The organism is Streptomyces sp. NPDC056224 (genome assembly GCF_042267665.1).
GTDB lineage: Bacteria > Actinomycetota > Actinomycetes > Streptomycetales > Streptomycetaceae > Streptomyces.
Genome location: NZ_JBHJTK010000002.1, coordinates 314,683 through 372,353 on the forward strand (window position 1 = coordinate 314,683; position 57,671 = coordinate 372,353).

Annotated in this window: 36 protein-coding genes and 3 pseudogenes (2 of these 39 only partly in view); 26 read left to right on the plus strand and 13 right to left on the minus strand. The window is 71.3% G+C overall.

Annotation, left to right across the window (positions count from 1 at the left end):
• Positions 1-3,411, plus strand: the 3' portion of a protein-coding gene (locus ACFCZ1_RS05495; RefSeq protein WP_376677046.1) for a hydantoinase B/oxoprolinase family protein. 201 nt of this gene lie to the left of the window's left edge; 3,411 of the gene's 3,612 nt are visible here — the last part of the coding sequence; the start codon falls outside the window, past its left edge; its stop codon occupies positions 3,409-3,411.
• 186 nt (positions 3,412-3,597) lie between these two features.
• Here ACFCZ1_RS05495 and ACFCZ1_RS05500 read toward each other — a convergent pair whose 3' ends face one another.
• From ACFCZ1_RS05500 to ACFCZ1_RS05515, 4 genes are read right to left on the minus strand one after another with little or no spacing between them, the layout of a single operon-like run.
• The gene (locus tag ACFCZ1_RS05500) at positions 3,598-14,946 is read right to left on the minus strand and encodes a hypothetical protein (RefSeq protein ID WP_376677047.1); all 11,349 of its coding nucleotides are present in this window, start codon (positions 14,944-14,946) and stop codon (positions 3,598-3,600) included.
• 9 nt (positions 14,947-14,955) lie between these two features.
• A complete protein-coding gene (locus ACFCZ1_RS05505; RefSeq protein WP_376677048.1) occupies positions 14,956-16,086 on the minus strand; it encodes an MBL fold metallo-hydrolase in 1,131 nt (376 codons plus the stop codon).
• 47 nt (positions 16,087-16,133) lie between these two features.
• Positions 16,134-19,652, minus strand: coding sequence for a hypothetical protein (locus ACFCZ1_RS05510; protein WP_376677049.1), 3,519 nt, complete (start codon positions 19,650-19,652; stop codon positions 16,134-16,136).
• Complete coding sequence (locus tag ACFCZ1_RS05515) at positions 19,652-22,873, minus strand: hypothetical protein (protein WP_376677050.1); 3,222 nt, start codon at positions 22,871-22,873, stop codon at positions 19,652-19,654. Before ACFCZ1_RS05515 ends, ACFCZ1_RS05510 begins: the two co-directional genes overlap by 1 nt.
• 185 nt (positions 22,874-23,058) lie before the next feature.
• Here ACFCZ1_RS05515 and ACFCZ1_RS05520 point away from each other — a divergent pair, with 185 nt between their 5' ends.
• Positions 23,059-23,559, plus strand: a complete 501-nt coding sequence (locus tag ACFCZ1_RS05520; RefSeq protein ID WP_376677051.1) for a hypothetical protein — start codon at positions 23,059-23,061, stop codon at positions 23,557-23,559.
• Positions 23,556-24,812: a hypothetical protein gene (locus ACFCZ1_RS05525; protein WP_376677052.1), complete on the plus strand. Its 1,257-nt coding sequence runs from the start codon at positions 23,556-23,558 to the stop codon at positions 24,810-24,812. The genes ACFCZ1_RS05520 and ACFCZ1_RS05525 overlap by 4 nt, the downstream gene beginning before the upstream one ends.
• 355 nt (positions 24,813-25,167) lie before the next feature.
• On the opposite strand, the gene ACFCZ1_RS05530 is transcribed toward ACFCZ1_RS05525, so the two are convergent.
• The gene (locus tag ACFCZ1_RS05530; protein ID WP_376677053.1) at positions 25,168-25,755 is read right to left on the minus strand and encodes a GNAT family N-acetyltransferase; all 588 of its coding nucleotides are present in this window, start codon (positions 25,753-25,755) and stop codon (positions 25,168-25,170) included.
• Positions 25,756-25,938: 183 nt separating this feature from the next.
• Here ACFCZ1_RS05530 and ACFCZ1_RS05535 point away from each other — a divergent pair, with 183 nt between their 5' ends.
• The 11 genes from ACFCZ1_RS05535 to ACFCZ1_RS05585 all read left to right on the plus strand — a co-directional run bounded on the left by ACFCZ1_RS05535 (position 25,939) and on the right by ACFCZ1_RS05585 (position 37,361).
• A complete protein-coding gene (locus ACFCZ1_RS05535; RefSeq protein ID WP_376677054.1) occupies positions 25,939-27,225 on the plus strand; it encodes an ATP-grasp domain-containing protein in 1,287 nt (428 codons plus the stop codon).
• Positions 27,222-28,055 (plus strand): Rossmann-like domain-containing protein, encoded by an 834-nt coding sequence (locus ACFCZ1_RS05540; protein WP_376677055.1) that lies wholly within the window; start codon positions 27,222-27,224, stop codon positions 28,053-28,055. The genes ACFCZ1_RS05535 and ACFCZ1_RS05540 overlap by 4 nt, the downstream gene beginning before the upstream one ends.
• Positions 28,052-29,173: a PLP-dependent cysteine synthase family protein gene (locus tag ACFCZ1_RS05545; protein ID WP_376677056.1), complete on the plus strand. Its 1,122-nt coding sequence runs from the start codon at positions 28,052-28,054 to the stop codon at positions 29,171-29,173. The genes ACFCZ1_RS05540 and ACFCZ1_RS05545 overlap by 4 nt, the downstream gene beginning before the upstream one ends.
• The gene (locus ACFCZ1_RS05550) at positions 29,170-30,228 is read left to right on the plus strand and encodes a dipeptide epimerase (protein ID WP_376677057.1); all 1,059 of its coding nucleotides are present in this window, start codon (positions 29,170-29,172) and stop codon (positions 30,226-30,228) included. Before ACFCZ1_RS05545 ends, ACFCZ1_RS05550 begins: the two co-directional genes overlap by 4 nt.
• Complete coding sequence (locus ACFCZ1_RS05555) at positions 30,225-31,499, plus strand: MFS transporter (protein WP_376677058.1); 1,275 nt, start codon at positions 30,225-30,227, stop codon at positions 31,497-31,499. The genes ACFCZ1_RS05550 and ACFCZ1_RS05555 overlap by 4 nt, the downstream gene beginning before the upstream one ends.
• Entirely contained in the window at positions 31,496-32,308 is an 813-nt protein-coding gene (locus tag ACFCZ1_RS05560) for a class I SAM-dependent methyltransferase (RefSeq protein WP_376677059.1), read from the plus strand. Before ACFCZ1_RS05555 ends, ACFCZ1_RS05560 begins: the two co-directional genes overlap by 4 nt.
• Complete coding sequence (locus tag ACFCZ1_RS05565) at positions 32,305-33,870, plus strand: ABC transporter substrate-binding protein (protein WP_376677060.1); 1,566 nt, start codon at positions 32,305-32,307, stop codon at positions 33,868-33,870. Before ACFCZ1_RS05560 ends, ACFCZ1_RS05565 begins: the two co-directional genes overlap by 4 nt.
• The gene (locus ACFCZ1_RS05570) at positions 33,858-34,814 is read left to right on the plus strand and encodes an ABC transporter permease (RefSeq protein ID WP_376677109.1); all 957 of its coding nucleotides are present in this window, start codon (positions 33,858-33,860) and stop codon (positions 34,812-34,814) included. The genes ACFCZ1_RS05565 and ACFCZ1_RS05570 overlap by 13 nt, the downstream gene beginning before the upstream one ends.
• A complete protein-coding gene (locus ACFCZ1_RS05575) occupies positions 34,811-35,620 on the plus strand; it encodes an ABC transporter permease (protein ID WP_376677061.1) in 810 nt (269 codons plus the stop codon). The genes ACFCZ1_RS05570 and ACFCZ1_RS05575 overlap by 4 nt, the downstream gene beginning before the upstream one ends.
• On the plus strand, positions 35,617-37,116 hold the full coding sequence (locus tag ACFCZ1_RS05580) for an ABC transporter ATP-binding protein (RefSeq protein ID WP_376677062.1): 1,500 nt from the start codon (positions 35,617-35,619) through the stop codon (positions 37,114-37,116). The genes ACFCZ1_RS05575 and ACFCZ1_RS05580 overlap by 4 nt, the downstream gene beginning before the upstream one ends.
• 83 nt (positions 37,117-37,199) lie before the next feature.
• Positions 37,200-37,361: a hypothetical protein gene (locus ACFCZ1_RS05585; protein ID WP_376677063.1), complete on the plus strand. Its 162-nt coding sequence runs from the start codon at positions 37,200-37,202 to the stop codon at positions 37,359-37,361.
• A gap of 163 nt (positions 37,362-37,524) precedes the next feature.
• Here the strand turns inward: ACFCZ1_RS05585 and rpsR are convergent, their stop codons facing one another.
• From rpsR to ACFCZ1_RS05600, 3 genes are all read right to left on the minus strand, one after another.
• A complete protein-coding gene (gene rpsR, locus ACFCZ1_RS05590) occupies positions 37,525-37,767 on the minus strand; it encodes a 30S ribosomal protein S18 (RefSeq protein ID WP_376677110.1) in 243 nt (80 codons plus the stop codon).
• 204 nt (positions 37,768-37,971) lie between these two features.
• Complete coding sequence (locus tag ACFCZ1_RS05595; protein ID WP_376677064.1) at positions 37,972-38,190, minus strand: hypothetical protein; 219 nt, start codon at positions 38,188-38,190, stop codon at positions 37,972-37,974.
• 151 nt (positions 38,191-38,341) lie between these two features.
• On the minus strand, positions 38,342-41,185 hold the full coding sequence (locus ACFCZ1_RS05600) for an AAA family ATPase (RefSeq protein ID WP_376677065.1): 2,844 nt from the start codon (positions 41,183-41,185) through the stop codon (positions 38,342-38,344).
• An 880-nt stretch (positions 41,186-42,065) separates the two neighbouring features.
• Between ACFCZ1_RS05600 and ACFCZ1_RS05605 the strand changes: the two genes are divergently transcribed.
• The 5 genes from ACFCZ1_RS05605 (at position 42,066) to ACFCZ1_RS05625 (ending at position 47,622) form a co-directional block, all read left to right on the plus strand.
• The gene (locus tag ACFCZ1_RS05605) at positions 42,066-43,913 is read left to right on the plus strand and encodes a ricin-type beta-trefoil lectin domain protein (protein ID WP_376677066.1); all 1,848 of its coding nucleotides are present in this window, start codon (positions 42,066-42,068) and stop codon (positions 43,911-43,913) included.
• 445 nt (positions 43,914-44,358) lie between these two features.
• The gene (locus tag ACFCZ1_RS05610) at positions 44,359-45,003 is read left to right on the plus strand and encodes a transcriptional regulator (RefSeq protein ID WP_376677067.1); all 645 of its coding nucleotides are present in this window, start codon (positions 44,359-44,361) and stop codon (positions 45,001-45,003) included.
• Between the two features lie 2 nt (positions 45,004-45,005).
• On the plus strand, positions 45,006-46,139 hold the full coding sequence (locus tag ACFCZ1_RS05615; RefSeq protein ID WP_376677068.1) for an aminotransferase class I/II-fold pyridoxal phosphate-dependent enzyme: 1,134 nt from the start codon (positions 45,006-45,008) through the stop codon (positions 46,137-46,139).
• Positions 46,136-47,077, plus strand: a complete 942-nt coding sequence (locus ACFCZ1_RS05620; RefSeq protein ID WP_376677069.1) for an ornithine cyclodeaminase family protein — start codon at positions 46,136-46,138, stop codon at positions 47,075-47,077. The genes ACFCZ1_RS05615 and ACFCZ1_RS05620 overlap by 4 nt, the downstream gene beginning before the upstream one ends.
• A 65-nt stretch (positions 47,078-47,142) precedes the next feature.
• A complete protein-coding gene (locus ACFCZ1_RS05625) occupies positions 47,143-47,622 on the plus strand; it encodes an ATP-binding protein (protein ID WP_376677070.1) in 480 nt (159 codons plus the stop codon).
• Positions 47,623-47,742: 120 nt separating this feature from the next.
• Here the strand turns inward: ACFCZ1_RS05625 and ACFCZ1_RS05630 are convergent, their stop codons facing one another.
• Both ACFCZ1_RS05630 and ACFCZ1_RS05635 read right to left on the minus strand, forming a co-directional pair.
• Positions 47,743-48,261, minus strand: a complete 519-nt coding sequence (locus ACFCZ1_RS05630) for a hypothetical protein (RefSeq protein WP_376677071.1) — start codon at positions 48,259-48,261, stop codon at positions 47,743-47,745.
• Between the two features lie 78 nt (positions 48,262-48,339).
• Positions 48,340-48,481, minus strand: a pseudogene (locus tag ACFCZ1_RS05635) (IS256 family transposase); the annotation flags it as partial.
• A 776-nt stretch (positions 48,482-49,257) separates the two neighbouring features.
• On the opposite strand from ACFCZ1_RS05635, the gene ACFCZ1_RS05640 reads away from it, so the two are divergent.
• Positions 49,258-50,556, plus strand: a complete 1,299-nt coding sequence (locus ACFCZ1_RS05640; RefSeq protein ID WP_376677072.1) for an RICIN domain-containing protein — start codon at positions 49,258-49,260, stop codon at positions 50,554-50,556.
• 264 nt (positions 50,557-50,820) lie between these two features.
• On the opposite strand, the gene ACFCZ1_RS05645 is transcribed toward ACFCZ1_RS05640, so the two are convergent.
• Positions 50,821-51,102 carry a hypothetical protein gene (locus tag ACFCZ1_RS05645; protein WP_376677073.1) on the minus strand — a complete coding sequence of 94 codons (282 nt, stop codon included), beginning with the start codon at positions 51,100-51,102 and terminating at the stop codon, positions 50,821-50,823.
• Between the two features lie 21 nt (positions 51,103-51,123).
• On the opposite strand from ACFCZ1_RS05645, the pseudogene ACFCZ1_RS05650 reads away from it, so the two are divergent.
• The 4 genes and pseudogenes from ACFCZ1_RS05650 to ACFCZ1_RS05665 all read left to right on the plus strand — a co-directional run.
• Positions 51,124-51,291 (plus strand): annotated as a pseudogene (locus ACFCZ1_RS05650) (potassium channel family protein); the annotation flags it as partial.
• Between the two features lie 238 nt (positions 51,292-51,529).
• Complete coding sequence (panD, locus tag ACFCZ1_RS05655; RefSeq protein ID WP_376677074.1) at positions 51,530-51,949, plus strand: aspartate 1-decarboxylase; 420 nt, start codon at positions 51,530-51,532, stop codon at positions 51,947-51,949.
• Between the two features lie 15 nt (positions 51,950-51,964).
• A complete protein-coding gene (locus ACFCZ1_RS05660; protein WP_376677075.1) occupies positions 51,965-52,303 on the plus strand; it encodes a GNAT family N-acetyltransferase in 339 nt (112 codons plus the stop codon).
• Positions 52,300-52,929 carry an aspartate/glutamate racemase family protein gene (locus tag ACFCZ1_RS05665; RefSeq protein WP_376677076.1) on the plus strand — a complete coding sequence of 210 codons (630 nt, stop codon included), beginning with the start codon at positions 52,300-52,302 and terminating at the stop codon, positions 52,927-52,929. Before ACFCZ1_RS05660 ends, ACFCZ1_RS05665 begins: the two co-directional genes overlap by 4 nt.
• A 278-nt stretch (positions 52,930-53,207) precedes the next feature.
• Here the strand turns inward: ACFCZ1_RS05665 and gndA are convergent, their stop codons facing one another.
• Entirely contained in the window at positions 53,208-54,653 is a 1,446-nt protein-coding gene (gndA, locus tag ACFCZ1_RS05670; protein ID WP_376677077.1) for an NADP-dependent phosphogluconate dehydrogenase, read from the minus strand.
• A 185-nt stretch (positions 54,654-54,838) separates the two neighbouring features.
• Between gndA and ACFCZ1_RS05675 the strand changes: the two genes are divergently transcribed.
• The gene (locus ACFCZ1_RS05675; protein ID WP_376677078.1) at positions 54,839-56,122 is read left to right on the plus strand and encodes a transglycosylase family protein; all 1,284 of its coding nucleotides are present in this window, start codon (positions 54,839-54,841) and stop codon (positions 56,120-56,122) included.
• Between the two features lie 102 nt (positions 56,123-56,224).
• Here ACFCZ1_RS05675 and ACFCZ1_RS05680 read toward each other — a convergent pair.
• Positions 56,225-56,956, minus strand: a pseudogene (locus ACFCZ1_RS05680) (DMT family transporter); the annotation flags it as partial.
• 269 nt (positions 56,957-57,225) lie between these two features.
• Here ACFCZ1_RS05680 and ACFCZ1_RS05685 point away from each other — a divergent pair.
• On the plus strand, positions 57,226-57,671 hold the 5' portion of the coding sequence (locus ACFCZ1_RS05685; RefSeq protein WP_376677079.1) for an SDR family NAD(P)-dependent oxidoreductase. It continues 1,042 nt past the right edge of the window; the window shows 446 of its 1,488 coding nt (coding positions 1-446); its start codon is at positions 57,226-57,228; its stop codon lies off the right edge, out of view.

Below are 57,671 nucleotides of genomic sequence, written 5' to 3' on the forward strand. Positions count from 1 at the left end.
GCGGTCCAGGCGGTACGCATGGGAACCACTGTCGCCACCAACGCGCTCCTCGAACGCGGCGGTGCGCGCACCGTCCTGGTCGTCACCCGAGGCTTTCGCGACGCCCTCCGGATCGGGTACCAGAACCGGCCGCACCTCTTCGACCGGGCGATCAACCTCCCCGAACCCCTGTACGAGCGCGTCGTCGAGGTCGACGAACGCGTCACCGCACAGGGCGAGGTCCTGCGCCCGCCGGACCTCGACACCCTCGCCGCCGACCTCCAGGAGGCGTACGACGACGGGATCCGCGCCGTCGCCGTGGTCTGTCTGCACAGCGCCCTTCATCCTGCCCACGAGCGGGCGATCGGGGAGCTCGCCGACCGCATCGGCTTCACCCAGATCTCCCTCTCCGGGGCCACCGGAAGACTGACCAGGCTGGTCCCACGCGGGGATACGGCGGTGGCCGACGCGTACCTCTCGCCGGCCCTGCACCGATACGTCCGCCAGGTGACGCGGCAGCTCGAGGGCGTCCCCGTGATGTTCATGCAGTCCAACGGAGGGCTCGCCGCCGCGGACCGTCTCCTCGGAAAGGACGCGATCCTCTCCGGTCCGGCCGGAGGCATCGTCGGCATGGCCCGGCTGTCCCAACAGGCCGGCCACGACCACGTCGTGGGCTTCGACATGGGGGGCACGTCCACCGACGTCTCCCACTTCGCAGGCACCTTCGACCGAGTGACCACGACCCAGGTCGCGGGCATCCGCCTCCAGGCGCCGATGCTCGACATCCACACCGTCGCCGCGGGCGGCGGCTCCGTACTGCGCTTCGCGGGTGGCCGTTACCGCGTGGGCCCGGACTCCGCCGGCGCGCAACCGGGTCCAGCCTGCTACCGCGCGGGCGGTCCGCTGACCGTCACCGACGCCAACGTGATGCTGGGGCGCATCGTGCCCGCCCACTTCCCCCGGGTCTTCGGCCCGGGCGGCGACGAGCCCCTCGACGAGGCCGTCGTACGAAGGGAGTTCGCCGCCCTGGCCGACCGGATCCACGTGGCCACCGGCGACCTCAGGACCCCGGAGGAGGTGGCCGAGGGCTTCCTTCAGGTCGCCGTGGCGAACGTGACGGCAGCCGTCAAACGCATCTCCGTACAACGCGGCCACGACGTCCGGCGCTACGCCCTCACCTCCTTCGGAGGCGCCGGAGGCCAGCATGCCTGCGCGGTCGCCGACTCCCTCGGCATCCGCACCGTGCTCGTACCGCCCCTGGCCGGAGTCCTGTCCGCGGTCGGCATCGGACTCGCGGACGTCACGGCCGTACGGGAACGCTCCCTCGAACTCACCCTCGACGAGGCGGGCATGGCGCAGGTCCGCGCCACCGCGTCGGAACTCGAATCCGAGGCCCGCAGCGTGCTGCGCGGTGAGGATGTCCCCGAGGCCGGCGTTCGCGTCCGGCACTCGGTGAGGCTGCGCTACGACGGCACCGACACACCCGTCACCGTTGCGCTGGCCGATGCGACCACCATGGAGAACGAGTTCACCGCACGCCACCGCACGCTGTACTCGTTCCTGCTGAACCGTCCGCTGGTGGTCGACGCCCTGTCCTGCGAGGCCCGGACGATCACATCACCACCGGACCTGTGGCAAGGGCCCGACGCCGCCACCGACCAGGACGGTGAGAAGACCACCCGTATCCACGCGGGGGGCAGCTGGCAGACGGTCCCGCTCCGCCGGCGCGAACGACTGCGCGCCGGTGCGACCCTGCAGGGGCCTGCGGTCATCACCGAGGCGAACGCCACCACCGTCGTGGACCCGGGCTGGCAGGCCACGGTCACCGACACCGGCCACCTGCGCCTGGAACGCCAGACCCCGCCCGCCAGGGCCGAGCTGGGAACCCGTGCCGATCCCGTCATGCTGGAGATCTTCAACAGCCAGTTCGTCTCCGTCGCCGAGCAGATGGGCGCCCGACTGGCCGCCACCGCCCAGTCCGTCAACATCAAGGAGCGGCTGGACTTTTCCTGCGCCCTGTTCGACCCCGAGGGCAACCTGGTCGCGAACGCGCCGCACATCCCCGTGCATCTGGGCTCCATGGGGACGGCCGTCCGCGAGATCGTGCGCCGCCGGGCCGGAACCATGCGCCGCGGAGACGCCTACGGGGTCAACGATCCCTACCACGGCGGCACCCACCTGCCCGACATCACCGTGATCACCCCGGTCTTCGGCGAGCACGGTACCGCCCAGGCGGACCGGATCCTGTTCTTCGTGGCCTCCCGCGGCCACCACGCCGAGATCGGCGGGCTGACCCCCGGCTCCATGCCCGCCGACAGCCGGACCATCGAGGAAGAAGGCGTCCTCTTCGACAACTGGCTGCTCGTCCAGGACGGCAGGCTGCGCGAGACCGAGACCCTGGCCCTGCTGACCGGGGCACGCCACCCCTCCCGCAACCCGGAAACGAACCTCGCCGACCTGCGCGCCCAGATCGCCGCCAACGCCAAGGGCGTCGAGGAAGTCGGCCGCATGATCCGCCACTTCGGCCTCGACGTGGTCCAGTCCTACATGCGGCACGTCCAGGACAACGCCGAGACCGCCGTCCGCGAGGCCGTCAGGACCCTGCGCGACGGCACGTACCGGTACCGCACCGACTCCGGGGCGGTGATCGCCGTCCGGGTCACCGCAGACCCGGTCCAGGGCTGTGCGACCGTCGACTTCACCGGTACCTCGGCCCAGCTCGGCACCAACTTCAACGCCCCGACCTCCGTGGTCACCGCAGCCGTGCTGTACGTCTTCCGCACGCTCATCACCCAGGACATCCCCCTCAACGACGGCTGCCTGCGCCCGCTGCGGATCATCGTCCCGCCCGGCTCCATGCTGGCTCCCGCCTCGCCCGCAGCCATCGTCGCGGGCAACGTCGAGACCTCCCAGGCCGTCACCGGTGCCCTGTACGCGGCACTGTCCGCCCAGGCGGAGGGCAGCGGCACCATGAACAACGTCACCTTCGGCAACGAGCACCACCAGTACTACGAGACGGTCGCCTCGGGCGCCGGCGCCGGGCCCGGCTTCCACGGCGCCTCCGCCGTACAGACCCACATGACGAACTCCCGCCTCACCGACCCCGAGGTACTGGAGCTCCGCCTGCCGGTCCTCGTCGAAGAGTTCTCGGTACGGACCGGGAGCGGCGGAGCCGGACGCTGGCACGGCGGTGACGGAGTCGTGCGCAGGATCCGCTTCCGCGAACCGATGACCGTCAGCGTGCTCTCCCAGCACCGCCGGATCCCGCCGTACGGAATGGCCGGCGGCTCGCCCGGCGCGCTGGGCGAACACCACGTCGAGCGGGCCGACGGCAGCGTCGTACCCATGGCGGGCTGCGCCTCCGTGGACGTGTACCCCGGTGACGCCTTCGTCCTGCACACACCCGGTGGCGGCGGATACGGGCGGCGCTGACGCCGCGTTGCCGAACGTCGTTGCGTAGGTCGGCGGCGGCGGCGTCGTGGCGGGGGAGCGGGGGAGCCCGGGGAAATCCGACCGGACCTGCCACTGGTTGTAAGGGCGGATGCTGGGGCGGATGCCGACCCACGGGCGTGATTGCTGTTCGCCGTGGCGTGGGACGGCAGATGGACTGCCATGGAATCAGCGGCCCCAGAGCTCGGACGACACGTGCTTGAGCTGCAACACGGGCCGTTGAAGTGACGGGTCGACGGAGGAGTAGAGGCTGACCCGCAAGGCCCAGGCCCCGCCCTCCGTCGCGGGCCGCTCGCGCTCGCTCCACTCGACGAGTGCCTGCGTGAGCGTCGGGACCGTTGCCGTGTCGTACGTTCCCACGGTCGACTGGACGACCGGCAGCAGCGCCGACACCGGCGGGTCGCCGGCGACGAGGGTGTACGCGTACCGCGCGCCGATCGCGATCGTCCGGTCGGCCGGATCACCGTCGAAGACGGCGTCGAACAGCGGCGCGAGCGGATCGTGGCCGGGCGGGTCCCAGGGGCCGATGGCGATGGCACCGGTGAGGTCGATGAACGGCACCACCGGCTCGCGGTAGCCGACCTCCGGCGTCCGGTAGACGAAGGACGGCACGGTGTCCGGCCAGCCCTCGCCGAGCAGCCGCGCGTTGCGGGTGACCCGGGCACTGGCCGACGCGCTCTGGTACGTGGCGACGTGGACGCGCGGGAAGGTGAGCTCGAAGGTGACCAGCGTGAACGCCTCGACCGCCTGGAGCGGGAACGCGTAGCACTGGCAGCGGCCGGCGTCGGTGCACCCGCACACCTGCGGATCGACGGGCGTGAGATCGTGGCGCTCACCGTCCGCCGTGACGCACACGATCTTCTCCGGCCAGCCCACCCCGCCCGGGCCGGACTCCACCGTGCGGGTCAGCCGCAGTGTCGCGTACCAGCCGTTCTCGGCGTGGAGACCGAGTGCGTACCGGTAGACGTCCGGGACCGGCCCGCCGGCCGCGGCGGCGACCGCCGGCACCGGCGCGGGACCGTCTGCCCAGTGCGCGGTCCAGGCCTGCGCGACGGCGGCGGCGAGCGTCCGGTACGTGCCCAGCGCGTTCGTCATGGCGGTGCGTTCGTCGGGGCCGGCGCCGTCCCGGTCGGTCAGCCCGGCGAGCAGGCCGAGCAGCGGAGCGCAGACCGCCGTGTACTGCGCCAGGGCACCGAACAGGTCGTCGGCCGGCGCGGTGGCGGGCGTGCGGGTCGGCTGGTTGTACGTGACCTGGAGTTCGACGGTGTCCTGCTCGGCCGACTGGTGCTGCACCGAGAACCGGTACTGCCAGTACAGCGCGTCGCCGAGCTCGGCGGCCGAGGTGGGGACGTCGGCGTGCTGGTCGAGCAGGATCGGCATCGGCGGGTACGCCCGCAGCGGGATCGGCACCCGCGGCGCGCCGAGGTCGAAGTTCAGGGCGGGCACTGAGCCGGAGGCGAGCGGTGTGACGAAGGTGAGCCAGTCGGACCGCTCGTACCCTTCGATCTCCCGCTCGATCCCGAACTCCAGCTCGACACCGGAGAAGTCCAGGGTGAGGTCGAGCACGGCGTGCTCGGCCACGTCGGGGACGGTGACCAGGAAACTGATCTGCGAGTCGCCGTCGGTGAGCGCGACCTTGCCGTTCGACACCGTCGCGGTCCGCAGGTCCGCCGGGACGCCTCCGTAGCCGACGACCGGGTTACCGGACAGCCGCGCGTACTGGTCGGTCCACGGGGACGCCGCACTGGTGTCGTACTGGACCACGGCCGAGGTCGCGTAGCCGCGGGTCAGCGAGACGAGCAGCTCCTGACGGAGCCGTTCGACGGCCGCCGCGCGCTTGGGATCGGATCCGGCGTCCGGCCCCTCCCCGGCGAGGACGTAGTCCAGGCCCGCCGCGACGGCACCGGCGAGTGTCTTCTTGATGCCGATGATCCCGTCGAGCACGTCCCGGCCCAGCTCGTACGCACCTTGGACGTACGCGGCCGACAGCAGCAGCTCCACGTCCGCGAGGAACCCCTGTGCCCAGAGCTCGAGGTCGATGCCCTGGTAGTCGCGGCTCTGCCCCTCGGTCAGCAGCCCGGTCCGGACGTCGAACCCGGGGGTGTACACGTGCTGCCGTGCGATGAGGGTGGTGGTGAGCGGGCGGATCGCGAAGGTGCGCGGCTGCCTGGTGCCGGCGACCTCGATCGGGGGCTCGATGCTGACGCTCTCGATGCCCCCGGTGCCGAAGAGGACTGCCCAGACATCGGTGTCGGACGTCCGGCCGGGCGCCGTCGCCAGCCGCAGGACCGGCACCGCCCGCTGGACCTGCTCGGCGAAGGCCGCCAGGGTGAGCGCATCGTTCTGGGCGGGGTCGGGGGCGCGGCCGGCGGGGACGGCGGTCACCTCGCGCGTCGCGGTCGCGGCGAGTGCCGGGTCGACCAGTGTGGGTTCGCGGAAGAGGTCCAGCGCCACGGTGACCGGGAAGACGGGCTCGGGGAACGACCACTGGACGCCTTCCGGCGTCGACCTGCCGAGCCGGCCGGTGAGGCGGGCGGTGGCCGGCGGGACGACCACGCGCGCGCCGGGCCGCAGGAATCCGGTGTCGGCGTTCGCCGCGACGATGGCATCGACGCCGGTCGTCACGCCGCGACGGCGGAACCTCGCGACCACGGCGGTCAGCGTGTCGCAGGCCGCGGTGGTCTCGGTGGGCGCGGTGCCGTCCGCGCCCGGCTGCTGCCCGCGCAGCACCTGCCCGGGCAGCAGCAGGCCCGGTGTGCCGGCGTTCGCGGCGAGCAGCGCGACCGCGGTGACACCGAACGGCCGGGCGGCCTCCTGCGGTGTCACTCCGGCCGCCGCGGACCGCGCGGGGAGCACGCCGGGCGGGCAGACCAGCAGCGCTCCGGTCGCGAGCATGTCGGTCCGCTCGCCGATCGCCGCTGCGAGTGCGGCGAGGTCGACCGGCGGGCCGAACAGCGCGCAGACTTCGGCGAACGAGGCGGGCGCCGCCGTCGTCACCGAGTCGCCGCCGACCGTGATGGTGACGCCGGACGCGATGGTCCCCGGCATCCCGGCGTTGACCTCGACCAGGCCGGCACCGGGGAAGTGCGCGGCGATGCCGTCGGGCGAGTCGCCCTCGCGCACGGTGTACGGCACCCGTAGGGCGCCGGGGTCCGAAGGCCAGGCCCACATCCCGGGCACGACCGGGGGAGAGCCGGCCGAGAGGGCGACGGAGCCGTTGTGCCGCAACAGCGCGCCGGGTGTGGTGGCGTTGACGGCGGCGAAGTGCCCGAGCGTGTCGCCCGCTGGTACGGGGGTCGGCGTCGTGGTGAGGAACACCGGGGTGCCCGGGGTGAAGAGGTCGACGGTCGTGGTGTTCAGCGGTGCGAGCTGGCCGGGTGTGAGGCCCGCCCGGTTGTCGCGCAGGGTGTCGCCGCTCTCGACGAGGTAGCCGGTGACCTCAAGGACCGTGCCCGCACGGAACATGCCCGGCCTGTCCGCGTTCAGCGACACCACCTGCGCGGCGTCGAACGGGACACCGAGGTCCCGGAACGCCGATTCGACGCCGGCCAGCGTCGCTTCGCTGGCCGGCCGGTCGAAGGAGACCTGGACCTTGACACCGTTGCAGTCGAAGACGAACCCCGGGGTGAGCAGTCCCGGGCGGTCCTGATTGGCCGTCACGAGCGTCTTGAGGGTGCAGTGCAGCGCCGCCGCGAGACGGTCCGCCGGCGGTGAGTCGGGCGGCACCACCGCCTCGCGCGGCGGGGTGACGAGCTCGACGGACGGATTGAGCGGCAGCACGGTGTTGTCCTGGTCGAGCAGCACCTGTTCCGGGTCGAGCGGGGGATCGACGGCGTCGCACAACCCTGCGATCGTGTCCTGGTTGCGGAACGCCGCGCTCACCGGTACCGCGAGTTCACCCGCGTCGAGGATGCCGCCGACGGCCGTGTCCGCGTTCGCCGCGCCCAGCTCGTCGAAGCCGACGCCGTACGTGGTGCACAGGCCGTCGAGGGTCGCGGCGTCGGCGGCGGGCGCGGAAGAGGTCTTTGCGAGCGAGCCGAGCAGCGCGTGGGCACCGACGACGTACCGGCCCAGCACGGCCACGTCGACGAGGAGCGGGGTGGGCTCCGATCCGGGCTCCTGCTGGAGCGAGGTGAGCAGCGCGGCCCGCACGTCGGGCTGGACGACCTGGTAGTAGACCGGCACCAGGCGGTCCCGGTCGCGCATCGCCGCCTCGGCGGCCGCGCTGCCGGGTTCGGCCGCGCCCGGCTGGTAGGCGACGGCCTGGAGGTCGACGTCGACGGCGAGGTCCGCCAGGACGCCGGACGGCTCGACGGTGTAGCGGAGGGTGGTCGACGGCCAGGCGCCGACGCCGATGACCGGGTCGGTGTAGCGGACGGGCAGGGGGGTCTTGTCCGGACTGCCCGACCGGTTGCCGAACACGTCCTGGAACCACACCGAGACCTGGCTTTCCGAGCCCGCGGTGATGCCGGCGTACGGGTTGCCCTCGGGGGTCGGTGCCGTGGGTACGGCCGGGGCGTGCCGCACGGCGAACCGGCTGATGTCGACGATCCGGGTCAGGTCCCAGACCTCCTCGGCAGCCTCGCTCGCCACCAGGAACCCGAGTTCGTCGGCAGCGTCCGCCGGCTTCGGTGACACCGCCCGGCCCTCGACGCTGCCGCGGAAGTCCGTCGTCGGGTCCAGCTGGAAGCCGAGCAGCCCGTACAGACGGCGCAGCCGGCCCTGCGGGGTGTCGTCGGCCTGCGGGTTGGCGAAGCGCGCGGCGAAGCCGACCTGACCGGGTTCGACCGAGGCCACGGGCCGCAGCTCGGGCGGGTTGACCGCGCGCGCGGCGAGGGCGACCGACGCCGGATCCACCCCGTCGCCGACCACCGCGACGTTGGTGAAGGCGAACAGGTGCCGGTCGGGTGCGGCACCGCACTGCGACGAGAGCTGGATCAGCAGCGACAGCCGGGCGAGCCCGTCCTGGTCGAAGATCGAGTCGGGCACCTCGCCGCGGTACTGCATCCAGTAGCCGCCCCCGCCCACGACGCTGCACTCCCACAGCAGCGTCAGGAACCGCTCGCAGTCGGCGATGGCCGCGAAATGCGTTCCCGCGGTGGCGCTTTCGGCCGCGGGACCGCTGCGCGTCTCGGTGGACAGGTTCGTCTGGACGATGAAGGTCCGGTCGGCGACGAGTGGTGTCGAGGTCAGACCCGGGCTGAGGCCGGGTGACGGCGGAAGCTGCCAGAGCAGGGTGAGCAGCGGGCGCTCGCCGGGCGGCGCCGGCGGAAAGGAGCCGGTCGCCGGCTTCTCGGGAATGCTCTGCAGGTACTCCAGGAGTTGCGCGATCCGCTGCCGGTCGGCGGTGTCCGCTCCGAGCACCTCGACCGTTCCCGCGAGGCCCGGAACGCGGCGGACGGTGAACGAGACCAGCGTCGCCCACGCGTAGCAGCCGAGCTCCGTGTAGCGGGCATCCGCGCCGGTCTGTGGTGTCGTCTGCTCCAGCAGGAACTCCGAGCCGCTGCGGTCCGACCCGGCACGCGCGATCAGGTCGTTCGGCAGCGGCCACAGCGAGGGCGGGCCGGAGGGTTCGGCGGGCAGTTGGACGGTGGTGGTCGTCTGCCACGGGATCACCTGCGTGACGGTGTGGCGCGCGCCGATCTCGTGCGAGAGCGGCAGGGCCGCGACCGGGCTCTCGACGACGGGCACCAGTCCGGTCGCCGGGTACTTCTCCCGCAGGTCGGCGGCGGTGATCGAGATGACCGCGTCGTCGGCCCCGGCAGCGTCGAGCCGGATCACCCCGTCGTGTACGGCCGAGTCGGCGAAGGTCAGCCAGTCGGCGGGGACGGCCTTGTCGACGGTGATGGTCACGACCGGGTCCCCGGATCCGGCCGGGGGCGGCGGCGGGCCGGTGACCTGCTGGCCGATCAGCTCGTAGCCGCCGGTCATCGGCCCGGTGGCGTGGTATTCGCCGTCGACCCGGACCGGCGCGGGCAGACGCAGCCCGCCCAGCGCGAACCGGGCGACCTGGCCGCTCACGGCGGACATCGCCGGGCCGTCGTGCATCGCGGCGATGAGCTCGTCCACGGCCATCGCGGGCACGTCGGGCACGGTGAGCCGCCGCTTGGGCTGGGCGGCCAGCACGCCCGTGTCGAAGGCCATCCGCCCGGCGAGGTCCTCGAGCCCGAGCCCGTACCGCTGGGCCAGCGTCAGCAGGGTGAGACCGGGGGCCGTCGTGCCGCGCGCGCCCGGCACCTCGACGCCGACCAGAGGTACGAGCGCGTCCGCGGCGGTGGCGTAGGTGTCGAACCGATCCGTGGGCAGCAGGAGCCGGTCCTGGAGCGAGCGGAGCGTGTCGCCCGGCAGGACCACGGCCGCGGCGTCGGCCGGAAGGCGGACGCCCTCCGGGCCGACCGGCTCGTTCGCCGTGCGGACCGCTTCCAGCCAGTGGGCGAACGGCGTGCCGGACACGACGTTCTGGATCAGCGCGGCGTACGCGGCGACATCGAGGACGGTGTCGCCCGGCAGGGTGGTCCAGGTGACGGTGGCGGTGCTCTGGTAGGCGACGGGCACCTTGAGGGTCGGGGGCAGCGGCTGCGCCGGGTTGCCGTTGAGCCGGTCGACGGCCTGCTGGTACCAGTCGGCGAGCGGCACCTCGTTCGGCAGCGTCAGCCCGAGCCGGACGTAGAAGACCGCCGCGGTGTCGTCCACGGACAGGCCGGCGTGCACGAACCCGGGCAGCGGCACGGTCGCGCCTGCGCGCAGCAGCGGGGTGGCGTCGCGCAGGTGGTCGAGCAGCGCGGTCGGGTCGGCCTGATAGGCGTGGGCCAGCTGACCGAGCGACTGGCCCGCGCCGACCTGCACCGGCAGCGTGCCCAGGGTGACCGGGGCGTCCGCGACGACGGGCCAGTCGGGGTTCGCGACGGCGATCGACTGCGCCGTGATGCCGAGCGTGACCGCGAGCGTGTCGCCGGCCCGCGCGGCGGTCAGCCGTTCCGGCAGGCCGGGGTTCAGCGCCAGCAGTTCGGCCGCCGAGACGCCGAGGGAGGAGGCGAGGTGGTCCGCGGTGTCCCGGGCGGCGACTTCGTACGACGTGGTGGCCGTCCCGAAGCCCGCCGCGATGGAGTGGAGCGAGTCCTTCTCCTCCACCTCGTGCGGGAAGGCGGTCAGCAGGTTCACGGCGGCCTGAGCGCCGGCGCGGGCGACCATGCGCAGGTAATCGCGCAGTACGAACGTCGCCATGGACTCGCCGGGCTCGTCCGCCACACGGGGTCGACCGGCTCGTTCGCCCGGCGGGGCCGGGTCGAGCTCGGCGAAGTAGGCGATCGCCTGGGCCTCGTACGTCGCGTCGATCTGCCGGTAGGTCGCGAAGTCGCGGTCCCGGTCGGCCGGGTCGGGCAGGCCGGTCGAGGTCCACTTCAGTACCGGGATCATCGGGAACGGCGTCCCGGAGACGTCGTCGGGCGTGCCCCCACCCGCCGGGGTGCCGCTGATCCGGAGATGGATGTTGTTGGTGAGGAAACCCTGGATGTTGGTCCAGGTGAAACCGTCGTTCTCGGCCTCGACCAGGGCCAGCTGCTCGACCAGCTCCAGTAGTTCGTCGAGCGTGACCGTCGGCGAGGAGACGCCGAGCGCGTCGAGGGACCAGCGCAGCAGGCCGTCGGCGAGCCGGTTGAACGACGTGTCGGCGGCTGTGTCCGCGCGCGGGTTGCGCGACACGTCGGGCCGCTCGGCGTGGGCGATGGTGACCGCGTCCACCGGGACGGCGTTGTCGGCGAGCAGCATGACCACGAGGCGGTAGTCGGGGTCCTCGTTCGACGGCGGCGTCCGGCCCGTCCAGTCGACCGGGACGTTGGCGACGGTGTAGGCGGGGACGAGGGTGAGGTCCGCGGTCCGTGGCCGGCCGTCGGGGAAGACGTGCGCGTCCGGGTCGAAGTGCAGCCGGTACGCAGGCTGCTCTCCCAGCGCGCCCGCGGCGCGTGCTCTGCGTGCCGTGAGGCCGCGGGCGGCGACGCCGGGGGCGAGCCGCCACGGCGGCGTGCTGTCGGAGCCGATCGTGAACGAGGTCTCCAGCGTCAGCGAGAACGAGAACGAGACCGTGAAGAACAGGATCTTCACGCTGGCACTGGCCCGCACCGAGAGCTTCAGCGCCACGACGGTCGCCCGGTACGCGGCCAGTTCGACGGTCGCCATGGCGGAGATCTGCAGGTTGAGGTCGAGCCGGACGATCTTGAAGTCGACCGTCGCGTACAGCCGGCCGACGATGCCGACCGTGCCCCGGCACGCGTAGTAGAGCTCGGTGCTCCCGCCGTCCTCGTCCGGGTGGAACCACGCCAGTACGCCCTCGAAGATCACCACGAGGTTGACGTACATCTCGGCCTGGAGCGGGCCGCGTTGGAAGGTGCGTCCGACGCCGATGGACAGGCCGACACCGAGTTCGAGGACCGGGCTGAACGTCCCGTCGGTGATGCGCGGAACCCGGCTGGAGGTGGCGCCGTTCAGCACGCCGAAGTAGATGCCGCCGCGGCCGTTGAAGATGCCGGCCTCGATCGCGAACGAGTTGGTGAAGTCACGGTCTGCCGGGAATCCGAGGTCGATCCGGAAGTTGCCGTTGGTGAAGATGTCCACGGTGATCACGCCGAGCGTCACGGACACCGCGCCGAACTGCAACTGCCGGTAGGCGTCGGGGATCTGGAGCCGGGCGTGGAAGACTCCGATGTCGTCGGTGACCTTCTTGTACAGCAGCTCGAAGCTCAGCCCGGCGAGCGAGCCGGCCCGCGGGCCGCTCAGCGCCAGCAGGATGCCGTACAGGTCCGGGTCGTGCATCACCAGCTTGAGCGCGACCGTGTCCATGAACGTGGCATCGATACCGAACAGCCACTGGCTGGACGCGTCGAACACCATCGTCGCCGGGTTGATCGGCGGCTTGCCGGCGGCGGGATCGACCGGTCGCATCGCCGCGACCATCGCGTCGACCACGGCGGAGATGCTGGTGTACCCGGTGAGGTTCTTCGGCGAGACGTGCTGACCCAGGCCCAGATAGCGCAGGGAGAACAACTTCTGCCCGAGGCCCGCGGGTTGGGGTGGCGCCTGGGTGACCGGATCCCACGTCACCGGCTTGGCGGCGCTGTCCCCGAGGAGTTGGGCATCGAGTGCGATGTTCACCGCGGGGCTTCCGGTCGATCGGTCGTAACTCAGGCCGATGGAGCGGATCTTGACGAATCCGAGGTCCAGCTTCAGGTCGTGCTTGACGGCGACCCGCTGCTTGACCGGGTCGATGGTCAGTTCCAGGCCGGTGAGGTCGACGCTGTTGAGGAAGTCCCAGGGCGGGTCGAGCCGGAACGTCGCGTTCGGGTTGGCCAGCGCGACGAGGGACGTGACCAGCTCGCCGAGCGTGCCGGCGAGGCGGAGGGTGAGGATCCGGTGACGGTCGGTCCCCTCGCCGATCCAGGACGTCGCGGCGCTCAAGGAGAGCTTGTCGTAGGCGACTTGGAAGGTGTAGTCCTTGCCCGCGTCGGTGACCGACACCGAGGCGGTGATCTCCAGCTTGTTGAGCGTGAAGGATCCGGACAGGCTTCCGGTCAGCACCGTCAGCGGGTCCACCAGCGCGGTGCCGCGAAGGGCGACCGCCAGGTGCTCGTCAGCGGGCGTGGAGCGCAGGCTGCGCTCGATGTCGGCAGTCAGGAGCAGCCGCAAGGACATACCGAGCAGCGTCTCGCCGACCGTCACCCGAAGGGTGCCGGAGGCGGTGTACGGGTAGCCGGGCGCCGTGCTGAACCGGACGCCGAGGTCGGCCAGCTCGATCGCCATCTCGTTCACCCACGGGGCCGGCTCCTGGCCCAGCAGGCCGTAGACCAGACGCGGAAGGTCGACGGCGCCGGCCATCATGGCACTGAAGACCCAGGAACCGTCGCCCGGGTACTCCGCTTGAGCCAGCAGCTCGATCGGCGCAGCGTCCGGAACCGCGATCTCGCCCTTGCCGACCATCAGGCCCGAGACGCTGTTCTGCGACACCTGGACCTGCATCTGCAACCCGATCAGCGCAAAGGTGACGTTGCCGGCCGTGATGGGCCAGTCGCCGCTGACGGCCAGCGCGGCCGAGTACTCGTGGCGCAGCAGCGAGGCGTAGACGTTCAGCGAATCGCAGGTCAGACCGGCGCCCACGGGCGGTCCGTCACCGCCGAAGAAGGCGCGGAACACCTCCGAGATCGGGATGTCGAACGGCTCCTTGGTGGTTGCCGTGAACGCCAGCTCGGGCAGCGTCAGCTGGACGGCCACGACGATGTCGTCCAGACCGGATCCCGTCGGGCCGCCACGTTCCGCCGCCAGGACGTACGGGCCCGCGGCGCCCAGCGAGGAGCGGTTCTTCTCGCCGAACCGCATCGTTCCGAAGACCGCACCGGTGACGAGCGTCCGGCCGGCCGGATCGAAGCTGAACACCCAGCTGGTGCCGACCTGATCGATGGTCAGGAAGGGTACCGGCGGGTCCCACGGCTCCTTCGACTCGATGCGCACCGTGGTGGACGACAGGCCGAGGCCGAGGCCGGGGCCGGGGCCGGGGTTGCCGGAAGCCGGCACGATGCCGAAGCCGAGCCCCTTCAGGCCGAACACGTCGATCGGCGCGATGCCGCTGGGCAGCGTGAAGTCCGTGCCCTCCGCGCCCGTCATCGCGATCAGGGCCTGGATTCCCTGCTCCAGCCCGAGCGGGGTGGCGAAATCGATGGACAGCGGCCAGACGTAGTCTCCGAAGACCAGCGGGCCGCTGACGGTGACGATCTCCTCCGGCTCGGTCGGCAGGGTGACGTCGGCGAACAACAGGACCGCCGACCGGCGCGCCCCCGCGGCGGGCAGCGGGTACGGGTCCGGGTAGTCCGTGGTCAGCTTCAGACCGACCGCGGAGACGTCCAACTGGGCGAGTTGCAGGCGCACGCCCGGTGCGACGGCACGCAGTTCGAGGACCGGTGGCGCGTCGGGCAGGAACGTCACGGAACCGTCGACGTAGAGCCGGTCGCCCAGGAAGGCGGCGTACCCGGCGAGGATGTCGCTGCCGGGCACCGAGACGCTGCCACGCATCAGCAGGGTGCCGGACAGTCGCGGTTGCGTGCCCGTCGGTACGTTCGTGGCGGTGACCGCGGGCTGCTCCAGGACGAGCGGGCCGAGCACGCCGGCCCCGAGGGTCAGTCCGCCGGTGGTGCCCTTGGTGGGGCGTCGACTGCCCGGCAGTTCGCCGAACGCACCCTCGAACGTCCAGGTCGTGGTCGCCGTCGTACTGCCGAGTTCGAGCCTCAGGGCCGCCACGGCGGTCCCGGCCTGCGGAGTCCCGGTGAGCCGCACGGTCCACGGAGTCTGGAGATACTCCGTGGTGGCCGTCAGCCAGACGCTGTCCGGCCCCATGGACACCTGTCCACCACGGACCTCGAGCTGGTCGACGCCGAGCGAACCCAGCAGACCGGAGAGCCCGGCGGGTGCGTCGCCGCGCAGCCGGCCGGACGATACGGCGTTGAGAAACGCGTCGTAGATGCCGTCGAGTGACATGTGGCCTGCCTAGGGTTCCGGAGCTTGGACGACGTCCTCATCCGGCCCGTGCATCCTGAACGTCCGGAACGGGCGGAATTCCACCATCTCCTCCGGCCGCATACCCAGAGCACCCGTGAGCCGGTACACGATGTGGCCGACGACGAAATCGGCCCCCGCCGCCGCGGGCGGCGCATTGAGCTTCCTCTTCTTCTGGTGCAGAACCAGCTGCCGGATGGTGGTTTCCACCGCGCGATCGGTGGTGACGGTGGCCCACTGGATCATGGTCTTCTTCTGGAAGAAGATGAAAGCCACGTAGGTGTGGGACGGGGCGGCTTCAGTCGTCCCGATGAACACATCGATCACCTCCTGTACGGGGTGATTGTCAGAGTTCCACGGGCCGGCGCTCGCCCCCACGCTCTTCGGCTTCATCACCTTGGTGGCGAAATCATTGACGATCGTCCAGGTGAGGTCCGTCTTCTTCTTCCCCGAGGCGTAGTTCTCCACCGCCGTCCGCAGCGCGCCGTGGTGCGGGATCTCGAGCGCCAGGACCTGGGGCGTCAACTGCGCCCCACCCAGTTTCGTGTTGATCGCGAGCATCGTCTGGAACGTCGCGTCACCGGGAAGTACGACCGTGTTGATCCCGTTGTCCACGACCACCACTGCGGACGACCCGTTCCTCACGATGTCGGCCGTCGCGCCGGGGACCTCCAGGTTCGAGATCAGGAGACGGAATTTCACGTCCTTGTGCACGGCGAAATGTGTGGGCGTGCCGCCCCCGTCAGGATAGTTGCTCTGCGCCGGCGCATCGAAAACGACTGCAGTCCCGGCGTACTTGACGGCTGCGAGGAATTCGGTCACCGAATCCTTGTTGCCCTGGATCCAGGAGAGTCCGCCGATATGCACGCTGTCCACGCGGGCGTCGAGCGTCTTCAGTTCCTTGCCCAACGCGCCGAGCAGACCGTTGTGGTCGTCGTCCTGGTGCGAGATGACGACCAGATCGAGTTTCTTGGGTGTTGTCTTCCTCTTCGCGACCTTGTCTTTGATGTGGTTGACGGCATCCATCCCGTAGGTGGGGCTGCCGCCGCAGTCGATCAGCGCGAGGTAGTCGGCCGCATCCTTCTCGACACCGTCGTCGTAGATCTCGACGAGGGTGGTCATGCCCTGACCGCACCACAGCAGTTTCACCAGTGTCAGACTCGGCACGGTCAGTCCCCTCTGCCGGAACGCAGCGCTGCCCGGACCGGCGGTGGCGGCGGGCGCTTCGGGTCGGCCGCCGACGCGTACGCGAGGTACCAGCCCACCTTCGAGGCGCCGCCCTGGTCCGGGTTGCCGAACAGGATCACGTCGTTGTGCCCGGGCGGGAACGCCAGGCCCAGCATCCGCAGTGCGAAGTCCCGCAGCCGCAACGTGTACGTCCGCGGCAGCTCCGGCTCCTCGGCGACCAGGAACTCCACCGACTTGAAGCCCATCGTCACCACGCCCTGCAACGGAAGGTTGACCCCGAGCAGCCCATCGGCCCCCGGCAGCCGCACACCCAGGTAGATCCCCGGCTCGGTGTCGGCCGTGCCCGGGCTCCACGCGACCAGCACCTGGATGGCGAACGCCTTGCTCCCGGCGAGCGCGCCGAGCGAGCCGAGGTCCACGGTGTAGTCCAGCCCGTACCACGGCTGGGTGAGCGTCGACTGGTCGAGCGGAGCCGTGACCGCGACGTAGCCCATGTCGGCAGGTGTCTGGGGCGGTGGCGGCGCGCCCGTCGCGAGCAGCGGATCGGGCGTGGCGATGAGTCCGTTCAGGCGGATCGGGAAGCGGGCGACCAGCGACTGCGCGCGCGCCCTGCTGTTCGCCTGGTCGAACGAGAGGTTCCCGTCCCTCAGCGTGAACCTGGTGGTTCCGGCCGGATCGCCGAGGTCGAACGACATGGCGATCGCCAGGCCGCCGAAGCGGAGGTAGCCGTCCTCCCCGGCCGCGTCCACGCCCCAGCAGAACGGGTCGAACCTCTCCGGCTCCTGGAACCGCAGGTTGCCCGCCAGCTGGAAGACGGCGTCGACCGTCGCCTTGCCCGACCCGGGGTCCGACGCCTTCGCCGTGACCAGTTGCGCCGACAGCAACGCCGCACTCTGCAGCACGGGTCCGTCGAGCTGGAAGGTGTTCTGCCCGGCCATCGAGAACACGTACGTGTCGTGCGCCGTGCCGTCGGGCAGCTGCTGTCGCTGGAGCGCGCCGTCGAAGATGATGTTGTTGCCGTGGGTGGTCGGCAGCAGCCTGGCGGGCGCGCCGAACAGGCGGTTGACGAGCAGTTCGGCCTTGCTGGTGAACGTCGTGACGACGGAGTTGCGCACGCCGACCGTCAACTGCAGCACGCGGAAGGCGTAGTGGACGTTCTCGCTGAAGTACTGGTCCTCGGGGTTCTGGTAGTCGATCAGCCCGAACATCGCCGAGCGTTCGAAGACCAATTGCCCGTCCGCGCGCCGGTAAGGGGTGAGCGACAGTCCGAAGTGGTGTGCGGCGAACTGCGCCTGGTCGATCCCGGCCGCGAGCACCTGGAGCTCGTCCGGCAGCTCGTCCAGCGGGACCTCCGCCGAAAGGGCCAGCACACCGGTCCAGTTCGGGTCCTGGACGACCTGCAGGAACGACGCGTAGGGCGACCCGGGCGGCGCGTTGCGCGCCGCCTCGATGACCTCGCGGATCGCCTTCTGCGCGTCCGCCGGCCGGCCGTTGCGGGAGGCGGCCTCGGGCCAGGCCCAGGTCGACACGTCCTCCACCAGGTCGGCGATGCAGCGGCCCAGCACGAACTTGACGATGAGGTACGTCGACTCCCGCCAGCTGTCCGGGGAGAGCCGGAACGGCCAGCCCCCGGCGACCGGCGTCAGCCGGCCGCCGTAGCGCAGGAACACGAGCTGCTCCGCCTCGGTGATCTCGGGACACGCGTCGACCAGTGCGGCGACGAACGCGGTTCGGGTGTCGTACTCGGTGTCGTGCATCGCGCCGCGTACCGCGCTGAGGACACTCTCCGGCACGCCACCGTGGTCCACCGGGATGGTGGCGATGACGTCGAGCGTCGCCGTGGTGAGCTCGTACGCGACCGAGCCGAACCGGTTGAACTCCACCGGGTCGCCGAGGACCAGGAAGAGGTTGTTGGTCTGCATCGCCTTCCGGAACCGGCCGGTGACCGTGGTGAAGCGCAGGTCCGGCTTCGCCGCCGCGCCGCCGTCGTGGCCGATGCCGAGCCAGCTCCAGCTGAAATCGGGTGCCAGTCCGACGGCCAGCCCCTGCGGCGTCACGGCCACGGTCGGTTCGCCGTCCGGCGCCGGTTCGCCGTCCTCTCCGGGCAGCAGCACCGCGCGGCGGGTCGGTGCGATCGCCAGCTGCTCGACGGCGACCGCTTCGGGAACAGCGTCGTCGGCGAGCCCGTGGAACGGCGCCATCGGGAAGGGAATCCGGGGCGCGGTCGCGGCCGGCACCTCGCAGAAGTCCAGCAGGTCGACCCCGCCCGCCGCGGCTGCCTCGCCGACCGTGTACAGCGGCGCGTCCTCCGGCTGGCTGTAGTACGTGACGACGCCGGTGTCGGCGACCTGCTCGACCGACACCCATGACGTCGTCCCGTGCGGCGTGAGCGAGTCGGCGCCGGTCCGGTCCGGGCCGAGCGGTGCGTATGCCGGCTGCCCGGGCAGGAACGCCAGCGTGCAGCCTTCATCGGGCAGACCGAGGTATTCCAGACCGGACATGCCGCAGATGACGCGAGACCCGGCGGTCGCGGCCTCGACGGCGAACGGCCCGTCCGGGACGAGGTAGTAGCCGACGTTCCCCTCCTCGTCGGAGAGGTACGGTGCGAGGCCGAACACCAGCCGGGCCCCGCTCGCCGTGTTCGCTCCTGCCTTCAGCGGACGCAGGTCCACACGGTGGCCGAGCACCGTGGCGTACCCCGACGGCAGCGCCGGTGGCTCGCCCTCGCCCGTCGTGTGCGCGAAGAAACCCAGCGAGGTGCGCTCACCGTCCAGCGGCCGCAGCGGATCGATCTGTGCGTGGAACTCCAGTCCGACGTCGTCCGGTTGGCGTACGACGTCGAACCGGATGGTCTTGACGACGCCCTCGTCACCGGGGGTGAAGAAGCGCAGCCCGGCCCCGAGCCCGGCGAACGCATCCCCGCTGCCGGCCGGCGCGTCGATGACGAACCGCCACGCACCGGTGTGCCCCGCCGCCATGCACAGCAGCGTGGTCGTGCGCCGCGCGGGGAACCGGGCCGTCGGCGAGTACAGGGTGACGGCGGACCAGTCGGTCCCGTCGGCGACGGCGAAGCCCCAGCCCGCCGCCGTGTCCGCGGGGGCGACCACCCCGCCCTCGGCCAACGCGAGTCGGTAGTCCGCGAGTTGGAAGGTTGCCCCGTCCACCACCCAGGTGCCGTCCGGGTCTTTCCGGGCGGTCAGCGCGGTTGTCCCCCACGCGGTCGGCGCTGCCGCCGGGTCGGCGATCCAGAGGAAGCGCGGCGGGCCCTGGGGCGCGTAGTGGTCGAGCCAGGTCCGCAGCGCTGCCAGGAACCCCGCCGAGTCCGTGGCCGGGATGCCGAGGAAGACGTACGCACCACGGTTGTCCGCCCACGTCCGGGTCAGCGTCGGCTGGTCGCCGAGCGCTCCCGGGTCGGAGGCGAGGAAGGCCGCCACGCGGTCCGTCGGATCCGCCCAGTAGAGCGGCGTGTCCCCGGCGCGGGTGAACGTGGGCTCGGTCATCAGCCGAGGCCCGTGGCGAGATCGAGACGATCACCGTGCAACAGTGGCAGCTCCAGTACGGCCGGGTCGCGGGGCTCCCAGCCCGGGACGACCAGCCAGTCGCCGGCGGCTCCGTCGGCCGGCGCCGCCGCCGTTCGCGGCCGGTGCATCGTCACACCGCTCAGCGGCACGGGGACGGCCGACGGCCGACGGCCCTCGCTCGCGAGCACGTTGCCGAGCGTCGTCCCCACCGGCACCAGCCGGGATGCGCCGTTCACGCTGATCCGCACCATCGCGCGGACCACCGCGCGACCGCGCAGGTAGGCCGCGGCGACGCCACCGCCGGGCGGGTCCTGCCGGCGGACGTTCTCGGTGGCCGCGTCCAGCGCACCGAGCGTGGTGGCCGCCAGCAGGACGGCGTTCTGCTGGGGCCACAGCGAACCCGGCGTGGTCGTCGGCAGCAGCGTCCTCGGGTAGACCAGGCGCGCGTACGGCAGCCGTAGTGCCTTCGCGAACAGGTCGAACGCGCCGGCGCTGCCGTACAGCTGCCCCTGCCCCGTGGCCGGCCCCGACGGATTCGGCACGTCGACGCCGTTCTGCCGCGCGAGCTCGGCGAGGAAGGCGTCCAGGCCGATGGTCCGGGTGCCCGAGTTGTCGTAGGACGCCACCTCGTAGTCGGCGACGCCGGCCGTGACGAACCCGGACAGCGGGTTGCCCTGGGCACCCGGCGCGATCTGGTAGCCCTCGTACTCGACGCGCATCACGATGCCCGGCCGCAGGTCGAAGTAGCCGCGGTCGAAGCGCAGCCCGTAGGCGAAGTACAGCGTTTCGTCGAACGTCTGCGGCATCGACCGCGACACCGCCTCGGTGAGCGCCGCGACCCCGTACGGGGTGATGCCGAACGGCTGCAGCTGGGCGAGCAGCGCGGCCCACTTGGCGATCACGTCGGGGCGGTCGGTGACGGTCCACACCGGGCTGGTCGCCGGGATCAGCAGTGTGTACGCGTACGGCCCGGGGCCGACCGGCGTCAGGACGAAGCCGAGCGGCAGATCGATGGCTTTGGACTGCCGGGTCAGGAACAGCTCCGGCAGTCCGAGCGTGATGTCGGTCGCCGTCAGCGCCGGACCGAGCTGCGGCGCGATGTACGAAGGGCCGACGAACAGTGCCTCGGTGAACACCGGGACGGGTTGCGACGGTGCCCCGACCGCCGGAGAGGCGAGCGCCCGGACGACGACCGTGGTGGAGGTGTCGTCGATCTCCACCGGCCAGCTGCCCGCGGTCGTCGTCGTGTCGCCGAGCGTGGTCACGGTCTTGTCGACGACCGTGCTGACCCGGTACCCGTCCACGAGCGGCGAGGGCAGCGCCTCCCAGGACACGCGCAGGTCGGTGCCGTCGTAGGCCACCCTGACGCCGGCCGGTGCGACGGTGAGCAGCGCGGCGGCGTTGCCGGGCGGGCCGACGGCGGTGCCGGCCAGTCCCCGCAGGGCGATCGCGGCGGTGTTGGGGATGCCGTCCGGCAGCGTCAGGACGATCGGACCGCCGGTGACCGGCTGGACCTCGAGTTCGGCCTCGGCGCCGTCCCAGCGCACCACGGGCTGCACGCCGGTCAACGGCGGCGACTTCGGTGGCGTACACGCCAGGGTCACGCTCCGGCCGGCGCCGACGGCCACGCCGGTGAGCCGTGGAGCGGCCGTGACCAGGTCGAGAGACGTGAGCGGTCCCCTCGCCACGCCGGCGACCTGGGCGACCGTGGCCGGGCCGGCGGTGAGCGGCAGGTCGGCGGACTGGCTCCGTGTCAGGAGTGCCGTGGCGCCGACCGTGACGCGGAACATCCCGTCCGTCGGCCCGTTCCAGGCCAGGGCCACCCGGCCGCCGTCGGCGCGGGCGAGGGTGAAGTCCACCGGTTTGGTGGGCACCGGGAGCGGCACGGACCACGGCCCGGTCGCCACGCCGTCGACACCGCGGACGGCGACGGTGACGACGTCGCCGACCGGCACGGTGAACACGGCGATGCCGTCCGGGCGCACCCGCTGAGGCGTGCCCGGAACTCCGTCGGCGTACAGCACCGCCTCGATCGGCACCGCCTCGGGCAGCTCGCCGGCTGTCGCGGTCACGGCGAGGTCGGCGTCACAGACCACCGACGCGACGGTCGGCGTGGCCGGCACGACCGGGGCCGTCACCGTCGGGCCGATCGAGCGCCCGACCCGCCCGCGCACCGACACCGCGTACGCCGCGCCGCGCGGCAGCGGCTCGGGAACGGCGAGCGACAGCGTCGGCGCGGGGCTCACGGTCTCCCGGTGGACCGGCACGCCGTCGCGAAGCAGCACGGCGTCGTACGCGGTGGGTGCGAAGTCCGGCGGCACCACGTCGATCCGGACGGTCGCGGCGTCCGACGTCACCCGCGTGACGCCCGGCGGCGTGCGCCGGATCTCGAGCGCCGACGACGGTGGCCCGGAGCCCTCCTCGTTGACGGCTTGGACGACGACGCGGTACGTGCCGCGGTCGACGATGCCGGGCTCCAGCTCGACCGTCGTCGTGGGTGCGTGTACCTCGGCGGCCGGGAAGAACACCCCCTCGTCGTTCAGCACGCTGATCCAGTAGGCGTCCGCGGCGGGGACGGCGGTCCAGGCAACCGAGAGCAGACCGTCGTCGAACTCGACGGCGAGGAGTTCGGGCCGCTCGGTCGGCGCCGCGAACCCGGGGCCGTGCGGGCCGATGGACACCGCGTCCTTGCCGGTCCGGACGCGGGCGAGCGTGGCCGCTACGGTCGAGCCCGCCGGCGGTGGCTGCTTGACGACGAAGGATCCGCCGGTGACCGGGGCTTCCGGAACCGGCGCGGCGCCGTTGACCACGAGCCGCACCAGGAAGTCGTCGGTGTCCGCGGCCTTCCAGGACAGCGTCAGGGCGCCGCTCACCGGGTCCGTCTCGGCCCGCTCGACCGCGGAGGTGTCGGTGACGATCGCGACCTCCGGCGAGAGCTCCGGCCCCGAATTGCCGATGAACATCCCGATTCGGGCGCGATAGGCCTGACCAGGCGCCACAGCGAGCGGCAGCTCGGCATTGGTCGCAGCCCCGGCCCAGGCCTCCGCGACCGTGCGGTCGCCGTTCAACACGTACACCACGTACGCCGGCTCGGGGTTCGGCCGTCCGGGCCCGCTCCAGGAGACGGTCAGGACGCCGCTGTCGTACCGCACCCGCCTGATCACCGGCGGATCCGGCTGTGCGCCGATTGGTCCACCCATGAGTCGCCTCCACGTGCCGACGTGTGTGTGTCAAGGCCGACAGCACGTACTCGCCGGCTGTGGATCGCCGCCAGGAGTCCCGGGCCGCAAGGCACCCTTGTCGGCTTCATCCGAGGTCCTGCCCAAAGACTGTTGTAGCACTCAAACACATCCAAACCACCGCGAGAGCGCGCCATGTCCCACAAATGGCCGCGCAGTCCACTCGGCCCCCACTCGGTCGGAACGGCGGCGAGAGGCAGAGCGTCCCGTTCGCCCACTGGCCGTGGCTGGAGGGGGCGGCGCCGCCGGACCACGAGGTCTTCGGATTCGACCGGTACTCGGCGCTCGCCGGCATCGGACATCTGCACGTCGCCCGGGGCGAGCGCACCCAGGCGGCAGCGCTTCTGGAGGAGATGCGGCGGGAGGTGGAACGTCCCGCGCCGCTGCGCGGCAGTGCCGGTCCTGGCGCGGGCTTCTCCAGTGCGACGTCCGGAGCGCGAGAGCCGTCCGCCGACAATCCCTGGAGCCAGCTGAACATGATCGCGGCCCAGGACATGTTCAATCTGAGCGAGGACTGGGCCGCGTACGTCCGTGGACACTTCTTCCGCCGGCCCGCCGATGTCGTACGCGCCGTCGAACTCGGCGCGTACGGCACCACGGCCCGGCTGGTGCGCCGCTTCGGGAACACCTGGCGGACCGGGACATGAGCCGGGCGACCGCCCTCGTGCGCTCGATCACGGATCCCGGGGAGCGAGCCATCGGATACGCGGACCTGCACCTGGCCGCGCACGGCCCGATCGGCACCTCTCGTCATGGGCGCGAGGCGGACGCGTTCTCCAGGGAGGTCGATCGCGCCCTGGGCGACCTGCCGCGCCACCGGTGGACGGCCGGCGGTGCTCTCGAGCGCACGGCCGGGGACGAGCGCGGCTTCCAGGTGCGGGCCGGCGGCCGGGAGCAGGCGGAGGACGAAGCGTTGGCCTACGCGCGCCCCGACCACCGGGTCCGCCTCGAAATGGCGGTGCGCGCGCTGGGCTGCCGGGAAGACGACATGCGGGCGATCCAGGGGCAGCCCTACCTGGCCCGCGCGCACCGGGAGTCCTTCCTGGCGTGGGCGTCAGCGGTGCACGTCACCCTGGCGATCGACGACGGGAGGCCCGATGGGGTGTTCGGGCCGATCCACCGGGAGAACCTCACGGCCGACATCGACCAGAGCAGCGTGCCGGCCAGAGTCGCGGCGGCAGCGGCCGCGTACGAGGAGTTCCGCCTCGCCCGCGAGGCGCCGTGGCACGCCATGTGCGCATCGCGCGTACGGATCGAGGATCCCGTCTACGCCGCAGCCGTCGACCTGGTGACACCCGCCCCCGGTTCCCCTCTGAGCCCCGCGTTCGCACGACGGCTGAAGGAGATGCTCGACGCGGGTCCGCTGCCCGCGGCCGCCGAACTGCTCGCCTTCGCCGTCGACGTCAGGCCGGAGAACCGCGACGCTCTGCGCGAACTGGCCGCAGAGGTCGTGGCGCGGGCCGAGCCCGGTTCCGCGACCGGTGCGGACGCCCTGTCCGTCCTGGCGGTGTCGCCCGTCCTCAGTGACCTGGTGGAACCCGTCGCCCTCCTGCACGAAGCCGCCCGTGCCTCCTTCGGGTGGCAGCACGGGGCCTCGCCTCTCAACGAGGTCAGGACCCGCCTGTTTCCCGTCCTGTTGCGCAGCGCTCCGTCGGTCGCCCTGCAGGAGTTCTATCAAGCCGCCTCGAGGAATTGGTCCTTGGCCATGTCGCTGCTGGCACACGATCCGGACGCCCTGCGCGACGCACTGGGTGACGACGCGGTCGCCGTGCTCGGCTCGGCCATGGCCCGTGGGCTCGCCTGCACCTCGCCCGAGAACACGGCACCCGAGGTCGTGGACGGCGTCCGGCTCGCGCGCCTCGTCGCCACCGGCTCCGCCCAGAACGCGCAGCCGTCATGACCCGTCCCGTCGACCCGCTGTGCAGCGGGCCCATGCGGACGTCCTGGCCCTGTTCCGTACGACGCCCGCCGCTGATCCCGCCGGGCTGTACGGGGTGTACCGCGCGGCCCGGGACCCCGGTGTCCTGCTCGCGAGCTCGTCCACAGCGACTCGTAAGCGCGGCTGGGGGAGTCGCACACCGACCGGATCGATCCCGGATGCCGGCCTCTGGGCGGACGCCCGGGGCGATGGTGGGCCTCTCTCACCTGTGGTCTGAGTGTCACGTGGCCCCGCGCCGGCGCGGACGCCGGAGCACGGAGCCGGCAACGCGCGTGATCAATACCGCCGGCGGGCGGCGTCCGTCTGCTTGGCGTGGTCAGCCGCCGAGCCGGCCGGCGGCGGCCGCCGCGGGGATCGGGATTTCGAAGTGGACGGTCCCGTAGCCGCCGTGCTCGCCGGTCGTGCGGGCGTCGCAGACCTCGTCGGCCATGCTGCGCCAGAAGGCCTCCGCGCCCGGGACGTCGACGTTCGTGTGGAGGTAGATCGCGTCGTAGCCGGGGACGCCGGCGGCGAACTCGCAGGCCGTCCTGACCATGGCGCGGGCCAGTCCGTGCCTGCGGTGGTCCGGGCGCACGTACACCCGCAGGAGCTGCGCCGTGCGCCCGGCGGGGTAGCGCTCGGTGAGCCAGCGGGGGTGCGGGGGGTGTGCCGGGCCGCGGGAGTTGAGTGCGGTGGTGCCGACCACTTCTTCGCCCAGGACCGCCACGACGAGGACGTGGCGCGGGTGCGTGAGGTAGGTGCCGGTGATGTCGACGACGTCGTCGTGCCACTGGGGTACGTAGCCGTAGTCGAACTCCCGGTAGAACGTGTCGAGCATGACGCTCCGCGCGCCGGGTGCGTCCTCGGGCCCGGCGTGCCGCACCACGTACGGCCCGATCCCTTGCCCCCGTGTCAGGTCTCTCATGGCTCGATGGCTCCCTTCCGGCGCTCCGGTCTCGTGAGCGGCAGGCTACCGGAAATCCGCCCTATTGGAAATGAAAACGATTTCCGGTAACTTCCTCCTCGGTTCGGTGCGGACGCCTCCTGTCAGGCGGCCCGCTTGGCAGGTATGCCCCACGGTCGTGGCGGCATGGTGAGAGGAAGTCCTATGGCGCATCTGCTGGTTGTCGAGAGCTGGGTGGGGTCGATGAGCAGGCTGCTGCCGAGGGCGATCGGGGAGGGCGGGCACGAGTTCACCTTCGTCACCCGGGACCTGCACCACTACCTGCGGGGCGCCGGGTCCGACGGCCCGCACCCGTTGCTGGCCGCGCGCAACGTCCTCACCGCGGACACCAACGACATGGACGAGCTGCTTCCCCACCTGGAACGCCTGCACGCGGTGCTCGCCTTCGACGGGGTCGTCTCCTCCTGCGACTACTACCTGCCGGCCGTGGCCCGGATCGCCGACCGGCTGGGACTGCCCGGCCCGACCGTCGAAGCCGTCGAGGGCGCCTGCCGCAAAGACCTGACCCGGCGGGTACTGGCCGAGGCCGGGGTGCCGGGCCCCCGCTTCGCGCTCTGTACGGACACGGCGCAGACCGCGGCCGCCGCACGCGAGATCGGCTATCCCCTGGTGGTCAAGCCCGTGGACCTGTGCGCCGGGATGCTGGTGCGCGAGGTGCGCGACGAGCGGGAGCTGGAGCTCGCCTGCCGGGCGCTGGCCGAGTTCCCGGTCAACGCGCGCGGGCAGGACCGTACGCCCTGCGTCCTCATCGAGGAGCTGCTCACCGGACCCGAGGTCAGCGTCGAGACCGTCTCCTTCGGCGGTGTCACGGGCGTGGTCGGCGTCACGGACAAGAGCATCGGCGGCGCACCCGCTTTCATCGAGACCGGTCACATGTTCCCGGCGGCCCTCGCGCCGGAGTCGGAGCGGGAGGCGGTCGACACGGCCGTGGCCGCGGTGCAAGCCCTCGGCTTGGACCACGTGGTCTGCCACACCGAGATCAAACTGACGCCCGAGGGTCCCAAGGTGGTCGAAGTCAACCCCCGGCCCGCCGGAAACCGGATCACCGAACTCGTCCGGCACGTGACGGGCATCGACCTGGCCGCCGCCTGCGTGGACGTCGCCCTCGGCCGCATGCCCGACCTCACGCCGCGCCCGACCGGCGTGCACAGCGCCGCCATCGCCTTCCTGCTCCCCGACACCACCGCCACCCTCACCGGCATCCAGGGCGCCGACGAGGTCCGGGCGCAGCCCGGGGTGCTGGAACTCACCCTCGCCGGGCCGGGCCGTGCCGTACGTGCCGCGACCAGCAACAACGAGTACCTCGGCCACGTCATGACGGCCGACACCCGCGGCAGCGGGGCCCGCGACGCCGCAGAGCGGCTCATCGCGCACCTGCACCCCACTTTCGAGGAGCAGGCTGCCGAGCCGCCGTCGGCGGTGCCCGCATGACCGCGCCCACCCTGCACGAGCCCGCCGTACGCACCGTCGACCAGCTCATCGAGGCGGTCCGCACCGGGAGTTACGGACCGGACCCCGCCCGGGAACGCATCGCGCTCGCCTTCACCACCGCCCAGGCGGTCCGGCACGCCGGCCGCAGCAGCGGATACCGCAACGAGGTGCTCAGCCTGCGCCTGGAGGCGGCCGTCGGATCCTGCGCCGTGGAGCCGGGAGCGCTGCCGGCGGCGGCACTCGACGACTGTGTCGGAGCCTCGGTGGCCGAGCTCCTCGACCACCCGATGCTTCCCGTGCGCGTCGCCGCGCTCGACGCCTACCTGAGCCGTGTACGCCCCCACACTCCCGATCACGGCGCCCGCCCCTACGCCCTGCCGGCCGGCAGCTCCCTGCACCGGTCCAGATCCCGCGCTCGCGCCGTGGTCGACCTCCTGCCGGCGACCGGGATCCGCCGGGTCCTCGTCATCGGTGTGGTCAACTCCCTGCTGGAGCAGTTGCGTGAGCGCGGCACCGGATACGTGCCCTGCGACCTCAAGGGCGGCGCCACCGAATGGGGCGAGCCCGTACGGACCGATGCCCTCGCGGAACTCGATCACTGCGACGCGGTCCTCGCCTCCGGCATGACCCTCGGGAACGGAACCTTCCAGCCGCTGCTCGACCACGCGGCCGCCACCGGCAAGCCCCTGGTCATGTTCGCGCAGACCGGCAGCGCGGTCCTGCCGAGGTTCCTCGGGGCCGGGGTGAGTGCCGTTTCCGCCGAGCCCTACCCCTTCTTCTGGCTCGACGGCGGCCCGGGAGTCATCCACCGCTACGGAGGCACCCGGTGACCACCGCACCCCCGCTGTACCGCCTCCCGGCCCACAGCACGAACCCGGAGCTGCTGACACTGGTCGGCCGCACCCCGCTCGCCCGGATCCGTACGGAACTGCCCTACGCCCACCCGGGCTTCTGGGCCAAGCTCGAATGCCTCGGCGCCGGTGGGATGAAGGCGCGGTCCGCCGTGTCCATGCTGCGCGGTGCCCGACAGCGCGGCGAACTCCGCCCGGGCGCCACCGTGGTCGAATCCACCTCCGGAACCCTGGGGGTCGGGCTCGCCTTCGCCGGACAGGCCCTCGGCCATCCCGTCGTCCTCGTCGGAGACCGCGAACTCGAACCGTCCATGCGGCAGTTGCTCCGCGCGTACGGCGCACAGCTGGAGCTGGTGGAGCGGCCCGCACCCGAAGGCGGCTGGCAGGCCGCCCGGATCGCCCGGCTCCGCGAGGTCCTGGCGCGGATCCCGGACGCCTACTGGCCCGACCAGTACAACAACCCCGACAACGCGGCCGGCTACCTCTCCATGGCCGCCGAACTCTGCGGGCAGCTCGACCACCTGGACGTCCTGGTGTGCAGCGTCGGCACCGGAGGCCACAGCGCCGGGCTGATCGGCCCGCTGCGCCGCCGCTGGCCGCGCCTGAAGGTGATCGGCGTCGACTCCGTCGGCTCGGCCATCTTCGGCCAGCCGGCACGACCGCGTCTCATGCGCGGACTCGGCAGCAGCATCCACCCGCGCAACGTCCCCCACCACGCCTTCGACGAGGTCCACTGGGTAGGCCCGGCCGAAGCCGTCGACGCCTGCCGCAGGCTCGCCCGCAGCGGCTTCGTCAGCGGAGGCTGGAGCACCGGAGCCGTCGCCCTGGTCTCCGCATGGGCCTCCCGGGTCGAGGCCGGAGCGGTCGTGGCGACCGTCTTCCCCGACGGCCCGCACCGCTACCTGGGCACCGTCTACGACGACGACTTCTGCCACGCCCACGGCCTCGACCGGGCCGAACTGGCGCTGCGCCCACTGGAGATCGCACACCCGTACGCGACCGAGGCCGTCGGCTGGACCCGCTGCCGCACCGTCGTCGAACCGGCCGCGGCCACCCGGCCCCACCTGCCCGCACCGACGCGGGGAGGCGCCGCATGAGACTCACCTGGCACACCACCGGGCTCGAACTGGCCGAGCCGCTGCGCATCTCCCGCTCGGTGATGTCCCGCCGCGACGCGGTCTGGGTCGCGATCGAGCACGGCGGCCTGACCGGCTGGGGCGAGGTGGTCAGCAGCGACTACCTCGGCCTGCCCACCGCTCGCATCGTCCGGCACCTCACCACGGCGCGCCCCGCCGTCGGACGTCTTCCCGACCCCGAGACCGCGTGGCACGCGCACGCGGCCGACTCACTGCCCGGCGTGTCGGAGCTGCCTGCCGGTGTGCTCGCCGGGACGGAGGCGGCCCTGCTCGACTTGGTCGGCAAGAGGGCCGGCCGGCCCGCCCACCAGCTACTGGGTACACACACCGCGCCTGCTGCGCAGACCACCCGTACGATCGGTATCACCGCGCCCGTCCCGGCCGCCGCACAGGCGGCCCGGCTCGCCATGAGCGGCTTCACCGCCCTCAAGGTCAAAGCGGGATCACCCGATCCGGCCGAAGACCTCGCGCGCGTGGAAGCCGTACGCACCGGCGCCCCCGGGGCGAGCCTGCTGCTCGACCCCAACGGCGCGTGGACCGAACGCCAGGCCCTCGACCTGCTCCCGCGCTTCGCCGACCTCGGCGTCACCGCAGTGGAACAGCCCATCGCCCCCGGCAGCCCCGACGCGCTCGCCCGCGTGGCCAAGGGGTCGCCGGTCCCCGTCATCGCCGATGAGGACGCCGTCTCCTACGAGGACGCCGTCGCCCTCGCCGGACTGGTCCACGGCGTCAACGTCAAACTCGCCAAATGCGGTGGGGTACGGGCCGCCCTGCGCATCCACGACGCGCTGCGGGGCAGCGGCACCGACCTCATGCTCGGCTGCCTCACCGCCAGCTCGCTGGGCATCGCGCCCGCGGTGCACATCGCCGACCGGGCCCGCTGGGTCGACCTCGACGGACACCTGCTGCTCGCCGACGACCCGTGGACCGGCATCGGCGGAACCGACGGCACCGTACGGGCGGCCGACCGGGCCGGACTCGGCGTCCGGCGCACCCACATGGCGGTCGTCAGATGAAGGTCCTCGGTTCGATGCGAGGCTTCCCCCTCGCCGTTCGACTGCTCCTGGTCAACCAGTTCGGTGTCAACACCGGCTTCTACCTGCTCATCCCGTACCTCGCCACCCATCTCTCCGATGACTTGGGGCTCTCGGCCGCCGTCGTCGGCATCGTCCTCGGCCTGCGCAACCTCAGCCAGCAGGGCCTGTTCCTCATCGGCGGTTCGGCCGCCGACCGGCTCGGCGCACGCGGGGTGATCATCGCGGGCTGCGCCCTGCGCACGGTGGGATTCGGGTTGTTCGCCGTCGGCGACAGCCTGCCGTTGCTGATCGCCGCGTCCATACTCAGCGGGCTGGCGGGGGCCCTGTTCAACCCCGCCGTGCGGACGTACGTCGCCCAGGAGGCCGGCGACCGCAAGGCGGAGGCGTTCGCCCTGTTCCACGTCTTCGCCACCACCGGGGCACTGCTCGGCCCCCTGCTCGGCACCCTGCTGCTGCTCGTGGACTTCCGGGCGGCCGCCGTCACCGCGGCCGGCGTGTTCGCCGCCCTGACCCTCGCCCAACTGCTGGTGCTGCCGGCCCGTGAGGTACCGGTCCCCGACACCGGTGTCCTCGCCGACTGGCGCGAGGCCGCGGGAAACCGCCGGTTCCTGGCCTTCTCCCTCGCCACGATCGGCATGTACGGCCTGGAGAACCAGCTGTACCTGCTGCTGCCCCGCGCGGCGACCGACGCCTCCGGCTGGGGAGGCTCGGTCGGCCTGCTCTTCCTCGCGGGGACCGTCGCGAACCTGCTGTTCCAGCTGCGCATCACCCGCGCGCTGAAGTCCCGGGGGAGCAGGGGGCGCTGGATCGCCACCGGCCTGGGCGTCATGGGCCTCGGATTCCTGCCCCCGATGCTCGTCGCGGGCACCGCCACCACCCACCCCCTGCGCCTCCTGCCGGTGCTCGCCGGGGCCCTGCTGCTGCACCTCGGGGTGATGGTCGCACAGCCCTTCGTAATGGAGCTGATACCGGCCTTCGGCCGAGCGAACCTGACCGGCACGTTCTACGGCTTCTTCTACGCCGTCTCCGGGATCGCCGCCGCGGTCGGCAGCGCGGCCATCGGCTGGTCCATGGACACCGCCGGACACACCGGCCTGACCTCGCTGCCGTACCTCTGCTGCCTCGCCCTCGGCCTGGCCTCGGCCACGGCCGTGGCGAACCTGCAGCGAAGACGGGCCCTGCCCGCCGACCAGGCCCCGGACTCCCCGCCCCCTCGTGCCCCCGCCCGCCCCCGAAGCGAGACCCGATGACCAGCGGCAACCTGCTCACCGACCACCCCGCGCTCTACGAGGAACGCTTCCCCGACCCCGAACGGCTCGCCGCCCGCTGGACCGAGCACGTACTGGCCCGCCACGGGGCCGGACCCCGCGTACTCGACGTCGGCTGCGGCACCGGCCGCGACGCCGTCTGGCTGCACCACCGCGCCGGGCGCGAGGTCACCGGCATCGACACCTCACAGGCCATGCTGGACCATGCGGGCACGCACCACCCCGGCCCCCGCTACCACCTGGCCGACATGCGCGACTTCGACCTCGGAGCGACCTTCGACGCGATCGTCTGCCTGGACAGCGCCCTGCTCTACTGCCACACCAACGAGGACCTCACCGCCTTCCTCGACCGCTGCCGCGCCCACCTCACCCCCGGCGGGCTGCTCGTGGCCGAAATGCGCAACGGAGCCTTCTTCCTCGGCAACACCGAACTCCTGGACGGCCCGCGCACCGACTCCATCACCTGGCGCGGCACCACGTACACCTCCCACACCACCCTGTGGATCGACCACGGCGCCCAACTCCTGCGCCGCCGAAGGACCTGGACCGCCGCCGACGGCTCCCTTCCGGACGGACAGCTCTCCGCCTGGAGGCTCCTCTTCCCGCAGGAGCTGCGGTACTTCCTCACCACCGCCGGGTTCGAGGTCCTCGCGCTGCACGACGGACCCGGCCCCCGCACCGAACCGCCGTGGAGCGGAGGCGAGGCATCGCACGGGACCACGCGTTCCGACCGCCTCCACCTCATCGCCCGGCTCATGCCCCACCCCGCCAACGGAGACACTCCCGCATGAACGACGCCCGCTCCAGCCTCGCCCGCAGAGGCTTCCTCATCGCCACGGGCGCCACCGCCCTCGCCCTCACCACCGCCTGCGGCACCGGCTCCGGCGCCCCGGACGCGAAGAACGCCACCGAGGGGGCTCCCCAGCGGGGCGGCCGGCTGCGCGCCGCCTTCGCCGGTGGCGGCGCCAACGAGACCCTCGACCCGCACGCGGCCAACCTGTTCGTCGACGCCGCCCGCGCCAAGGCCCTCTTCGACAAGCTGGCCGACTTCGGCGCCGACCTCGCCGCCGTCCCCAGGCTCGCCGAGACGTGGGAGCCCAACGAGGCCCTCGACACCTGGCGGATCACCCTGCGCAAGGCCGCCTTCCACGACGGCCGACCCGTCACCGCCGAGGACGTCCTCCACAGCTACCGCAGGATCGCCGACCCCAAGGGAACCTTCCGGGCCAAGGCATCCCTGGAGCCCATCGACCTCGACGCGAGCCGCGCCGTGGACCCGTCCACGGTCGAGTTCAAACTCAAGCGCCCGTACGCCGAATTCCCCAACGTCCTCGCCGCGTTCGGCGCGTACATCGTCCCGAAGGACGCCGCCTCCTTCGACGAGCCCATCGGCTCCGGACCGTTCAGCTTCGTCTCCTTCAAGCCGGGCAGCTCCCTCGTCGTCAAGCGCAACGACGCCTACTGGGAGGGCGCCCCACACCTGGACGAACTCGAATTCGTCGTCGCCGGCGAGGAGTCGGCACGCGTCAGCGCCCTGCTCGGCGGTCAGGTCGAGTACGCCCACGAGCTGAACCCGGCCACTGCGCGCACCCACGAGGGCAAGGGGAAGATCGAGATCGTCCGCCTCCCCGGCAGTGCGATGCAGGGCTTCGTCATGAAGACCCACCGCCCGCCCTTCAACGACCCCCGGGTCCGTCAGGCCTTCTTCCTCATCGCCGACCGCAAGGAGCTCGTCGACGGCGCCCTGTCCGGTGCGGGCGAGATCGGCAACGACCTCTTCGGCAAGGGCTACCAGTACTACCCCGCCGGCCTCCCGCAGCGCACCCAGGACCTCGACACGGCCCGCGCCCTGCTCAAGGAGGCCGGCGCCGAGGGCCTCAGGGTCACCCTCGACACCGCCCCCGCCGCCACCGGCTTCGCCGAGGCCGCCGGCATCTTCAAGGAGCAGGCCGCCAAGGCCGGAGTCACCGTCGAGATCAAGGTCGGCAACAAGGACACCTACTGGAAGGACATCCTGAACAACGGCACCCTCGCCTCCTACCGCTCGGGCGCCATGCCGATCGAGGCCCACATCTCGCAGCGGCTGCTGACCGGCTCCACCACCAACGCCACCAAGTGGCAGCAGAAGGACTTCGACGACCTCTACCAGCAGGCCCAGTCCACCCGCGACGTCACGCAGCGCGGCGCCCTCTACGAGCGGATGCAGCGCCGGCTGTACGACGAGGGCGGTTTCCTGATCTGGGGCTTCGCCGACTGGATCGTCGCCACCGCGCCCAAGGTGCACGGGGTGTCGGAGCAGGCCCCCGCCAACACCCTCGACTGGGCCCGCTTCGACAAGATCTGGCTCGCGTGACACCGCGCCCCGCATGGATCGGCCGCCGCCTGCTCCTCGGCCTGGGGCAGACGGCGGCCGTCGTCCTGTTCATCTTCGCGCTCACCGAGGCGCTGCCCGGTGACGCGGCCGTCGCGCTCGCCGGGGACCAGCCCGACCCCGCCCGCATCGCCCGCATCCGCGCATCGATGGGCCTGGACCGGCCCGCCGCCGAACGCCTCGCCGACTGGGTCGCCGGCCTCCTGCACGGCGACCTCGGCACCTCCCTGGTCAGCGGACGGCCCGTCACCGGCTACCTGGCCGCCGGACTCGGCCCCACCCTGCTGATGGCCGCGGCGACCCTCGCCCTGCTCGTCCCCCTCTCGGTCGGCCTCGGGATCCTGGCGGCCCGCCGCGAGGGCGGCCCGCTGGACCGGACCGTCAGCGCCCTGACCCTCGCCGTGCACGCCGTACCGGAATTCGCCGTCGGGGTCCTGCTCGCCACGCTCTTCGGACTGTGGCTGGGCTGGCTGCCGCCCACCGCCGTCGGCGCCGACGTGTTCACCGAGCCCGCCGTCCTGATCCTGCCCGTCGTCGTCCTGCTGTCGCGGCCCGTGTGCACCATCAGCCGTCTCGTGCGCGCCGGCATGATCGACGCGATGGCATCGCCGTACGTGGCCCAGGCCCGCCGCTACGGAGTCTCCGGCGCCCGGATCACCTGGACCCACGCCCTGCCCAACGCGCTCGCCCCCGCCACCCAGCAACTGGCCCGCACCTGCGACTGGCTCCTCAGCGGAGTGATCGTCGTGGAGGCACTCTTCGTGATCCCCGGCCTCGGCACCGTACTCATCGAAGCCGTCGCCGCCCGCGACATCCCGGTCGTCCAGGGCATGGCGGTCGTCTTCGGCATCGTCACCGTGACGGTCAACCTCGCCGCCGACCTGGCCGCCCGCCGCTTCGCCCCCCGGTCCGAGGCGGCGGCATGAAACAGACACCGTCGAGGTCCCTTCTCGCCCTCGGGCTGATCGTCCTCCCCGTCCTTCTCGCCTTGTCGGGGCCCTTCGTGGCGGGCCCGGCCGGTCCCCGCTCGGTCTCCTTCGCCTCCGGCGACGGGCACTGGCTCGGCACCGACTTCAGCGGGAGGGACGTCTGGCATCAGGTGCTCCTCGGCGGCCGCCCCGTCGTGCTCGTCGCGCTCGCGGCCACCGCCCTCGCCTACCTCGTCGCCGTCCCCCTGGGCCTCACCGCGGCTCTCACCCGCCGTACCTGGCTGGAAGAAGCACTGATGCGGCCCCTGGACGTGGTCATCGCGGTCCCCTCGCTCCTGCTCGTGCTGCTCGTCGCGGCCACCCTCACGCCAGGACCCGCCGGACTGACCGCCCTCGTCGGGCTGGCCGCCGTACCCGACGCGGCCCGCGTCGTGCACGCGGCGGCGGTCGAGATCTCCTCCCGGCCGGCCGTCGAAGCGCTGCGCATGCAGGGGGAGTCCTGGTGGCGGACGGCCATCGGCTACGTCGCCCGCTCCATGCTCCGCATGCTCGCCGCAGACGCCGGGATCCGGCTCACCGGCGCCCTGTACCTGGTGGCCACGGCCGCCTTCCTCGGCGTCGGAGTGCAGCCGGACGCCGCCGACTGGGCGGTGATGGTCGACCGCAACCGCACCGGACTCTTCCTCCAGCCGTGGGCCGTGGTCGTGCCCGCCCTGCTCATCGCGGCCCTGTCGATGGGCACCAACCTCCTGTTCGATGCCGTCCTCCAACGGCACGGCCCCCGGAAGGGAGAGACCCGATGACCCTCGTCGCGCACGTACGGGACCTGCGCGTGGAGATCGCGGGGCGGGCGATCGTGGACGGCGTGAGCCTCGCCGCCCACGCCGGCAAGATCACAGCCGTCATCGGCCCGTCCGGCAGCGGCAAGACCACCACCGGGCTCGCCCTCCTCGGCGAATACCCGGCCGGCGCCGTGATCGGCGGTGCGGTCCACACACCCGCAGGCCCAGTGGGATACATACCCCAGCACCCGGCTTCCGTTCTCAACCCTGCCCGGCGCGTCGGCGCCCTGCTCACCGACATCACCGCCCGCCGGGGAGGCAGCCGGCGAGAGCGCGGGAGTCGCGTCGAACAGGCCCTGCGCCTGGCCCAGATACCGAACCCCGACGCCTTGCTGCGCCGTTTCCCGCACCAACTCTCCGGCGGACAGCAGCAGCGAGTCGTCCTGGCCCAAGCACTGCTGCTGGGCGCGCGGGTCATCGTCGCCGACGAACCCACCACCGGCCAGGACGTCCTCACCAAACGGGGCATCGTGGCGGAGCTGGCCGCCGTCGCCGCACAGGGCATCGCCGTCGTCCTGCTCAGCCACGACCTGGACGTCGTACGGGAACTGGCCGACGAGGTCGTGGTGATGCGGGCCGGGAAGGTCGTGGACCGCGGATCCGCGTCATCCGTCCTGGAGGGTCTCGCACCGCAGAAGCCGCGCGTCGCGCGAACACCCCGTCCGCGCGGTCCGAAGCGTCTGGAGACGCGGAATCTGACCGCACGGCACCGCACCACGCAGGGAGCCGCCGAGGTGCTGTGCGACATCGAGGTCTCGCTCGCGGCAGGGGAGTGCCTGGCGCTCGTCGGCCGTTCGGGCAGCGGCAAGACCACCCTCGGGCGCTGCCTGGCCGGGCTGCATCGCGCGTACGAGGGCACGGTCCTGCTCGACGGGATGCCGCTGCCGCGAAGTCTCCGTTCCCGCACGCGCGCCGAACTGGCAGCCGTCCAGTACGTGTTCCAGGACGCGAAGGCGGCCTTCGACGAGCACCGGCCGGTCCTGGACCAGGTCGCCCGCAGCGCGGTACGGCTCCGCGGAGCCGTACCGGTGGATGCGCGGCGTACGGCCCTGAGCACCCTCGGTGCGTTCGGCCTCACCGAGAGCCTCGCCGGGCGCCGTCCCGGAGAGCTCTCCGGCGGCGAACTCCAGCGAGCAGCGCTGGCCCGGGCCCTGCTGGCCGGGCCGGACGTCCTCATCTGCGACGAGATCACCTCCGGCCTCGACGCGGCCACCCGGACCACCATCCTCGACTCCCTCGCCCGGCTCAGGGAGAGCGACGAACTCAGCCTGGTGTTCATCACCCACGACCTCGCCGCCGCCGGAGTCCTCGCGGACCGGATCGCGGTCCTCGACGCAGGCCGGATCGTCGAGGCGGGCCCGGCCGATCAGCTCATCGAGGCGCCGCAGCACACGATCACCAGGGAGCTCCGGTCCGCCTCGCTGACGGCGCCGCCAGACCACGCGCCGAGACGCTGAAGGCGCGGACGGTGCTTGACCACCCAGTGCAGGGCGGGACTCCATGCGGAGACACTGCAAGCGATGCCTGCCGATGCCCGTCGATGCCCGTCGATGCCCGTGAGGAGGCCCCGACCGTAGCCGTGGCGGCGGCCACGCCCTCCCGGCCCCTGCCCGACACCTCCACCGGAGAGGTGACCCGGCTGGTGGTCGGCGGAGCGGTCCTGGCCTTCGCGGCGCTGCGCGCCTGCTGTGGTCGCCGTTGACGAACACGCCACCGGGCCACGGTCATTCGCCCGGCTCGCGGCACATCTCGTGCAGTGTTCTCTCTCCCAGGTAGTGCAGGAAATCGGCGGACTCGGGGATCGCCATGCCGAGCAGCCTCCCAGACGACCGGGGGCGGCGGCGGAGGGGCGCACGGGCCGTCCGCTACCGGCCGGCGTACGGGAGCAGGGCCATCTCGCGGGCGTTCTTGACGGCCAGTGCGAGTTGGCGCTGCTGCTGTGCCGTGACACGGGTGACCCGGCGGCTGCGGATCTTGCCCCGGTCGGAGATGAACCTACGGAGCAGGTCGGTGTCCTTGTAGTCGATGTACGTGATTCCTGCCGTGTCCAGCGGGTTGGGGCGGAACTTCAGCGGCTTGCTGGGGGCGGGGCGGCCATGGGTCGCCACCTGGCGTCGGCCGGCGGCCACCTGGACATCCGCGATTTCCGGCCGGTTGGCGAGCCGGAGGTGTCTCCGGGTGATCGACTCCCCGAACGTCACCCACGTGAAGTACCGCGTCCTCCACGCCACGTAGTCCATGTCCCCCCGGGCCGACAGGCCCGTGGCCTGCGGATCGCGGGGATGGGCCGGGCCGCGGTCGGCAAGGCCGGATCAGGTTTCGGAGATGTCGCTGTCGGTTCGCCGGTTCAGGGAGCGCATCCGAAGCGCGGCGCGGACCAGGACGATGAAGGCGACGGCGGGAAGGGCAACGACCGACCAGGTGATGACCGGCCAGGCGGATATGGGCAAGTTGGGGAGGACCAGGTACGACCCGAACAACGCCATGACGACGACGAGGGCACCGAGTGTGGCCTGCCAGGCGGGTCTCATTACAGTTTGCTCCGATGTCGATGGGACGGGTTCGCCAGCGGCGACTTCCGGATGGTATCGAGCGGCTGCGGGGCGAGGTGGCGGGCAGGAGCCACAGGCCCGCTAGGTCCGCCATGCCTCTGGAGGAACCCTGTGCCGACTGATTGACGGTTCAGGGCTGCTGGTGTTCGGGCGGGCTGTTGCGGCGAATCACCTCGGTGGCCAGCTCTACCCGCGAGGTCAGTCCGAGCTTGCGCAGGATGTTGGAGACGTGGGTGCTGACGGTGCGGCGCGAGATGCACATGCGGGCGGCTGTTTCGGGGTTGGAGTGTCCGGCGGCGACGTGACCGGCGATGATGCGCTCGGTGGAGGTGAGTGCTTCCCATCCCAGGCGGACGGTGTTGCGGGGGCCGCGGTTGCCGCGGCTCACGGAGACCGCGCGAAGACGGGCGGTGGCACGTGCCGCGTCCCAGACTGCACCCAGGCCGGCGTAGATCGCCAGGGCTCGCTCGAGGTGGGCGCGGCCGTCGGAGGGCCGGCCGCGTATCGCGTGCAGCTCGGCGGCGTCGGTGAGGGCGTGTGCCTGGTTCAGCGGCCGTGTGGCTTCACTGTAGTGACGGGCTGCTTCCAGCAGCAGCTCCGGATCCTGTGCGATGAGCCCCTCGCACCGGCAGGCGTCCCCCAGATGGTAGGGAGCGCTGCTGTGTGCGGCACGCGAACGCGCCGCCTGCGCGTAACGCCGGGCTGCCGGCGAGTCGCCCTGGTCAAGCGCGAGTCGGACCAGATCGGGTGTCAGGAAGCTGAGGATCAGCTGACCGGGCAGATGCCCGATTCCGGCATCGAAGCTGTGCGCCAGCCGGCGGAAGGCCCGCTCGGGATGCCCTTGCGCCTCGTCCAGCAGGGCCTGGGTGCACAAGAGGACGTACTCGTAGAACCAGGAGACCGTTCCGCTGTCTTGTGCTGCTGCAGCCTGGCTCATGTGGGTCTCGGCGTCGTCCCGCCGGCCTTGATGGACGGCTATTGCCCCCGCCAGCGCTCTCAACGCCCGGCTCATGGCGAAGTGGACGCCGGGGTCGAGGCCGGCGTCCACCTCTGCGATCGCGTCCTCCCACCGGCCGGCATGGAACGCCAGCAGCGCACAGGACAGGTGGTACCACGGCAGGAACACACCCCCGAGGTCCTCGGCGCTTGGGCGGACGCTCGCCAAGGTGCGCTCCGCGTCCGGCGTCAGATCCAGTTCCATATAGCAGTTGGCCAGTGCGAGCTGCAGCCCGAGCCACTGCGCCGGGTGGATCGTCTCGGGTGTCAGGCGCGACGCCTGACGGGCAAGCTCCAGTGCTTCAAGGCCAGGAGCCTCCAGGAAATGCTTGGCGGCCAGCACTTGCAGGGCATAGGCCAAGGCCGTTGCGTCGCCCAGCTCGGCAGCCGCTCGCCGCGCAGCGGCAGCCACGGCTCCCGCTTCCGGCAGCCTCCCCAGGGCGAAGAGGCATACCGACGCAAATGCTTGGAACCGGACCGCATCGAGTGTCGGCGCGCCCGCTGTTCCGCACGTAAGACGGGTCTCTGCCAGAGCGACGTCGGGGCGGCCGCGCGCGAACGCGGCCTGGACGATGATCCAGCGAAACAGATCTTCCAGACCGGAATCGGCAGGTCTGGCCAGAGCGATGCGGGCGCTCTCCTCGGCCTCGGCCAGAAGACCTGATGACAGTTGCGCGACGACATGGTGCAGACGTAACTGCTCGTAGCGTGGGTCAGCGGGATCGGCGATCTCCAGGGCCGTGCCCAGCAGCCGCAGGGCCAGACCGGGCGCACGCGCGGTGAGCTGCGCTGCGGACCCGGTTATCCAGGGAACCAAGAACTCCCCGTCCGGAGGGGCGGCTTCCAGCAGATGTCCGGCAACTCGCTCGGGCGCCGCCCCGGCCCGGGTCAGAGCCTGCGCGGCCCGGATGTGCAGCAGCGAGCGCACGGAACCCGGCACGGCGTCGTGCAGAGCCTGGCGTACCAGGTCATGACGAAAGACGACACGTGGGCCGTCGGGAGTGAGGATTCCGGCCGATTCGGCATCGGCGATGCTTGTGAGCAGGACGTGGGCCGGCACCTCCAGTACTGCTGCCAGATCGTGGAGCGTGCAGCCGGCTCCCAGCACGGACGCCGCGCGCAACACCTGCAAGACCTCGTCACGCAGGTACGCCAGCCGGTGAGTGATCAGCGTGCCGATCGCCGGAACGGGGCAATCGGCCGTGACCTCTGCGACGGACCCGTGCAGCGTGATCGCCTCTTCCCGTTGAAGGGCAGCGATCAGCTCCTCCAGGTACAGCGGGTTGCCTGCCGCCCCCTCGCACAGCCGAAGCAACCGAGGGCCGGGTTCATGCCCGATCATCTCGGCCACCAACAAGGGCATGGCCGACGAGGCCAGCGGACCGAGCCGCAGCACCGTGCGGTTGCTGCCTCGCAGCCCGCGGGCGAGTACGTCGACCTCGACGACCCGGGGAACCGGGCGAAGCGCCCCGACGATCAGCAGCGGCAGCTGGGCCACCGATTGCACGAGCCGCTGCAATACCAGCGCACTGGCCCGATCGGCCCACTGGAGATCATCGAGGAAGAGCGCTACGGGCCCCTGCGCACAGATCTCCTCCGCCAGAACACACATGGCCTCCACAGTGGGGAAATCCGCGCCTCCCGGTGTGCCCGGCAGCCCGTACCGAGCCTGCCCCCAAAGGACTTCGGCGGCCCGCTCCCTCAGCGGGTCCATGGGGCCGTCGTCGATCCCCAGGCAGGCCGATATCAACGCGAACGGGCGATGTGCCTCCAACTCCTGAGCCGATCCCCACAGCGCCTGGAGGCCGGCGCCTTCGGCGTCTGCCGCCGCGCACCGAAGCAGCGCGGTCTTGCCCGCCCCGGCCTCGCCCACGATGAACGCGGCCTGCCCCGAGCCGCGCGCGGCACGTAGCGCCAGAGTGGTGAGGATCGCCGTTTCGGCATCGCGTCCGACGAGGTGAGGCCCCAAGAATTGCACGGCCGTCTCTCCCGTAGTGATGCCATCTGCCTGCTGAACCAGGCAGCCTCGTGCCGGACCCGACCGCCGTGCCGCGGTGCCGGTCCAGAAGAGTCAGCTGCCCGACGAGAGGTAACAGCCTCTGACTGCGTGCCCTTCCCCGACAGCAGGTGGCGACGGTCGCATTCCCGCGATTCGGCCAAGGCCTCACCTCTGCGAGTCACGCCCGCCGGGCTGTGACTCGTCGAGCTGACTCCACGACAGCAGACAATAGACGCAGTCCCGTTCCGGTACGTACCGGGTGGCGCACATTTGAGCTTCATAAGAGGCTTCGGAGGTCGGACAGTCAATCCGGGGCCTTTCTCCGGCGTCGGCCTGCCAAACCCGATCGGCCTGGCGTACGGCTGAAATGCCATTCCGTACACGTGTACCGGGAGTCCGGGACGCCGGGCTCTCACCACGCCGGGGCCCTCTCCACGCCGCGTACCCGCCGCCCCGGCACACGGCAACCCGGCCAACGCACGGTGCCCCACCCACGCCGCCCCCATATCGCGACGCACCGGCGCACAGCCGCAGGACTGCCATCGTCCCGCGCCCCCGGACCGGACACCGGCCGACCCCAAGCATTCCTACGTCAGGTGACGGATGTATCGGCAGCTGCGCGTTCCTACGTTGGCGGTGTTACGACGGCTCCCTCCTCGCAGGACCGTCGGATCGAACGAATGGGCCCTCACGCAGTGCGGCGAAGTCCTGGGGCGGCTTCTGATCCCCCGGAGGCGGAGGCGCACCGTGCAGGGTGCCACGACGAAGGAGGAAGTGGCAGATGCACAGCAGCGATGCCGTTCGGGCTCACGTGCCCAGAAGGCGGCGACCCAGACCCCCGGTACCCATCGGGGTCCTCGTGTCGACGATTTTCGCACTGGTTGCCGCCCTACTGGGGGCGGGGGCCCAGCAGGCGCAGGCGGCCGGCGAGACGTCCCACCAGTGCCGCTACGCCGGTGACGGCAAGAGCGCCGAGGACTGTGTCTTCATGCTCGCCAAGGACCAGCGGGCGATGGATGTGCCCTGGAGTTCGTCCGATTCCGGGGCGTGGCTGCAGGCCTATGACCGCAACGACGGCTCCAACCAGGTGTTCTCGTTGCAACCGCAGGGTGACGGAAGTTTCCAGATCAAGACGGATTCCGGGTTGTGTCTGATGCCGGGATGGTGGGACTCCACGTGGCGGATGCGGCCTGTGGAGCAACAGCGGTGCGACGGCTCCCAGAAGTATCAGTACTGGTATTTCGAGCCGGGTCAGTTCAAAGGCTCGGGAACGAAGTTCATGATCCGCAACGTGGTCGACGACCAATGCATGGACGCGGCGAGCAGCTGGCTCGCCGGCCACGCCGACTACCTGAACATGTGGCCGTGTCACGGCAAGGAGAACCAGTTGTGGGGCTCCCGCTTCGGCGGCGGGAAGGACTTCACCACTGACTGGGCCGCCAAGTACGCGCTGACCAAATGTGATGCCGCCGTCCTTGCGCATTCGGCCTACCCGTACTGCAGCTACAGCCAGACGCAGGCGGCGGTGACCGGCAACGACGCAGGGGTGGCCCTGTGCCTGCAGGCGCAGCACACCGACGCAGCGATCCCGTCGACCACCGTCGACTACAAGGTGACCAACAGCACCTCCACCATCACGACGGATTCGATCGCCAACGGCACGAAGGAGACCATCACCGTCAAGCTGGGTTCCTCCAGTGACTTCTGGCACGCCGACTTCGCGGTCGAGGCATCCCAGCTGATCACCCATTCGGTCCAGACCGGTACGACCAACACGGAGGAGAAGACCTACCACGCCGTGGTCCCCGCGGCGCCTGCACACTCCACGACCTGGGTGAAGGCCTTCCCGGTCAGCAAGACCTACACCGGCCGGTTCGTCTTCGCCAAGGGCAGCTGGGACGAGTGGACCTACTCCACCGACGCCGAGATCACCGTCACCTACCCCGCCGGGTCGGGGGCCACCATGATGTACGACTCGGGTGTCGCTGCGGACAAACTCGACGAGAACGGCCGATGGGTACGGCAGCCCGCCTGCATCAGTGACGGACCGACCCGGAGCATGACTACACCGGATCAGCCCGCGCCGGCTCCCGTCCAGCCGCACAAGCCGGCCACGGCCAGCAGCTTCCGCTCTGGCTTCGAGTCGAGCGATCCGGTACCGGCCTGGACCCACGCAGTCGACACGGCCGGTGGAGGCCTCCACAACGTCGACGGCCCTCAGGCGGGCATCGGCAGTGATGGAACCGCCCACACGGGCACCGGCGCACTGGTGTACTCCGGATCAACCCGGACCGGCACGGACCATGCCGACGCGTACATGAAGGTGTACGACCTGAGCAGCAGCCCGCTGGCCATCGGCACCGCGATGCCTGACAGAAAGGCCCTCAGCTACTGGATCTACCCGCAGAGCCACGCCACCGCCGCCGCGGTTGCCGACGGGTCGAGAAACAGCGCATGCGCTGCCGTGGACCTGGTGTTCACCGACGGCAGCACCCTGCGTGACAGCTGGTCCTGGGACCAACGGGGCCACCGGATAAGCCCCGCCGAACAGTGCACGGCCCTCGCCCTCGACACCTGGAACCACGTCACGGTCAGCCTCGACCAGAACGCGGGCAAGCAGATCAGCCGGATCTTGGTCGGCTACGACCAGAAGGACCCGGGCTCCGGCAGCTACCGCGGCTACATCGACGACATCGCGATCAGCTGAGACCGCAGTGCACGGATGAGACCGCAGTGCACGGAGCCGCACTCGCCGAGTGCGGCTTCCGTGCACTGCGGGTGCGTCGGATCGGAGTCTGTCCGGACAGAACGAGTCGGCCGGGGTGAACCGGTCGGGACACAGCGCCTGCGGGAGCGCTACGGGATCCCCGTGGGTGCGGACGGCCGCATCCGAGGAGGTTCGAAAGGCACGTGCCCATCGCCCGGGCTGCATGACGGAAAGCTGTCGCGCCCGGCTCAGGAGCATGTGTCGTCCGCGCGGTACGGGCGGCAACCGGCCGCCGCGTCCTCGTCGCCCTGACAGCCCGCGCCCCGCCGGACCACCCGTTACGGAGATCCATGGCGAGGGCGGAAGCTGTCGACGTCGACCTCGTGGCCACCGGGAGGGATCCGGTGTCTGGACTTTCTGTCCAATCTGGACTTACAGTCCAGTCATGGGGAATGTTGAAGACCCGCAAGATGCTCGTGTGCGGCTGTGGGCGCCGGTGGCCCAGGCCGTTGCGCTGCTGCTCGGCCCGTACGCGGAGGTCGTCCTGCATGATCCGGACACCGACCGGGTCCTCGGGATCTGGAATCCGATGACCTCCCGCGGCGTGGGTGACCCCTCGCTGCTGGGGGAGCTGGACGATCTCGAACCGTCGGCGCAGGATGTGTTCGGGCCGTACGAGAAGCTGCTCGTCGACGGCCGCCGGCTGACATCGGTCAGCGCGGTCCTGCGCGATCCGCAGGGCCGGCCGTCGGCGGTGCTGTGCATCAATCTCGACCGCACTCCGCTGGAACAGGCCGCCGCGGTCCTGTCCGCCTTCGGCGCACCCACCGTGCAGCGCCCGGAGCCGTTGTTCGAGCAGGACTGGTCCGAGCGCATCCAGCACATCATCGGAAGCCACGTCCGCGAGACCGGGCGGCCCGTCGAACGCATGACCCGCCAGGACCGCCTGGCCGTTCTCGGCCGGCTGGAGGAGGCCCGGGTGTTCGCGGTCCGCCGCGCCGCTCCCGTCGTCGCCGGCGCCCTTCAGGTGTCCCGTTCCACTGTCTACGGCCTGCTCGCCGAACTCAGATCACCGAACACGAAGGACTGACCATGACAAGGCTGCCCGATTTCCGGCTGGAAACGTACTTCTCCCGCTGGGAGTTCACCGCCCGCCACCACCTGACCGCCTCCGACGTCCAGACCATGACGCTGGGCGAGCTCCTCTCACTGGCCGACGACAAGGACCGTGAGACCTTCGAGAACCTGCCCCTGGGATACACCGAGACCTTCGGCGATCCGGCCCTGCGCGAGGTGATCGCCCAGACGTACGAGAACGCCGGCGCGGACGACGTGATCTGCTTCGCGGGAGCCGAGGAGGCCCTCTACCTGGCGATGAACGTCCTGCTCGACGCCGGGGACCACGCCGTGGTGGTGACCCCGAACTACCAGGCCGCCGAGACCGTGCCGATGGCGCTGTGCGAGGTCACCGGCGTGGCCCTCGACCCGGACCGCAACTGGGCCCTGGACCTCGACAAGGTCGCGGCGGCGCTCCGGCCGAACACCCGCGTCGTGTCGGTGAACTTCCCCAACAACCCCACCGGCAAAGTCATCGACGCGGCCGAGTTCACCGCCCTCGCCCGGCTGTGCGACGAGCGCGGCATCCACCTCTTCAGCGACGAGGTCTACCGCGGTCTGGAACACGACGCTGCCCGTATCCTGCCGCAGGCCGCCGACCTGTCCGAGCGCGCGCTGTCCCTGAACGTGATGTCCAAATCCCTGGGACTGCCCGGGCTGCGCATCGGCTGGATCACCTGCCGCGACCGCGAGCTGCTTTCGCGCCTGGAGCGCGCCAAGCACTACACCACCATCTGCAACTCCGCCCCCAGCGAGGTCCTGGCCCGCATCGCGCTCAAGGCCCGCGAGCTGATCCTCCGCCGCAACCGTGCGCTCATCGCGGCCAACCTGCCGGCGTTCGAGTCGTTCTTCTCCGAGTTCGCGGACGACTTCGACTGGCAGGCCCCGGACGGTGGGTGCGTCGCCTACCCCCGCTACCTCGGCCCCGACGGGGTGGAGGAATTCTGCACCCGCCTGGTGGAGGAAGCCGGCGTCCTGCTGCTGCCCGCCAGCATCTACCACTCCGAACTCACCCCCACCCCGACCGACCGGTTCCGCATCGGCATCGGCCGGCACCGCCCCGAAGAAGGCCTGGCCGCCTTCGCCACGTGGATGCGGACGAGCCGATGACCCTCCCCGTCTTCGACCCGGCCGCCATCGAAGCGGCCGCCACCTCGCAGCTGGTGTTCGACGCTGTCCGGGACGCGCTGATCGCGCACGGCGAAGACCGCACCCGGGTGCCGCCGCCTCTCCACATGGCCTTCCCCGAAGCCGACGGAGACTGCCACGTCAAAGCCGGCTGGATCACCGGCGCCACTGACTTCACCGTCAAGATCGCGACCGGCTTCTACGGCAACCACGGCCTCGGTCTCCCCTCCAACCACGGTCTGGTCTGCGTCATCAGCGCCCGCACCGGACAGATACGCGCAGTCCTCGACGACCGCGGCCTGCTGACCGCCTGGCGCACCGCGGCGGCGGGCGCACTGATCACCCACACCATGGCCCGCCCGGATGCCGCGACACTGGCCGTCTTCGGCACCGGCGAACAAGCCCGCCTCCAGGCGACCTGGCTGGCCAAACTCCGCCCCGTCGCCACCGTGCTCGTTCACGGCCGTACCCTGCACAAAGCCAACGCCCTGTGCGAGCAGCTCCACACGGCCGGGCTGCACGCCCGGCCCGCAACGGCCCAAGAGGCAGCCGCGGCCGACATGATCATCACCACGACCCCGGCCACAGCCCCCGTTCTGGACGCCTCGCACGTGCGGGAAGGCGCACACGTGACAGGCATCGGCACGGACATGCCGCACAAGAACGAGCTCCCACCAGCGCTCTTCCGCCGCGCACAGCTCATCGCGACCGACGACCACGCCCAGTGCCTCGACCACGGCGACTTCGGCCACGCCGTCCGCGCCGGCGCCGCCGCCCCCGACAGCGACATGGCGGCCGGCCGGCTTCTCAAAACGCCCCCCGACCGCCCCGAAACGGCCATCACGGTCGCCGACCTCACCGGCGTAGGTGCCCTCGACGCAGCACTCGCCTCGGCCGTCCTCCACCACCTCCCACAGTAACCACCGCAGCCGGACAGGCGAAGCATCGCCGACACCGCTCGCACCCCCACCGCCAGGACCCTGCCATGGACGCCAGCACCGACACCGAAACGGCTCCCTCCCCGGCCGCTCCGACGCCCCTCCCGCCGCAACCCGCCACCCACGCACGGGCCGACGCGCGCCCGTGCGTCTGGAAGCTCCCGCACCATCCCGCGTCCGCCGGCACAGCGCGCCGCATCACCACCGCCGTTCTGGATGGATGGGACGTGGACGACGAGACCATCGACCAAGCACTGCTCGTCGTCTCCGAACTCGTCACCAACGCCGTCGAACACGCCCTGCCCCCGGTCGCCCTCCACCTCCAGCGCCCCGGAAACGACGGCGCACTGCGCATCGAAGTCGGCGACGGCGGCCCCGCCGACGACGAGGGCACCTGGACCACCAGTTGCGCACCGGAAGAACACGGTCGCGGCGTGAGCATCATCGCTCTCCTGGCAAGCGCCCACGGCACCCGCATCCTGGCGCGCACCGTCACCTACTGGGCAGTCCTCCCGGCCGCCGCCTGAACACGGATCGATCCCTCGGAGGTGGGCGGCCTTCCCCCGAACCCGGTCGCCGAATTGTCAAGAGTTGTGGACGATGAGAGCCGCTGAGGCGGCGGCCGCAGTTGACGGGGACGTGTTCGGTCAGTGATCAACTCCGAGAAAGAGGACGGTGGCCCAGTCGCTGGTGACCAACAGCAGGTTGCGCGACCATATGGCGCCCATGCCCATGCCCATGCGCGGGCCGTCGACGTCGCCGGAGCTTCGGACGGGCCCCAGATGCGCTTCGATGAGGTCGGCGATGCCATCGGCGAGTTCGCCTGCCTGCCGGATCTCGGCGGGCGTGCGCAGGTTGGCGTCCGGCCACCTGTTGGCGGGCTGCATGAACCCGTCGGTCACCTGTCGGCGGAAAATGTCCCGCCAGGCCTGTGGTGACTCGAACGGGTCGACCGACGTCTGGTGTCCACTGGCCCCCGCGTCGTACACGGCTTGAGCGAGATCCTTCATCCAGTCATGACCGGGTGTCGTCCCGGCTACGGGGACTACATGGAGCAGCTCGATGGACGACACATGGTTGCAGTCGTCGAGCAGCTCCTCGAGCCGTTCGGCTGCGGCTGACACCGCGGCTGACACCGCGGCTGGAGCGTCGAGTGGGTTCAGCATGGGCGTCCCGGTCCTCTGTGCGGTTCTGCGCTTCGGCCTCAGCGTGTCAGCCGAGCACGTTCATGCTGCGAGGTTTTCCTCGGCTGCCAACTCGGCTATGTGCTGGTTGACTTCCGCCCTCCAGTGCGGCGGCGAGCATCCGTCGGGCGCCCTCGCGGACGATCTCATCGATCAGAGAGCCGGACTCTGTGGAGCCGTCGGCGGTGACCACGCTGAGCACGGGCGTGCCTTCCCGACCCGCGCTGCAACGCGGGCCTACTCGGTGACCATCAACGGATCATTCGGGAAGGTACGCCCTCCGCGTGCCCTCCCGGAACCGATCCACAGGTCTTGAGCATTGCTCGAATGACACCGTGCACTTGGCCTCGCCGGCAACGAGCTGCCGACATCGACCGCTCGTTTGCCCAGGTCAGGTCCTGGCGTTCACCGCCGCCTGGCGCGATCGCGGACGAGGGCCGGGAACTGGGCGGCGGCGACGGCCAGGAAGGGCGGAGGGCGGCGACTTCGCTTGCGCATTCGGCCTGTCCGGCGCGGCCCAGAAGGGTGGACGCTTCCCGGATGCGGTGCTCTGCCGGCGCCCAAACGGCCGGAGGGCACTTCACCTCCTCCGCCACCGAATCCCCTCAGATAGCGCCACCCTCCGCTACCACCACGTGCGAGTCAGGCCCAAGGATGCGGCGGAATCCTGAGGAGGGGCATATCAGTTGGACAGCTGATACCTGTTCGTGACCAATTGAAAATGGGTCAGTTCGGTGCGCAACCTCGGTCAGGATTTCGCTACTTGACTCGCCTTGCCTTTCGCCTGCACTCTTCATCTCCCCAAGAGGCCAAGGAGAGCGCATCGTTCCTGTTCCGAACCACAGGCACAGGTCGTTGCGGTTCCCCTCATCGGGCGGTTCCATCCATGACCCGCCCCGCCCCGCCCCCCGGCAGGCCGGCTCATGACTCCCCTCTCCGCACATCGCGGCCTCTTGCGTACTTGCAACAAGGAGCATCGTGACCCAGACGGCCGCCGACGAGGACCCCCTGGTCCTGCGAGCCTTCCGCACTCTGTCCCCCGCATCGCAGCAGGCTCTGTGCCCCGAAATAGCCGAAGCCCCCGAACACTCCGGGCTCCGTCAGACGGAGTACCCGGGCCACGACACCTCCTTCACCCCCTCGGCCCGGACGCAGCTGTGCGAGGCATACCTGCGTACCTACGTCGCACAGGCCCCAAGCCGGACCTGCCGGCATCTGACCGCCGCGATGGATGACACCCTCCAAGGAGGCGTCTCCGATTCATCGAACGTCCTCGCCCAGCACACCACAGCCTGCCGTAGCTGCTCAGACGCCCGGACCAACCTCGCCATCCTCCGCAGTGGAAGCCAGGCAGCACTCACCGGCCTTCTCCTGGACGCGGCACAGAACGCAGCCATTCCCCGGGCCGACACCCCCGACGTCGACTCGGAAGCGCCGACGCCCGCGGCGTTCGATGTGAGCACGACGGCCGGCCCAGGCTCCCCACCCCCGGTGCCACGTCCCCGCAGCCGGTCCGTCACGCGGTCCCGCGCCTCGCTCCTTGTGGCAGCCGTCTCCGTCACCGCAGCGGCCACGGCCGTCGTCACCGTCATCGAGACGACCGGCCCCTCCGACACCACCCCTCCGCCCCCGGCTCACGCCACCATCGTGCCCACCGTACCCGCGGCCGCCGCTGCCACCACGGCGTCCCCTGCTCCATCCACCATGACCCCCGTTCTGGCCTCCTCCACTCCGTCGAGCACGCCGGAAGACCCGATGCCGGACGACCCGACACCGGAAGACACCACCCCCACACCAAGCAGCCCTCCCATCGGCTTCCCACTCGTCAACAGAGCGACCGGGCTGTGCGTGGGCGCGCAGAGCCGTGCCGCTGGGGCCGCTTTGCGCCTCGAGGAGTGCCGGGACGTGGCCTTGCAGCGGTGGGAGACGTTCAAGGACGCATCTGGCGCGTACCAGCTCCGTAACACGGGCAGCGACAAGTGCCTCGACGGTACCGAAGGCGGCGGAAACATCGTCCGGGCCGTCCTGAACGACTGTGGTGACCGCTCCTCAAGCCGCTACGCCGTACAGCTATGGAGGATCAGCAAGGAGAAGGGATCAGACGCGTTCCGCTTGCAGTTCGTGCCGCGTGTCGCATCCAGCGACTACTCCTCACACCTGTTCGGTCCAGAGGACTGGTGGAACGAGAATCCACCCCGCGAGGGCTCCTACCTCGCGCACCTGCCCAACTATTACAACTCCGAGAGCTTCGTCTTCACCATGAACCATGGCGAGTGAGTGGGCCCTTCAGCTCCGCTCCTGTTCCCGGCGTCCGGTTCCGGCCCACCGCGGTGACGGCCCCGACGCCGGGTGACAGAGCGGATGACGTCGCAGAACTGCCACGTCATCGGATTAGCCCGACGCGGAGAAAGGCACGCACGGCACGGCTCCAAGGCGGGTGGTCCAGGACACGAGTTGCGACAGCACGTGTTCAGCATCGGGGCACCCGGGCGGCGGCGGTCAGGGCTGAGGGCGCCAGTACCCACAGCAGGGCCCTGCCGGTCAGGGTGTGGTGGCGATCAGGGTCAGGTAGACCTCGATCAGGGATCCGTCGCCGGTGAGGACGTTGAGGTCGTCGGCCCATCGGGAGAGCAGGTGGATGACGGCGTCGACGGTGAGCCAGGAGGCGAGGTTCGCCCCGATCCACCAGGCCCAGCGCCGGGTGACCTTGCGTAGGACCAGCGATTGCGACAGGCCGAGCAAAGGTCCCAGGGCCAGGCTCTGGCTGGCGGCCAGCAGGTAGGCCGTCGAGACCGTCTCGTGGGAATCCTGCGCGCTGATCACGGCGGGCATGATCACCTGCCGCCGGGCAGTTTCGGCGAACCGCTGTCGCGCACTGACGGCCTGTACTTCGCCATGACCGTGTTCAGCACGGTCGGGTTCGGGGACGTCACCGCGCGCAGCGAGCCGGCTCGGCTGCTGACCACGGGGCAGATCACGCTGAACCTGCTGCTCGGCGTGGCAGCCCGGCTGTCCGGCAGCCAGTAGCCGGACCTGTCCCAGAACCGCGCAGCCGGCCGGTCGACCCCCGCACAGGCGGCGCCGGAGGCGTCGCCTGCCCGATTCTGTGTCAGAAAAGTCGGCACCAGGTCAGCATGAGTCCCGAAAGACCTGGGGACAGCTGACCGGACAGGCGAATCGTTGTAGGCTCCGGAGACCGCCCTTGACCTGCATTGAGCAGGCAGGGAGCTGACATATCGGGAGTATTCGCATGCTTCGTACCATGTTCAAGTCCAAGATCCACCGGGCCACCGTCACCCAGGCCGATCTGCACTATGTCGGATCCGTGACCGTTGACGCCGATCTGCTGGACGCCGCCGATCTGCTGCCCGGGGAATTGGTCCACATCGTGGACGTCACCAACGGCGCGCGCCTGGAGACCTACGTCATCGAGGGGGAGCGCGGATCCGGGGTCATCGGGATCAACGGAGCCGCCGCCCATCTGGTGCACCCCGGAGACCTGGTCATCCTCATCAGCTACGCGCAGGTCGAGGACGCCGAGGCCCGCGTGTTCCAGCCCCGTGTCGTGCACGTCGACGCGGACAATCGGATCATCGAGCTGGGCGCGGATCCCTCCGCCCCGGTACCCGGTACGGATCAGGAGCGCAGCCCGCACGCCGTGGCTGTCTGAGGGGAGTCGGGGAGCATGGTCGAGTTCAAGGACGAGCGGAAGGCCGGAAGGCTGCTGGCCGTCGAGGACGGGTCGGCGGTGGGGTTCATCGCCTACTTCGTGCTCACCGGCGACCCGCACGCGCTGGTGGCGGTGCACACCGTCGTCGAGCCGGGCCACGAGGGCCGGGGGATCGCCGGGGAGCTGGTGAAGACCTTCTACGGGATCGCCGCCGCCGAGGGCGTGCCCGTGGTTCCGCTCTGCCCGTACGCGGCGAGCTGGGCGGCCAAGCACCCCGACCAGGCGCCCGAGCCGGCCCCCGAGGTCGTGTCGGCGGCCAAGGCCCAGCTCGACGCGGAGACAGGCCTCTGGTGACGCAGCTGCTCCTGCTGCACACCTCGCCCGCGCACGTCCCGGTCTTCGACGCCCTGCGGGACCGGAACCACCCGGGGGCCGTACTGCGGCACCGGGTGGTTCCGGAGCTGCTCGACCGGGCCCGCGCCATGGGTCCGCAGGCGGTGGCTCCGGACCTCGCCGGGCTGCTCGCCGAGGCCGGGCCGCTGCCCGTGCTGGTGACCTGCTCGACGATCGGGGCGACCGCGGAATCCCTCGCTTCGGCGCTCGGATCCCGGGTGCTGCGCGTGGACCGGCCGATGGCGGCCGCCGCGGTGCGCACCGGCGCGCGGATCGCCGTACTGGCCACCGTGGAGTCGACGCTCGCCCCGACCCGCGCGCTGCTCGCCGAGGAGGCCCGAGAGCGGCCGGTGTCGATCCGTACGCACGTGGTCGCCGGGGCCTGGGAGCGCTTCGCGGCGGGTGACGACGCCGGCTCCCTCGCCCGGGTGGCCGAGGCGGCCGACGCCGTCACCGACGCCGACGTCATCGTGCTGGCCCAGGCCTCCATGGCCGGCGCAGCGGATCTCGTCACGACCCGGATCCCGGTCCTGTCCAGCCCGGCTCGGGGCCTGGCGGCGGGACTGCGGCTGGCGGGGGCCCGCTAAGACGGCTGCTCGGGGCCGCATTCCGCAGGGCAGCGGGCTGGTACGGGCTTTAACGGGGCGATTGCGGGAAAATGGGCCCCATGGTGCGAAAACTCGAAGAGACGCAGCCACCGGTGCCCGAGCCCGAGCCGACCCCGTCACCCGAGCCGACCCCGGACCCCGGGCCGATCCCGCGCCCCGTGCCACCCGTGCCCGGTCCCTTCCCGGAGCCGGACCCGGTGCCTCCGCCGCCAGGGCCCGCGCCGGTACCGCAGCCCGGGCCCTGGAGCTGAGCGGCCTCAGCCCGTCTGGACCTCGGAGCGGTCGCCGCTCCAAAGGGTGTGGAACGAGCCCGCGCGGTCGGTGCGCCGGTAGGTGTGCGCCCCGAAGAAGTCGCGCTGCCCCTGCGTGAGGGCAGCGGGCAGCCGCTCCGCGCGCAGGGCGTCGTAGTACGCCAGCGAAGCCGCGAAGGCGGGCACCGGAATGCCCTGGCGCACCGCCGCCACCAGCACCGACCGCCAGCCCTCCTGCGCCGCCCCGATCTCCTCGGCGAAGCGCGCGTCCGCCAGCAGGCTCGGCAGCCCGGGCTGCGCGTCGTACGCGGCCCGGATCCGGTCCAGGAACGCGGCCCGGATGATGCAGCCGCCGCGCCACAGCGAGGCGACGGCGCCCAGGTCCACGCCCCAGCCGTACTCCTGGCTGCCCGCCTGGATCTGGTGGAAGCCCTGGGTGTACGAGACGATCTTCGAGGCGTACAGGGCCTCCTCCACCTGGGCCGCGAAGGCCTCCGCCGCTTCCGGCGACAGCGCGGCGGCCGTCGGGCCCGCCAGCCCCCGCGCGGCCGTACGCAGGTCCGCGTGGCCGGAGACCGCCCGGGCGAAGACCGCCTCCGCGATCCCCGACACCGGCACGCCCAGGTCCAGGGCGATCTGTACGGTCCAGCGGCCGGTGCCCTTCTGCTCGGCGGCGTCGGCCACGACGTCCACGAACGGGCGGCCCGTCGCGGCGTCCGTGTGGGCGAGCACCTCGGCCGTGATCTCGATCAGGTACGAGTCCAGGCGCCCCCGGTTCCAGGCCCGGAAGGTCTCCGCGATCTTCGCGGGGGAGTAGCCGGCGACCTCGCGCAACAGGTGGTACGCCTCGGCGATGAGCTGCATGTCGGCGTATTCGATGCCGTTGTGCACCATCTTGACGAAGTGTCCGGCGCCGTCGGGGCCCATGTGGGAGGTGCACGGCGTCCCGTCGGCGGCCTTCGCGGCGATCTTCTCCAGCAGCGGGCCGAGTGACTCGTACGACTCCTTCGAGCCGCCGGGCATGATGCTCGGCCCCAGCAGCGCGCCCTCCTCGCCGCCCGAGATGCCCACGCCCACGAAGTGGATGCCCTGCTCGCGCAGCTCCCTCTCGCGGCGCCGGGTGTCCTCGAAGTGCGCGTTGCCGCCGTCGATGATGACGTCGCCCTCGTCCAGGAGCGGCGCGAACTCGCGGATCACGGCGTCGGTCGGCTCCCCGGCCTTCACCATGATGACGAGGCGTCGGGGGCGCTCCAGCGCGTCGACGAACTCCTTCGCGGACTCGGCCGCCACGAAGCTGCCCTCGTGGCCGAACTCCTTCACGAGAGCGGTGGTCTTCGAGGCGGTGCGGTTGTGTACGGCGACGGTGAAGCCGTTGCGGGCGAAGTTCCGGGCGAGGTTGCTGCCCATGACCGCGAGCCCGGTGACGCCGATCTGGGCTGTGCTGCTGCTCATCGTTGCGCTCCTGCGTGCTTCGGTGTGCGGGGAATGCCGACGCTACATCGACGCGGACCGCTACCGGTCGGATCGCCGCCGAGAGAGTGTCAAATTCGGCTGGGGGGCGCCCCGTTGCGCCCCTTGTCATGCTCTGATCGTGACGTTAGGTTGTGCGGTTCCTGATGTCTTCAAGGGGGGCTCCCATGGGTGTACGGGGCCGGCACCGCCGGTATCAGCCGAGCAGTATCAACCGGGCCTCGCTCGCCGTCACCGCCGGTGGCGCCGGGATCGCCCTCCCGCTCATCGGTGCGGGAGTCGCGCACGCCGCCTCCGTGGACACCTGGAACAAGGTCGCCGCCTGCGAGTCGACGAACAACTGGCACGTCAACAGCGGCAACGGCTATTACGGCGGCCTCCAGTTCAGCCAGGGCACCTGGCGGGCCTTCGGCGGTACCGTCTACGCCGCCCGCGCCGACCTGGCCACCAAGGACCAGCAGATAGCGGTGGCGGAGAAGGTCCTGAAGGGCCAGGGGCCCCAGGCCTGGCCGCAGTGCGGCAAACAGGCCGGCCTCAGCCGCAGCGGCCAGGCGCCCGCCACCACGCCGCAGGGCCCGGTGCCGAAGACCCAGCGGACGCAGAGTGCACAGGGCGCACAGGGGGCACAGGCCGGGGCGCGGCAGACGGCGGCGACCGGGCAACAGGGCAGCACGCCCCGCCCCACCGGAACCTCCGTCCTGCCGAACCCGTACGTCGTCGCGCCGGGTGACTCGCTCTCGGTCATCGCCACCGAGCAGCACGTCGAAGGCGGCTGGCAGGCGCTCTACGAGACCAACCGCGCCACCGTGGGAAGCAACCCGGACATGATCTTCCCCGGGCAGCGGCTCACCCTGCGGATCACTGCGGCTCCGCCCGCGCAGAACCCGGAGAAGCCGCCGCGCACGGCCGAACCGGTGAAGCCGGTGGAGCCGGCGGCGGAGAAGCCGGCCGAGAAGCCTGCGGAAAAGCCGGCCGAGAAGCCTGCGGAAAAGCCCGCGGAGAAGCCGGCCCCCGAGCCCGCCTCAGCGCAGCAGAAGCCCGCCGCGAGCGGATTCTCCGCCCCCGTGGACGCCTCCATCGGTACCGCCTACCGCGTCTCCGGCTCCTCCTGGTCCAGCGGCTACCACACGGGCGTCGACTTCCCGGTGACGACCGGGACCTCCGTCAAGTCGGTCGGCCCCGGCGAGGTCGTCTCCGCAGGCTGGGCCGGTGCGTACGGCTACCAGGTCGTCATCCGGCACACCGACGGCCGGTACTCCCAGTACGCCCACCTGTCGGCTCTCGGCGTCAAGTCCGGCCAGCAGGTCTCCGGAGGCCAGCGGATCGGCCGCTCCGGCTCGACCGGCAACTCCAGCGGCCCGCACCTGCACTTCGAGATGCGCACGGGACCGGGCTACGGCTCCGACATCGACCCGCTGAAGTACCTCCGCTCCCACGGAGTCGACATCTGAGCCGCGGACGTGCGAAGGCACGGCGGTGAGCAGGATCAGCCCGGCGGCCGCCACCGCGGCGCTGGCCAGGGCCGCCGCCGTGCCGGCCGCCCCGTACCGGAAGCCCTCGTCGAACAGCGAGATGCCGACCGCCGCCGCGACCACGGGGTTGACCACGGTCACCGTGGCCAGCGGCGCGGTCAGCCCGGCGCCCCGGTAGGCCGCCTGCGAGAGCAGCAGGCCGCCGGACGCCAGCACCGCGATCGCCGCGAGATCCGGCCACAGCCCGCCCGGCGTGCCCGGCCCGAAGCTCTCGGCCACCGACTTGGTGAACACCGAGGCCATGCCGAAGGCCGCACCGGCCGCCGCGGCCAGCAGCACGCTGTGAAGTACCGCCCGGTGCATCCGGTGCGCCGCCAGGAACAGCGCCGCCACCCCGGCCACGGTCACCAGGAGCAGCAGGCTCCGCTCCCCGCCCGCCAGGGACCGCGCCCCTCCGTCACCGCCGGTCAGGGCCAGCAGCCCGGCCAGACCCACCGTGGCCAGCACCGCCCCGCGCCAGGCCGCGGCGCCCGCCCGGCGCCGTACAAAGAGGGCGGCCATCGGGAGCGCGAAGACGATCGTGAGCGCGCCGAGGGGCTGGACCAGGCTCAGCGGCCCGTACGCGAGGGCCACCACGTGCAGCAGGGCGCCGAGGCCGTTCAGCCCCACCGCGACCCACCACACGCCCCGCCGCAGCGGTGCGTACCGGCGGTCGGGCGTGGTCGCCGCGACCTGTTCCTGGATGATCGCGCCGCCCGCGTACGCAAGGGCGGACACGAGGCAGAGCAGGGCCGACAGCGCCAGTGCACTCATGAAGTCCACAATGCCCGACCCGACTTCGCTATTCCTCCCCCCACGGGGGGTCACGAGTCATACCCCCGGCGTAGTACGGGAGTACGCGATCAGGCACGCAGGGGAGCGGAAACGCCCACGTCCGGACGCGTACGGTCACACCCCGCACGCGATATGTGAACCCCGTGGCAGCGGGTTTGGCTCCGGGCGCGTCGAATCCGTACAGTTCCCCTTTTGGGGACTTCCGCAGCAGGCGGATGCGGACGAGTGATCAAGGAACGGCAGCGGCCATGACGGTGACCGAAGACAGCCAGGACTACGGGCACGCATACGGACCGGGCATCGACCCCGAGCGTCTGGCCCTCTGTCTCAGCGTGCTCGACGAGCTGGACAAGATCGACGTCGACCACCCCGACGCGATCACCGTACGCCGCGCCACCGCCGGCCTGTACCGCACGGTCAAGCAGCGCCGCCGCCAGGAGCGCCGCGCGGCCAAGACGGCCAACGACAAGGCCGTCACCGAGGCGACCGCCACCGGCTCCGCCGAGCGCATCGACGACGAGACCGAGGGCATCCTGCCTTCCTCCGTCACCGAGGCCGGCCGGATCGCCGGGATACTCCAGCGCCCGCGCTCCTGCTACGTCTGCAAGACGCGGTACGTCGAGGTCGACTACTTCTACCACCAGCTCTGCCCGGACTGCGCCCTTGAGAACCGCGCCAAGCGCGAGGCCCGCGC

Excerpts from the sequence above, each read along its gene's own strand:
- ACFCZ1_RS05500 (WP_376677047.1), bottom strand. The coding sequence starts at position 14,946 with ATGTCACTCGACGGCATCTACGACGCGTTTCTCAACGCCGTATCGTCC.
- ACFCZ1_RS05505 (WP_376677048.1), bottom strand. The coding sequence starts at position 16,086 with ATGACCACCCTCGTCGAGATCTACGACGACGGTGTCGAGAAGGATGCG.
- ACFCZ1_RS05510 (WP_376677049.1), bottom strand. The coding sequence starts at position 19,652 with ATGACCGAGCCCACGTTCACCCGCGCCGGGGACACGCCGCTCTACTGG.
- ACFCZ1_RS05515 (WP_376677050.1), bottom strand. The coding sequence starts at position 22,873 with ATGGGTGGACCAATCGGCGCACAGCCGGATCCGCCGGTGATCAGGCGG.
- ACFCZ1_RS05520 (WP_376677051.1), top strand. The coding sequence starts at position 23,059 with ATGGCCGCGCAGTCCACTCGGCCCCCACTCGGTCGGAACGGCGGCGAG.
- ACFCZ1_RS05525 (WP_376677052.1), top strand. The coding sequence starts at position 23,556 with ATGAGCCGGGCGACCGCCCTCGTGCGCTCGATCACGGATCCCGGGGAG.
- ACFCZ1_RS05530 (WP_376677053.1), bottom strand. The coding sequence starts at position 25,755 with ATGAGAGACCTGACACGGGGGCAAGGGATCGGGCCGTACGTGGTGCGG.
- ACFCZ1_RS05535 (WP_376677054.1), top strand. The coding sequence starts at position 25,939 with ATGGCGCATCTGCTGGTTGTCGAGAGCTGGGTGGGGTCGATGAGCAGG.
- ACFCZ1_RS05540 (WP_376677055.1), top strand. The coding sequence starts at position 27,222 with ATGACCGCGCCCACCCTGCACGAGCCCGCCGTACGCACCGTCGACCAG.
- ACFCZ1_RS05550 (WP_376677057.1), top strand. The coding sequence starts at position 29,170 with ATGAGACTCACCTGGCACACCACCGGGCTCGAACTGGCCGAGCCGCTG.
- ACFCZ1_RS05555 (WP_376677058.1), top strand. The coding sequence starts at position 30,225 with ATGAAGGTCCTCGGTTCGATGCGAGGCTTCCCCCTCGCCGTTCGACTG.
- ACFCZ1_RS05560 (WP_376677059.1), top strand. The coding sequence starts at position 31,496 with ATGACCAGCGGCAACCTGCTCACCGACCACCCCGCGCTCTACGAGGAA.
- ACFCZ1_RS05565 (WP_376677060.1), top strand. The coding sequence starts at position 32,305 with ATGAACGACGCCCGCTCCAGCCTCGCCCGCAGAGGCTTCCTCATCGCC.
- ACFCZ1_RS05575 (WP_376677061.1), top strand. The coding sequence starts at position 34,811 with ATGAAACAGACACCGTCGAGGTCCCTTCTCGCCCTCGGGCTGATCGTC.
- ACFCZ1_RS05580 (WP_376677062.1), top strand. The coding sequence starts at position 35,617 with ATGACCCTCGTCGCGCACGTACGGGACCTGCGCGTGGAGATCGCGGGG.
- ACFCZ1_RS05585 (WP_376677063.1), top strand. The coding sequence starts at position 37,200 with ATGCCCGTCGATGCCCGTGAGGAGGCCCCGACCGTAGCCGTGGCGGCG.
- ACFCZ1_RS05595 (WP_376677064.1), bottom strand. The coding sequence starts at position 38,190 with ATGAGACCCGCCTGGCAGGCCACACTCGGTGCCCTCGTCGTCGTCATG.
- ACFCZ1_RS05610 (WP_376677067.1), top strand. The coding sequence starts at position 44,359 with ATGGGGAATGTTGAAGACCCGCAAGATGCTCGTGTGCGGCTGTGGGCG.
- ACFCZ1_RS05615 (WP_376677068.1), top strand. The coding sequence starts at position 45,006 with ATGACAAGGCTGCCCGATTTCCGGCTGGAAACGTACTTCTCCCGCTGG.
- ACFCZ1_RS05620 (WP_376677069.1), top strand. The coding sequence starts at position 46,136 with ATGACCCTCCCCGTCTTCGACCCGGCCGCCATCGAAGCGGCCGCCACC.
- ACFCZ1_RS05625 (WP_376677070.1), top strand. The coding sequence starts at position 47,143 with ATGGACGCCAGCACCGACACCGAAACGGCTCCCTCCCCGGCCGCTCCG.
- ACFCZ1_RS05630 (WP_376677071.1), bottom strand. The coding sequence starts at position 48,261 with ATGCTGAACCCACTCGACGCTCCAGCCGCGGTGTCAGCCGCGGTGTCA.
- panD (WP_376677074.1), top strand. The coding sequence starts at position 51,530 with ATGCTTCGTACCATGTTCAAGTCCAAGATCCACCGGGCCACCGTCACC.
- ACFCZ1_RS05660 (WP_376677075.1), top strand. The coding sequence starts at position 51,965 with ATGGTCGAGTTCAAGGACGAGCGGAAGGCCGGAAGGCTGCTGGCCGTC.
- gndA (WP_376677077.1), bottom strand. The coding sequence starts at position 54,653 with ATGAGCAGCAGCACAGCCCAGATCGGCGTCACCGGGCTCGCGGTCATG.
- ACFCZ1_RS05675 (WP_376677078.1), top strand. The coding sequence starts at position 54,839 with ATGGGTGTACGGGGCCGGCACCGCCGGTATCAGCCGAGCAGTATCAAC.